At 61.8% G+C, this 54080-nt stretch carries 49 protein-coding genes, 4 tRNA genes and 1 pseudogene; 33 read left to right on the forward strand and 21 right to left on the reverse strand.

The genetic code is table 11. The annotated features are described in order from the left end of the window. Positions 1 to 301: 301 nt before the first annotated feature. A pseudogene (locus JHD59_RS22795) lies at positions 302 to 526 on the reverse strand (PAAR domain-containing protein); the annotation flags it as partial. A gap of 78 nt (positions 527 to 604) precedes the next feature. Further along, positions 605 to 2230, reverse strand: coding sequence for a tyrosine-type recombinase/integrase (locus JHD59_RS12580; RefSeq protein WP_233164064.1), 1626 nt, complete (start codon positions 2228 to 2230; stop codon positions 605 to 607). Positions 2231 to 2449: 219 nt separating this feature from the next. On the opposite strand from JHD59_RS12580, the gene JHD59_RS12585 reads away from it, so the two are divergent. The 11 genes from JHD59_RS12585 to JHD59_RS23325 all read left to right on the forward strand — a co-directional run bounded on the left by JHD59_RS12585 (position 2450) and on the right by JHD59_RS23325 (position 10610). Next, a complete protein-coding gene (locus JHD59_RS12585; protein WP_199154503.1) occupies positions 2450 to 3214 on the forward strand; it encodes a class I SAM-dependent methyltransferase in 765 nt (254 codons plus the stop codon). Between the two features lie 10 nt (positions 3215 to 3224). Continuing rightward, a complete protein-coding gene (rnhA, locus tag JHD59_RS12590) occupies positions 3225 to 3668 on the forward strand; it encodes a ribonuclease HI (protein WP_043629931.1) in 444 nt (147 codons plus the stop codon). A 49-nt stretch (positions 3669 to 3717) separates the two neighbouring features. Continuing rightward, positions 3718 to 4440, forward strand: coding sequence for a DNA polymerase III subunit epsilon (dnaQ, locus tag JHD59_RS12595; RefSeq protein ID WP_103320811.1), 723 nt, complete (start codon positions 3718 to 3720; stop codon positions 4438 to 4440). 3 nt (positions 4441 to 4443) lie between these two features. Beyond that, positions 4444 to 5130: a 2-C-methyl-D-erythritol 4-phosphate cytidylyltransferase gene (ispD, locus tag JHD59_RS12600; RefSeq protein WP_199154504.1), complete on the forward strand. Its 687-nt coding sequence runs from the start codon at positions 4444 to 4446 to the stop codon at positions 5128 to 5130. A gap of 28 nt (positions 5131 to 5158) precedes the next feature. Continuing rightward, positions 5159 to 5635 (forward strand): 2-C-methyl-D-erythritol 2,4-cyclodiphosphate synthase, encoded by a 477-nt coding sequence (gene ispF, locus JHD59_RS12605; protein WP_199154505.1) that lies wholly within the window; start codon positions 5159 to 5161, stop codon positions 5633 to 5635. Positions 5636 to 5741: 106 nt separating this feature from the next. Continuing rightward, positions 5742 to 6401: a ribose-5-phosphate isomerase RpiA gene (gene rpiA, locus JHD59_RS12610; protein ID WP_103320808.1), complete on the forward strand. Its 660-nt coding sequence runs from the start codon at positions 5742 to 5744 to the stop codon at positions 6399 to 6401. 210 nt (positions 6402 to 6611) lie between these two features. Beyond that, the gene (gene phoU, locus JHD59_RS12615) at positions 6612 to 7316 is read left to right on the forward strand and encodes a phosphate signaling complex protein PhoU (protein ID WP_103320807.1); all 705 of its coding nucleotides are present in this window, start codon (positions 6612 to 6614) and stop codon (positions 7314 to 7316) included. A gap of 143 nt (positions 7317 to 7459) precedes the next feature. Next, the gene (gene ppx / locus JHD59_RS12620; protein WP_233164072.1) at positions 7460 to 8953 is read left to right on the forward strand and encodes an exopolyphosphatase; all 1494 of its coding nucleotides are present in this window, start codon (positions 7460 to 7462) and stop codon (positions 8951 to 8953) included. A gap of 101 nt (positions 8954 to 9054) precedes the next feature. Further along, complete coding sequence (corA, locus tag JHD59_RS12625) at positions 9055 to 10122, forward strand: magnesium/cobalt transporter CorA (protein WP_199154507.1); 1068 nt, start codon at positions 9055 to 9057, stop codon at positions 10120 to 10122. 67 nt (positions 10123 to 10189) lie between these two features. Further along, the gene (locus JHD59_RS12630) at positions 10190 to 10423 is read left to right on the forward strand and encodes a DUF1902 domain-containing protein (protein WP_103320804.1); all 234 of its coding nucleotides are present in this window, start codon (positions 10190 to 10192) and stop codon (positions 10421 to 10423) included. After that, positions 10416 to 10610, forward strand: coding sequence for a type II toxin-antitoxin system HicA family toxin (locus tag JHD59_RS23325; protein WP_103320803.1), 195 nt, complete (start codon positions 10416 to 10418; stop codon positions 10608 to 10610). Before JHD59_RS12630 ends, JHD59_RS23325 begins: the two co-directional genes overlap by 8 nt. Positions 10611 to 10656: 46 nt before the next feature. Here JHD59_RS23325 and pncA read toward each other — a convergent pair whose 3' ends face one another. Further along, positions 10657 to 11289, reverse strand: coding sequence for a bifunctional nicotinamidase/pyrazinamidase (pncA, locus tag JHD59_RS12640; protein WP_199154508.1), 633 nt, complete (start codon positions 11287 to 11289; stop codon positions 10657 to 10659). Positions 11290 to 11419: 130 nt separating this feature from the next. On the opposite strand from pncA, the gene JHD59_RS12645 reads away from it, so the two are divergent. From JHD59_RS12645 to JHD59_RS12655, 3 genes are all read left to right on the forward strand, one after another. Then, a complete protein-coding gene (locus tag JHD59_RS12645; protein ID WP_199154509.1) occupies positions 11420 to 13765 on the forward strand; it encodes a heavy metal translocating P-type ATPase in 2346 nt (781 codons plus the stop codon). Positions 13766 to 13799: 34 nt separating this feature from the next. Further along, the gene (locus JHD59_RS12650; RefSeq protein ID WP_103320800.1) at positions 13800 to 14009 is read left to right on the forward strand and encodes a heavy-metal-associated domain-containing protein; all 210 of its coding nucleotides are present in this window, start codon (positions 13800 to 13802) and stop codon (positions 14007 to 14009) included. Between the two features lie 128 nt (positions 14010 to 14137). Beyond that, positions 14138 to 15166, forward strand: coding sequence for a linear amide C-N hydrolase (locus JHD59_RS12655; RefSeq protein ID WP_199154510.1), 1029 nt, complete (start codon positions 14138 to 14140; stop codon positions 15164 to 15166). Between the two features lie 38 nt (positions 15167 to 15204). Here JHD59_RS12655 and JHD59_RS12660 read toward each other — a convergent pair whose 3' ends face one another. Further along, on the reverse strand, positions 15205 to 15522 hold the full coding sequence (locus JHD59_RS12660) for a DUF190 domain-containing protein (protein WP_199154511.1): 318 nt from the start codon (positions 15520 to 15522) through the stop codon (positions 15205 to 15207). Between the two features lie 22 nt (positions 15523 to 15544). Then, positions 15545 to 16312, reverse strand: coding sequence for a 3',5'-cyclic-nucleotide phosphodiesterase (locus JHD59_RS12665; protein WP_199154512.1), 768 nt, complete (start codon positions 16310 to 16312; stop codon positions 15545 to 15547). Positions 16313 to 16507: 195 nt separating this feature from the next. Between JHD59_RS12665 and JHD59_RS12670 the strand changes: the two genes are divergently transcribed. Then, positions 16508 to 18379, forward strand: coding sequence for a S9 family peptidase (locus JHD59_RS12670; protein ID WP_199154513.1), 1872 nt, complete (start codon positions 16508 to 16510; stop codon positions 18377 to 18379). Positions 18380 to 18513: 134 nt separating this feature from the next. Continuing rightward, positions 18514 to 19950, forward strand: coding sequence for a glycoside hydrolase family 1 protein (locus JHD59_RS12675; protein ID WP_199154514.1), 1437 nt, complete (start codon positions 18514 to 18516; stop codon positions 19948 to 19950). Here the strand turns inward: JHD59_RS12675 and JHD59_RS12680 are convergent, their stop codons facing one another. From JHD59_RS12680 to lgt, 4 genes are all read right to left on the reverse strand, one after another. Further along, the gene (locus JHD59_RS12680) at positions 19951 to 20634 is read right to left on the reverse strand and encodes an amino acid ABC transporter permease (RefSeq protein WP_199154515.1); all 684 of its coding nucleotides are present in this window, start codon (positions 20632 to 20634) and stop codon (positions 19951 to 19953) included. Further along, on the reverse strand, positions 20631 to 21371 hold the full coding sequence (locus tag JHD59_RS12685; protein WP_199154516.1) for an amino acid ABC transporter permease: 741 nt from the start codon (positions 21369 to 21371) through the stop codon (positions 20631 to 20633). Before JHD59_RS12685 ends, JHD59_RS12680 begins: the two co-directional genes overlap by 4 nt. Before the next feature lie 74 nt (positions 21372 to 21445). Further along, complete coding sequence (locus JHD59_RS12690; protein WP_199154517.1) at positions 21446 to 22249, reverse strand: ABC transporter substrate-binding protein; 804 nt, start codon at positions 22247 to 22249, stop codon at positions 21446 to 21448. A gap of 176 nt (positions 22250 to 22425) precedes the next feature. Continuing rightward, positions 22426 to 23277, reverse strand: coding sequence for a prolipoprotein diacylglyceryl transferase (lgt, locus tag JHD59_RS12695; protein WP_103320793.1), 852 nt, complete (start codon positions 23275 to 23277; stop codon positions 22426 to 22428). Positions 23278 to 23474: 197 nt separating this feature from the next. On the opposite strand from lgt, the gene ilvD reads away from it, so the two are divergent. Continuing rightward, positions 23475 to 25331, forward strand: coding sequence for a dihydroxy-acid dehydratase (ilvD, locus tag JHD59_RS12700; protein WP_199154518.1), 1857 nt, complete (start codon positions 23475 to 23477; stop codon positions 25329 to 25331). 142 nt (positions 25332 to 25473) lie between these two features. On the opposite strand, the gene JHD59_RS12705 is transcribed toward ilvD, so the two are convergent. The 3 genes from JHD59_RS12705 to JHD59_RS12715 all read right to left on the reverse strand — a co-directional run bounded on the left by JHD59_RS12705 (position 25474) and on the right by JHD59_RS12715 (position 27417). Next, positions 25474 to 25794 (reverse strand): SMR family transporter, encoded by a 321-nt coding sequence (locus tag JHD59_RS12705; RefSeq protein WP_103320791.1) that lies wholly within the window; start codon positions 25792 to 25794, stop codon positions 25474 to 25476. Continuing rightward, positions 25791 to 26159, reverse strand: coding sequence for an SMR family transporter (locus JHD59_RS12710; protein ID WP_255521395.1), 369 nt, complete (start codon positions 26157 to 26159; stop codon positions 25791 to 25793). Before JHD59_RS12710 ends, JHD59_RS12705 begins: the two co-directional genes overlap by 4 nt. A 160-nt stretch (positions 26160 to 26319) precedes the next feature. After that, positions 26320 to 27417, reverse strand: coding sequence for an AAA family ATPase (locus tag JHD59_RS12715; RefSeq protein WP_199154520.1), 1098 nt, complete (start codon positions 27415 to 27417; stop codon positions 26320 to 26322). Between the two features lie 608 nt (positions 27418 to 28025). Here JHD59_RS12715 and JHD59_RS12720 point away from each other — a divergent pair. From JHD59_RS12720 to JHD59_RS12760, 9 genes are all read left to right on the forward strand, one after another. Next, complete coding sequence (locus tag JHD59_RS12720) at positions 28026 to 28265, forward strand: hypothetical protein (RefSeq protein WP_199154521.1); 240 nt, start codon at positions 28026 to 28028, stop codon at positions 28263 to 28265. Next, a complete protein-coding gene (locus JHD59_RS12725) occupies positions 28205 to 29284 on the forward strand; it encodes a hypothetical protein (RefSeq protein WP_199154522.1) in 1080 nt (359 codons plus the stop codon). Before JHD59_RS12720 ends, JHD59_RS12725 begins: the two co-directional genes overlap by 61 nt. Positions 29285 to 29435: 151 nt before the next feature. Beyond that, the gene (gene glyA / locus JHD59_RS12730) at positions 29436 to 30683 is read left to right on the forward strand and encodes a serine hydroxymethyltransferase (RefSeq protein ID WP_103320787.1); all 1248 of its coding nucleotides are present in this window, start codon (positions 29436 to 29438) and stop codon (positions 30681 to 30683) included. A 116-nt stretch (positions 30684 to 30799) separates the two neighbouring features. Continuing rightward, positions 30800 to 31258, forward strand: coding sequence for a transcriptional regulator NrdR (gene nrdR, locus JHD59_RS12735; RefSeq protein WP_043625973.1), 459 nt, complete (start codon positions 30800 to 30802; stop codon positions 31256 to 31258). A gap of 55 nt (positions 31259 to 31313) precedes the next feature. Beyond that, positions 31314 to 31871, forward strand: coding sequence for a GNAT family N-acetyltransferase (locus JHD59_RS12740; protein ID WP_199154523.1), 558 nt, complete (start codon positions 31314 to 31316; stop codon positions 31869 to 31871). Further along, positions 31859 to 32392 carry a GNAT family N-acetyltransferase gene (locus JHD59_RS12745; RefSeq protein ID WP_199154524.1) on the forward strand — a complete coding sequence of 178 codons (534 nt, stop codon included), beginning with the start codon at positions 31859 to 31861 and terminating at the stop codon, positions 32390 to 32392. The genes JHD59_RS12740 and JHD59_RS12745 overlap by 13 nt, the downstream gene beginning before the upstream one ends. After that, positions 32389 to 33492, forward strand: coding sequence for a bifunctional diaminohydroxyphosphoribosylaminopyrimidine deaminase/5-amino-6-(5-phosphoribosylamino)uracil reductase RibD (ribD, locus tag JHD59_RS12750; RefSeq protein WP_233164084.1), 1104 nt, complete (start codon positions 32389 to 32391; stop codon positions 33490 to 33492). The genes JHD59_RS12745 and ribD overlap by 4 nt, the downstream gene beginning before the upstream one ends. Positions 33493 to 33591: 99 nt before the next feature. After that, positions 33592 to 34242: a hypothetical protein gene (locus JHD59_RS12755; protein ID WP_199154525.1), complete on the forward strand. Its 651-nt coding sequence runs from the start codon at positions 33592 to 33594 to the stop codon at positions 34240 to 34242. A gap of 136 nt (positions 34243 to 34378) precedes the next feature. After that, positions 34379 to 35866 (forward strand): carboxypeptidase M32, encoded by a 1488-nt coding sequence (locus tag JHD59_RS12760; protein ID WP_199154526.1) that lies wholly within the window; start codon positions 34379 to 34381, stop codon positions 35864 to 35866. Between the two features lie 45 nt (positions 35867 to 35911). On the opposite strand, the gene JHD59_RS12765 is transcribed toward JHD59_RS12760, so the two are convergent. Together JHD59_RS12765 and JHD59_RS12770 are read right to left on the reverse strand one after the other, a co-directional pair. Next, the gene (locus tag JHD59_RS12765; protein ID WP_199154527.1) at positions 35912 to 36766 is read right to left on the reverse strand and encodes an HDOD domain-containing protein; all 855 of its coding nucleotides are present in this window, start codon (positions 36764 to 36766) and stop codon (positions 35912 to 35914) included. A gap of 146 nt (positions 36767 to 36912) precedes the next feature. Beyond that, positions 36913 to 37782, reverse strand: a complete 870-nt coding sequence (locus JHD59_RS12770; RefSeq protein ID WP_233164085.1) for an alpha/beta fold hydrolase — start codon at positions 37780 to 37782, stop codon at positions 36913 to 36915. A 703-nt stretch (positions 37783 to 38485) separates the two neighbouring features. On the opposite strand from JHD59_RS12770, the gene JHD59_RS12775 reads away from it, so the two are divergent. From JHD59_RS12775 to JHD59_RS12790, 4 genes are all read left to right on the forward strand, one after another. Next, positions 38486 to 39010 (forward strand): fimbrial protein, encoded by a 525-nt coding sequence (locus JHD59_RS12775; protein ID WP_103320780.1) that lies wholly within the window; start codon positions 38486 to 38488, stop codon positions 39008 to 39010. A 67-nt stretch (positions 39011 to 39077) separates the two neighbouring features. Then, on the forward strand, positions 39078 to 39827 hold the full coding sequence (locus JHD59_RS12780; protein WP_199154529.1) for a molecular chaperone: 750 nt from the start codon (positions 39078 to 39080) through the stop codon (positions 39825 to 39827). A 54-nt stretch (positions 39828 to 39881) separates the two neighbouring features. Next, entirely contained in the window at positions 39882 to 42458 is a 2577-nt protein-coding gene (locus JHD59_RS12785; protein ID WP_199154530.1) for a fimbria/pilus outer membrane usher protein, read from the forward strand. Between the two features lie 44 nt (positions 42459 to 42502). After that, positions 42503 to 43468, forward strand: a complete 966-nt coding sequence (locus JHD59_RS12790) for a fimbrial protein (protein ID WP_199154531.1) — start codon at positions 42503 to 42505, stop codon at positions 43466 to 43468. 71 nt (positions 43469 to 43539) lie between these two features. On the opposite strand, the gene JHD59_RS23205 is transcribed toward JHD59_RS12790, so the two are convergent. From JHD59_RS23205 to JHD59_RS12805, 3 genes are all read right to left on the reverse strand, one after another. Then, positions 43540 to 43842 (reverse strand): hypothetical protein, encoded by a 303-nt coding sequence (locus JHD59_RS23205; protein WP_103320776.1) that lies wholly within the window; start codon positions 43840 to 43842, stop codon positions 43540 to 43542. Between the two features lie 419 nt (positions 43843 to 44261). After that, positions 44262 to 45878, reverse strand: coding sequence for an MFS transporter (locus JHD59_RS12800; protein WP_199154532.1), 1617 nt, complete (start codon positions 45876 to 45878; stop codon positions 44262 to 44264). After that, entirely contained in the window at positions 45875 to 47599 is a 1725-nt protein-coding gene (locus JHD59_RS12805) for a GMC family oxidoreductase (RefSeq protein ID WP_233164086.1), read from the reverse strand. Before JHD59_RS12805 ends, JHD59_RS12800 begins: the two co-directional genes overlap by 4 nt. A gap of 91 nt (positions 47600 to 47690) precedes the next feature. Between JHD59_RS12805 and JHD59_RS12810 the strand changes: the two genes are divergently transcribed. Together JHD59_RS12810 and JHD59_RS12815 are read left to right on the forward strand one after the other, a co-directional pair. Further along, entirely contained in the window at positions 47691 to 48602 is a 912-nt protein-coding gene (locus JHD59_RS12810; RefSeq protein WP_199154533.1) for a LysR family transcriptional regulator, read from the forward strand. Between the two features lie 83 nt (positions 48603 to 48685). Then, positions 48686 to 50095, forward strand: coding sequence for a DHA2 family efflux MFS transporter permease subunit (locus tag JHD59_RS12815; protein ID WP_233164092.1), 1410 nt, complete (start codon positions 48686 to 48688; stop codon positions 50093 to 50095). A gap of 89 nt (positions 50096 to 50184) precedes the next feature. Here JHD59_RS12815 and JHD59_RS12820 read toward each other — a convergent pair. The 4 genes from JHD59_RS12820 to JHD59_RS12835 all read right to left on the reverse strand — a co-directional run bounded on the left by JHD59_RS12820 (position 50185) and on the right by JHD59_RS12835 (position 50695). Then, positions 50185 to 50271: transfer RNA gene (locus JHD59_RS12820), tRNA-Leu, on the reverse strand. 59 nt (positions 50272 to 50330) lie between these two features. Further along, positions 50331 to 50417: transfer RNA gene (locus JHD59_RS12825), tRNA-Leu, on the reverse strand. 53 nt (positions 50418 to 50470) lie between these two features. Continuing rightward, positions 50471 to 50557 (reverse strand) — tRNA-Leu (locus JHD59_RS12830). Between the two features lie 51 nt (positions 50558 to 50608). Beyond that, positions 50609 to 50695, reverse strand: a tRNA-Leu gene (locus JHD59_RS12835). 72 nt (positions 50696 to 50767) lie between these two features. Between JHD59_RS12835 and rnr the strand changes: the two genes are divergently transcribed. Continuing rightward, positions 50768 to 53626 carry a ribonuclease R gene (gene rnr, locus JHD59_RS12840; RefSeq protein ID WP_199154534.1) on the forward strand — a complete coding sequence of 953 codons (2859 nt, stop codon included), beginning with the start codon at positions 50768 to 50770 and terminating at the stop codon, positions 53624 to 53626. Positions 53627 to 54080: the final 454 nt, after the last annotated feature.

The raw sequence follows: 54080 nt of genomic DNA on the forward strand, positions 1-54080 counted from the left end.
CCCCCCCCCCCCCCCCCCCCCCCCCCCCCCCCCCCCCCCCCCCCCCCCCCCCCCCCCCCCCCCCCCCCCCCCCCCCCCCCCCCCCCCCCCCCCCCTCCCACCCCCCGCCCCCCCCCCACCCCCACACCTCCGTGCTGTCGTCGGCAGCGTCAGATGTGTATAAGAGACAGAGATGAAAGCGCCTACCAAACTTTGCAGCAGTCTCACCGGGAACAGCAAAAACAGGCATAGCAGGTAGCGTGAAGTCCGCCACGCTGCTTTCGTAGCCTCTTGAGACAGGGCCAAGAGTGCTTATCAGCTTAGCGCCACAGCTCACCGCATGGCCTTCTAGAGCCACAGCTTTACCGCCGATGCTCCATGACGGATCACCTTCAACGATTACACAATTGGTATGCCCTTGCTTTGGACAGCTGACAGCGTCACCAACGACAGCAACATTCTTCCCGAAGAAAGTAGTATCAGATGTCGCACTGGTAACGCTTCCACCGTGGTCGGTCGGATCGCCTATGCGAATGACTTTTTTCATTTATCAATGAGCGGCTGTATGTGCGTGTAAAAGGGATTTTGGTATCCCTTCATGCTGGAAGTTCTGCATACTGTACTTTCAGGCAGCTTTATCAAGAACACGCATAACCGCATCAGACGCCTCTCTGAGCCGGTTATAGACCGTGTCAAATCCCTGGCCATAGTCCATTGCCACTTGGTTGCTCTTGTTGCTATGGCCGGTGATGTAGTCGCTGATGGACTCTTGAATGCCTGCTGACCGTGCTTTGAGCTTCCATGTATGGCGCAAGCTGTGAAGCGTTACACGGCTATCCATGCCCGCTTCTCTCTTCTGGACGCTGAATTCCTTTCGGAACCATTCAACACGTCTGGCTGGTGTTTGCGCCCGTTCAGCGGCAGTCTTGGGGCTTCTATGAAAGACTCCCCGGCCTTTGGTTGGTCTCCCTTTCTCCAAGTCATCGAATATGTACACATGGCCTTGTGCCATCTGATGCCGGACGAACTCTGTTAAGGCTCCTGAAGGGATTGGAACCGTTCTGACGGATGATTGATTCTTGACGCTTCGGCCTTCTGTATCCGTCACCCGGACAAACAATCCATGTTCAGCATCTTCGATCACATCACCCGGCTTGATCTGTGCAGCCTCTGCGGATCGCATGCCAGTGCAGAGCAGAAACTCGAAGAATTCAGGGTTATCCTTGACTACTGGCAGCTCTCTCATTGTCTTGATTTCAGTGTCAGACGCCGCTCTACGTCCTTCTGAAGACCTGTCATGAAGTGGCAAACCATTCTGCTTCCTGACTGCCTTTTCTTCATCGGCTGTCACTGAAATCTTGAATGGCTTGCGGATGATATCCTCCTCAAAGGCCGTGCGGATCAGCATGTTCAGAATGGCGGCATGGTTGCTGTTCCATGTGCTTACCTTCATGCCTTTGGCTAGTGCAGCCTCCTTGTATTCCTGTAGCTGTTCCTTATCGAAGTCTTCAGGCAGCATTGCAGGTCTGTTTAAGTGGCGCTCATAGCAGTCTACGGCAGCCTTGTATGCTGCTTCCCTCGCTTTGGTAGGCATCTTGACCTTGATTAAGGCCGCTAGAAGGCTCTGTAAGGGCGTCTGATTGCTGACAGGTAATGCAGCCTCTCTGGCCCTTGCACGCTCTATAACAGCCGTTGAACGGTCTTCTGTGAGCATTGTGGATAGCGTCTTGTTCACGACTGCTGACGCTAGTTCCTGTGATGGTTGATCTACTAGCTTGATGTTCTTCTGCTGTAGGAAACCGTCCATACCATTAGCCTGATTGATCCCATGCTTGATAGCCAGCTCTCTGGCCCCTGATGCATTGATGGATACCGTCCAGCTTTCATCTTGGTGGTCGATTGTTGTCCCGTTGCTTGAAAGGGCTTCCGCTATCTGTTCGGTGGCCTCTCGATACTTCAGGGCGATGGCTTCAGCCTCTGAGAGTGTCAGATTCTTGAGCAGGGTTACAGAGGACTCAGCTAGCTGGCGTGATGCCCGAATCCTATCGAACAGCTCCAGATGCTCGCCCAGCAGCCGAGTTACCTTTTTGGCAGCTTCGGCACGGTAACGCGTTCCTAGACTTCTTCGGATAACAGAAGGCAAGTTGTAACGTTCTTCCAATCGAAGGCAATCTATGTCCTTGGGTAGTCTAAGTTGGAAGTAGTACACGCCATGCGCGTTGATGTAGGTATGTGCTAGCGGCTTCGCCATGTCGGTATGTGTGATATCCTGTTGCGCCTGTGGATTACCGACACTGTACCACGAAATGTATCACTATTTGTATCACTACGACTCACTCTGAAACTATTGCTGGGTGGTGATTTCAATGAATTCAGTGATTTCCGCTCTGAGCGTGTTCTTCAGATATAATTGTCTGAGAAAGCCCCGATCGGGGTGATGCTAAATGTGGCTGCCATAAGGCCTTCCTCAATGAAAAATTCGTTTGGCGGCTGGCTGACCGGCACCGAACTGGGCCGTTATCTGCTGGCGCGCGAGCAGGAATACTTCGAGCGGGCGGTGGCCGACGCCTTCGGCTACCATGCGGTGCAGGTGGGCGTGCCGGAGATGGATTGTCTGCGCGGCAATCGCATTCCCTGGCAGTGCCGGGTGGCTGGCCATGGCGAGGTGGACGTGCGTTGCGACCCGGCCTTCCTGCCGTTTGAGACCCGCAGCCTGGACTTGCTGGTCATGCCCCATGTTCTGGATTTTACCACCCTGCCGCACCAGGTGCTGCGCGAGGCCGACCGCGTGCTGATGCCGGAGGGCCGGCTGATTCTGACCGGTTTCAATCCGCTGTCCTTGTGGGGCGTGCGTCGGCTGATCCAGGGCAAGGAATCTGCGCCGTGGAACGGCAACTTTTTTACCCAGTTGCGGATCAAGGACTGGCTGGCTTTGCTGGATTTGGAGCTGGAAGAGGCGGCTTTTCTGGCTTACGCGCCGCCGTTCTCGCGTCAGGACTGGCTGTCGCGCTGCGATTTTCTGGAAGATGTCGGCGAGCGCTGGTGGCCGCTGGCGTCCGGGGTGTACGGCATCGAGGCGGTCAAGCGCCAGCGAGGCATGCGCTTGATTACGCCGACCTGGAAACAGGCGGTCAAGAACAAGGGCGCTTTGGGCGTGGTGGCGGGCAATGAACGCCAGCACACGCACAAGGCGCCGGAAACAAACGAGCGGGACGGCGCATCGTCCTGCCATTGAACGAGACAGCATGACGACTGACGACAAGGTAGAGATTTATACCGACGGCGCCTGCAAGGGCAATCCCGGCCCAGGCGGCTGGGGGGCGCTGTTGCGCTTCAAGGGCAAGGAAAAAGAACTGTTCGGCGGCGAGCGCGGCACCACGAATAACCGCATGGAGATCATGGCCGTGATCCGCGGCCTGGCGGCGTTGAACCGGCCATGCCGGGTGGTGGTCTATACCGACTCGCAATACGTGCAGAAGGGCATTTCGGAGTGGATACACGGCTGGAAGGCGCGCGGCTGGAAGACCGCGGCCAAGGAGCCGGTGAAGAACGCCGATCTGTGGCAGCAACTGGACGCCGAGCGCAATCGCCACCTGGAAGTGGAGTGGCGTTGGGTCAAGGGCCATTCCGGCCACGAATTCAATGAAAGAGCCGACCAGCTCGCCAATAAGGGCGTGGCTTCGGTCTGAGCCAGCAACAAGCAGCCGCCGCGCCTTGGCGTGGCGGCCGGGAAGCAGCATGAGACAGATTATCCTCGATACCGAAACCACCGGTCTCGACCCGAATCAGGGCCACCGCATCATCGAATTCGCTGGCCTGGAAATGGTTGGCCGCAAGCTCACCGGCAAGCATCTTCATCTTTACATCCACCCGGAACGTCCGATTGATCCCGACGCCCAGCGCGTGCACGGCATTTCGCTGGAGTTCCTCGAAGGCAAGCCTGTGTACGCCAAGGTGGCGGCAGAGATCGCCGACTTCCTCCGAGACGCCGAGCTGATCATCCACAACGCGCCGTTTGACGTCGGCTTTCTGAATGCCGAATTCGCCCGGCTCGGCATGGAGCCGATCAACAAGCTGTGCGCCAACGTCATCGACACGCTGGCCGAAGCGCGCGACATGTTCCCGGGCAAGCGCAATAGCCTGGATGCCTTGTGCGACCGTTTCGAGATCGACCGCTCCAACCGGACCTTGCACGGCGCGCTGGTGGACTGCGAGCTGCTGTCGGAAGTCTATCTATGGATGACCCGCGGCCAGGAAAGCCTGGCGATGGACATCGAGGTAGAGGTGCCGGGCGGGCATGCCGGCCACGACCTGACATTCGAGCGCAAACCCTTGAAAGTGCTGGCCGCCGATGAGGCCGAGCTGGCCGAGCACCAAGCCTATTTGGACGTGCTGGACAAGACGGTCAAGGGCAGCTGCGTCTGGCGCGCGCTGGAAAACCCGGCGCCGGCGGAGGCTTGAGCCATGGCCCAAATGATTGCGCTGGTGCCGGCCGCGGGCTCGGGCAGCCGTTTCGGCGCGCCCAGCCCCAAGCAATATCTGCAATTGAACGGCAGGCCGCTGATGTGGCACGCGCTGGCCACGCTGGCGGCGGTGCCGGCGATAGACAAGGTGGCGGTGGTGATATCGCCGCAAGACGAATGGTTCGATGATTTCGACTGGCGTCTGCCCAAGCTGGAAGTGCACCGCGTCGGCGGCGCCAGCCGTGCCCAGAGCGTGGCCAATGGGTTGGCGGCATTGGCGCCAGGCGAGGACGACTGGGTGCTGGTGCACGACGCGGCGCGCTGCTGTCTGTCGGTGGCGGCGGTGGAGCGTTTGATCGCCGCCTTGGCGGGCCATCCGGTGGGCGGCCTGCTGGCCTTGCCGGTGCCGGACACCGTCAAGCGGGCGGACGCTGAGGGCCATGTCGCCGCCACCGTGCCGCGCAATGGCTTGTGGCTGGCGCAAACGCCGCAGATGTTCCGCGCCGGTCTGCTGGCGCGGGCGCTGGGTGAGGGCGCGGTGGACGACATCACCGACGAGGCTTCCGCGGTGGAGCGGCAGGGATTGAAGCCGCTGCTGGTGGAGGGCGATGCGCAAAACTTCAAGGTGACCTATCCGCGCGATCTGGCCCTGGCCAAGGCCATTCTGGCCGCGCGCGGCGAACAATAGCGCAGAATTGCCATATTAAGGGAAGAGTATGTTTCGTATCGGGCAGGGTTACGATGTGCATCAACTGGCGGCAGGACGGCCGCTGATTCTGGGCGGGGTGGAGATCCCGCATGAGAAAGGCCTCTTGGGCCATTCCGACGCCGACGCCTTGCTGCACGCCATCACCGATGCCTTGCTGGGCGCGGCGGCGCTGGGCGACATCGGCCGCCATTTCCCGGATACGGCGGTGGAATTCAAGGGCGCGGACAGCCGCGTCTTGTTGCGCGAGGCCGCCGCGCGGGTGCGCGCCGCCGGCTGGCGGCCGGTCAATGTTGACAGCACCCTGATCGCGCAACAGCCCAAGCTGGCGCCGCACATCGACGCCATGCGCGCCAATATCGCGGCCGATCTGGGGCTCGATGTCGGCGCGGTCAACGTCAAGGGCAAGACCAATGAGAAGCTGGGCTACCTTGGCCGCTGCGAGGCGATCGAGGCGCAGGCGGTCTGCCTGCTGATCCCGGTTTAGCCCTGCCGCCGGCTGTCATCACAGCCTGCTTGTGGGATAATTGGACATCATCGCTCATGCCGGGCGCCGACTCGGCCGGCACAACAACATGCCAGGAGGCTACATCATGCTGACCCAGGACCAACTGAAACTCGCCGTTGCCAAGAAAGCGCTGGAATTCGTGCCGGAAGACGCCATTATCGGCGTGGGCACCGGCAGCACCGTCAATCTGTTCATCGAGGAACTGGCCGGCATCAAGGACCGGATCAAGGGCGCGGTGTCCAGCTCCGACGCCTCCACGGCTCGCTTGAAGGCGCACCACATCCCGGTGTTCGATCTGAACGAGGTGGATAAGCTGCCGGTGTACATCGACGGCGCCGACGAGATCAACCATCACCTGCACATGATCAAAGGCGGCGGCGCGGCGCTGACGCGCGAGAAGATCGTGGCCGGCGTGGCCGACGAGTTCATCTGCATTGCCGACGAGAAGAAGTACGTCACCATGCTGGGCGCCTTCCCGCTGCCGATCGAAGTCATCCCGATGGCGCGCAGCTATGTGGCGCGCGAACTGGTGCGCCTGGGCGGCCATCCGGAACTGCGCCAGGGCGTGACCACCGACAACGGCAATGTGATCCTGGACGTGCACGGCCTGCAGATCATGAAGCCGGTGGAGCTGGAAGAAACCATCAACCATATCGCCGGGGTAGTCACCTGCGGCCTGTTCGCCCGCCGCCGCGCCGATGTGCTGCTGCTGGGCAAGCAGGACGGCGTGGCCGTGCTGCGCTGAGCGCGGGCCGGCCAAACCGATGCCGGATTCCCGCCTGGCCGAATTTTTTGTGTCGATTGGGCGGCGTGTCTTGCCTCGGCGGCAGGCCGCGCTAAGCTGATCTAATTGGTAAGGGCATTGCCTTGCCGACGCGGAGAGAAGACATGTCACGGCACTGTCATCTTGCCGACTTACCATTTTCTTTTTACTTGCAAGATCCTTGAGGCAGACATGGCAGAGCATATTTCCAAGCAGTTCGATCTGGAACTGGAAACCATCCGTACCCGCGTGCTGCAAATGGGCGGCCTGGTGGAGCAACAGATCCTGTCCGCTGTCGATGCCTTGATGTCCGGCGATATCGCCCGCCTGGACAAGGTGGCGGCCGAGGACGCCCTGGTCAATGCGATGGAAGTCGGCATCGACGACGACTGTCTGCACATCATCGCCCGCCGCCAGCCGGCGGCCAGCGATCTGCGCATCGTGTTCACCGTGATCAAGATCATCACCGATCTGGAGCGCATCGGCGACGAAGCGGCCAAGATCGCGCGCATGGGCAAGACCATCCATCAGTCCGAGCGCTATCAGATGCCGCGCTTCCGCGAAATCGAGAAGATGGCCGAGGTGGCGCTGGCCATGCTGCGCCGCGCGCTGGATGCCTTTGCCCGGCTGGACACCTCCGCCGCCTTGGAGCTGGCGGAGGAAGACATGCGGCTGGACGAGAATTTCGCCTCCGAGCTGCGCCAGCTGATCACCTTCATGATGGAAGATCCGCGCACCATCAGCATGTCCATCGACACGCTGTTCATGTCCAAGGCCATCGAGCGCATCGGGGACCACGCCAAGAACATCTCCGAGTACGTGGTCTATCTGGTGAAGGGCAAGGACATCCGCCACACCACGCTGGAAACCATCAAGCGCGAGACCCTGGGCCGCTGACGCGGGCGCTTGCCTGACATGACGCGGGAGGCAAAATGGCGGTAACATTTCACGGTTACCGCCATTTTGTTGCCAAGGCGAGGCGTCGGGCCTTCGCGCCGCGCGCCCCCGGCAGAAACCATCGAACAAGAAAAGGGGTGTCTTTGACACACACCACGCCCCCCCATACCGTATTGGCCACCGTAGACCTGGGTTCCAACAGCTTCCGCCTGCAGGTTTCCCGCGTAGTGGACGATCAGCTGTACGCGCTGGACGTGATGAAAGAAACCGTTCGTCTGGGCGCCGGCCTGACCGCCGAAAAAAATCTGGATGCAGACACTCAGCAGCGCGCGCTGGCTTGTCTGGCCCGTTTCGGCGAGCGTTTGCGCGGTTTTGTGCCGGGCCAGGTGCGCATCGTCGGCACCAATACCCTGCGCGTCGCCAAGAATGCCCAGGCCTTTATCGAAGAAGCCGAGGAAAAGCTCGGCTTTCCCATCGAGGTGATCGCCGGCCGCGAAGAAGCGCGGCTGATCTACCTGGGCGCCGCCCACTCGCTGCCGGATACCAAGGAGCGACGCATGGTGGTGGATATCGGCGGCGGTTCCACCGAATTCATCATCGGCAGCCACTACAAGGCCCTGGTGACCGAAAGCCTGCCGCTGGGCTGCGTCAGCTACACGCTGCGCTTCTTCCCCGGCGGCAAGCTCACTCGCAGCAATTTCCGCGACGCGGTATTGGCCGCGCGCAACGAGATCCAACGCATCCGCCACGAATACCGGCCCAGCGAATGGCAGCTCGCCGTCGGCACATCCGGCACCGCGCGCTCCTTGCGCGACGTGCTGGAAATCAATGACTGGAGTCGCTCCGACATCACGCTGGACGGCATGGAGCAGCTGCGCGAGCTGCTGATCAAGCAGGGCAGCATAGACGCCGTCAAGATCAACGGCCTGAAGGCCGACCGCGCGCCGGTGCTGGCCGGCGGGCTGGCCATCATGATCGCGGTGTTCGAGGAGCTGCAGGTCGAGAAGATGATCGTCACCGAAGGCGCGCTGCGCGACGGCGTGCTGTACGACCTTTTGGGCCGCCAGCGCGAAAAGGACATGCGCGACAGCACGGTGGGGCTGTTCAAGCGGCGTTATCACGTGGACGCGCAGCAGGCCGAGCGGGTCAATCAACTGGCCGAGCGGCTGTATCGCATGCTGGCCGGCGAGGATGTGGACCAGGACATGCTGAAGCTGCTGTCCTGGGCGGCCAAGCTGCACGAAATCGGCCTGACCATCGCCCACACCGCCTATCACAAGCATTCCACCTATATCCTGCAGAACGCCGACATGCCGGGCTTCTCCAAGCGCGAACAAGCGGCGCTGGCCACGATCGTGCTGGGCCACCGCGGCGACATGGGCAAGATGGCGCAGTACATCAGCCAGCCGGCGCTGTGGCAGGCCGTCGTCGCGCTGCGCATCGCCGTGCTGTTCCATCGCCGCCGTCAGCCGCTGGCATTGCCGGAAGTGCTGGATCTGAAGCAGAACGCCAGCGGTTTTGAGTTGAAAGTCAGCCAATCCTGGCTGCAGGAAAATCCGCTGACCGCCAGCAGTTTCCGCCAGGAAGTGAACCAATGGAAGACTGTCGGGTTCAAACTGGACATCGTCCAGGAATAAGCCGACGCTGATATAGCGGTAACGCGGCCCGGGCTGTCCCGGGCCTTTTCATTGCGCGGCCTGCGCCTGGACCCTCCTTCCCATCATGTCCAAGGAGCCGCATGCGCCATCCTGTCCTGAAACGCCAGATCCCGTCGCTGGGCGAAGCGCCTGGCGCGCTGATTCCCGTCGGCGAGGTCAAACCCGGTGAAACCAGCCTGAGCTGGATCGAATACGACGCCGAAACCCTGAGCGAAACCGTTTGCCGCGACGTCGAGCAGGCCCTGGCGCAGGCTCCGGCCGGCAAGGTGCGCTGGCTGAATGTGTACGGCCTGCGCGACCCCGAGGCGATGAAACGCCTGGGCAGCCATTTTGGGCTGCATCCGCTGGTGCTGGAGGATATCCTCAACGCCGGCCAGCGGCCCAAGGTGGAAGACTACGGCGATTATCTGTTCATCGTCAGTCGGGTGTTTGACTATCCGCTGGATGGCAGCCGGCTGGTGTCCGACCAGGTTTACATGGTGTTGGGCGAGGGGTTTGTGCTGACCTTCCAGGCGCGCCCCATCGGCGTGTTCGATGCCGTGCGCGACCGCCTGCGCCGCCAGCGCGGCCAGGTCCGCCGCAAAGGCGCCGACTATCTGGTTTATTCCTTGCTGGATGCGGTGATAGACGATTACCTGGCGGTGCATACCCGGTTCAACGAGCGCATGGAGCAGGTGGATGGCCGTCTGCTGTCCGGCAACGATCACGGCCTGCTGCGCCAGGTGCAGCGCCTGAAGCGCGACTGCCTCAAGCTGCGCCGCGCGCTGTTGCCGCTGCGCGAAGTGCTGCTGACGCTGAATCGCGGCGAAGATGGCCTGTTCGCGCCGGAAACCCAGCTGTATCTGCGCGACGCTTATGACCATACCATCCAGTTGCTGGAATCGTTGGAGATGAGCCGGGAGATGGTCAGCGACATGCTGGACCTGTACCTGTCCACCCAGTCCAACCGGCTCAATCTGCAGATGCGCAAGCTGACCGTGCTGACTATGATCTTCATGCCGCTGACGCTGATCGCCGGCATCTACGGCATGAACTTCGAACACATGCCGGAACTGAAGTGGCGCTATGGCTATCACGCGGTGTTGGGCGCGATGGCGTTGCTCACCAGTGGCTTGGCGTGGGCGTTCTGGAAGCGGAAGTGGATTTGACGCTCTATCTTTGCAGTGCCATGATGAAGCGGAGCCTTGATTCTATTGAGAATGGCAGGAGAGCGACATGAAACCGTTTTCAGTTCATGCAGTCAGAGATGCTGAAGCCGGTGTTTGGGTGGCCAGCAGCAAAGATGTCCGAGGGCTGGTTGCGGAGGCATCGACGCGTGAGGAGCTTGTCGCCAAGCTCAAGGTGCGTATTCCGGAGTTGCTGGAGTTGAATGACCAGCCATTGCCTGAGGGCGAGATCCGTTTTCGTCTGAAATGGGAAGAGGTTTCGACCGAGGTCATTTGTGACTGACTTTACCGCAGCGGTAAAGAAAAAGTTGAAGGAGCATGGCTGCCGCTTTGATCGCCAAGGTAAAGGTGATCATGAAATCTGGTATAGCCCAATCACCAATACGAAATTTCCCGTTGATAGCGGCATCAAATCTCGGCATACGGCCAATGAAATCATGAGGCAGGCTGGCATCAAGTATCATTTTTGAATCGCGTTCCAAGCCAAACAGCCGGCGACAAGCCGGCTCATTGGTTTCATACCTCGTCCGATCTCACCCGCTTGACCCCCGCCTGCCGCATTGTCATCCAGGCATCGGCCAGCGAGCCGTCGATGTCTATCGCGCGGCAGGCGTCCTCCACCACGAAGGTTTCAAAACCGGCGGCGCGGGCGTCGATGGCGCTCCAGGCCACGCAGAAATCGGTGGCCAAACCGGCTAGCCACACCTTCTTGACCCCCAGCGTATTCAGATAGCCGCCCAATCCGGTCGGCGTGGTTCGATCCGCCTCCACGAACGCGGAATAGCTGTCCACCGCGGCGTGGATGCCCTTGCGCACGATGAGCCGGGCGCGTTCGGTTTCCAGCTCGGCATGGAAGGCCGCGCCGTGGCTGCCGGCCACGCAATGGTCCGGCCACAGCGTCTGCGCACCGTAGGCCAGGTCTATGTTCTGGAAGGGCTGCTTGCCGGGATGGCTGCTGGCGAAGGAGATGTGGCCGCGCGGATGCCAGTCCTGGGTCAGCACCACGTTTTCGAACAGCAGCGACAGGTGGTTGATCAGCGGCACCACTTCGTCGCCACCGGGCACGGCCAGCTCGCCGCCGGGACAGAAGCTGTTCTGCACGTCCACCACCAGCAATGCGCAGTCGGGGCCATAACGTTTCAGGGGCATGGGCAACACCTTATTGTTGTGTTCAGGTGTATTTGTTAACACGCTGGCAGCCATGGGTAAAGTCCATGCACGCTTTCTCGCTTGTCTTTAATACCCTTGGGGGGTATATAATGGGCAGCAGGAGGTCGTCATGACGCAATCCCTTACCCTGCCGGTTTCCGGCATGAGCTGCGCTGCCTGCGCCGCCCGCATCGAAAAACAGTTGAACCGTTTGCCCGGCGTCGACGCCGCGGTCAGCTTCGCCAGCGAGAGCGCCCAGCTGCGTTATGACCCGGCGCAGGCCAATCCGCAGCAACTGGTGGCAGTCATAGAGCGCTGCGGCTTTGCCGTGCCGCGGCAGTCGATGCGCCTCGGCATCGCCGGCATGAGCTGCGCCGCTTGCGCCGCCCGCTTGGAAAAGGTCTTGGGCAAGCTGCCGGGCGTCAGCGCCAGCGTCAGTTTCGCCGGGGAGTCGGCGCAGCTGGCTTGGCTACCAGGTCTGATGGATCTGGATGCCGTGCTGACGGCGGTGCGCCGCGCCGGCTTCGAACCGTTGCTGCCCGAGACCGAGGACAAAGCCGCGGACGCCTCCGCCGCCCGATATCGACGCGAACTGGCCTGGTTCGCCGCGTCGGCCGCGCTGACCCTGCCATTCCTGGTCGAAATGATCGCCATGTTCGCCGGCAGCCATCATGGCTGGCTGCCGCGGTTGTGGCAGCTGGCGCTGGCCACTCCCGTGCAGTTCGTCATCGGCTGGCGTTTCTACCGCGGCGCCTGGCAGGCCTTGCGCGGCGGCGTCGCCAATATGGACGTGCTGGTGGCGCTGGGCACCAGCATGGCCTGGCTGCTGTCCGCCGCGGTTACGCTGCTCAATCTGCCGGGACAGCATGTGTATTTCGAAGCCAGCGCGATGGTGATCACGCTGGTGTTGCTGGGCAAGCTGCTGGAGGCGCGCGCCAAGGGCAAGGCCTCAGCGGCCATCGCCGCCTTGATGAAGCTGGCCCCCAAGACGGCGCGGGTGGAGCAGGGCGGGGAACTGATCGACGTGCCGGTGGATAGACTCAAGCATGGCGATATCGTGGTGGTGCGCCATGGAGACAGCCTGCCGGTGGATGGCGAGGTGGTGTCGGGCGAGGCCTGGCTGGATGAGAGCATGCTGACCGGAGAAAGCCGGCCAGTGGCCAAGCGCGCCGGAGACAAGGTCTACGCCGCCACGCGCAATCAGGATGGCATGCTGAAGGTGCGGGCGCAAAGCGTGGGCAGCGAAACGCAGCTGGCGGAGATTGTGCGCATGGTGGCGGCGGCCCAGGGCAGCAAAGCGCCGATCCAGCGCCTGGCCGATCGCCTCTCCGCCGTGTTCGTGCCCGCAGTCAGCGCCGTCGCGCTGCTGACGTTTCTATTGACGGGCTGGCTGCTGGGCAGCTGGAGCGCGGCCTTGATCCACGCGGTGGCGGTGCTGGTGATCGCCTGCCCCTGCGCGCTCGGCCTGGCGACGCCGACCGCCATCATGGTGGGCGTGGGCAATGGCGCGCGGCGCGGCATTTTGTTCCGCAATGCCGAGGCGCTGGAGCGGGCCGGCAAGGTGGACGTGCTGCTGGTGGACAAGACCGGCACGCTGACCGAGGGGCGGCCGGTATTGCGCCACACGTTGGCGCTGAGCGGCGATGAGGATGCGCTGATCCAGCTGGCCGCCAGCGTGGAGGCCGGCTCCGAGCATCCCTTGGCGCGCGCCTTGCTGCAAAAAGCGCAGGAGCGGGGACTGTCGTTGCTGACTTGCGCCGATTTCCGGGCCGAGGTGGGGCGCGGCGTCGCGGCGCTGGTGGAGGGGCGCGGCCTGGTGCTAGTCGGCACGCCGGCTTGGCTGGACATGGCCATGCCCGACGAGGCGCGCGCTTGGCAGGACGCAGGCGCTACCGTGGTGGCGGTCCGCATGGATGGTCAGGCGCTGGGCTGGCTGGGGCTGGCCGATCCTCTGCGCGCCAGCTCGGCCGAGGCGCTGTGCCAGGCGCGCAGCCTGGGCGTGCGGGTGATGATGCTGACTGGCGACGACGCGGCCACCGCGCGCGGCATCGCCACCGAGGCCGGCGTCGACGAATGGCGCGCCGGCATGCGGCCGCAAGACAAGGCCGCCGTGGTGCGCGAGCTGCAGGCTGCCGGCCGCAAGGTGGCGATGCTGGGCGACGGCGTCAACGATGCGCCGGCCTTGGCGGCGGCCGATGTCAGCTTGGCCATGGGGTCCGGTTCCGACGTGGCGATCTCCGCCGCCGACATCACCCTGATGCGCGGCGACTTGCGCCATGCGGTGGACGCCATCCGGCTGTCGCGCCGGACGCTGGCCAAGATACGGCAGAACCTGGCGTTTGCTTTCGTGTATAACATGCTGGGGATCCCGCTGGCGGCGCTGGGCCTGCTCAATCCGGTGATTGCCGGCGCGGCGATGGCCGCCAGCTCGGTTTCCGTGGTGTCCAATTCTTTATTGTTGCGCCGCTGGCGCTGAATCAATCCTTAACTTTCATTGAGTGGAGATGAATATGGCGGACTTGACCCTTAACATCGACGGCATGACTTGCGGCGGCTGCGTCAAAACTGTGCAGGACGTGCTGGACACCATGGCCGGCGTCAGCGACACAGCGGTCAGCCTGGAGGCCAAGCAGGCTCAGGTTAGTTACGATCCGGGCATTGTCTCTCCGGAAGAGCTGGCGGCGGCGGTGGCCGAGGCCGGCTTTGAGGTAAGTTTCTGACGCGTCCTGAGCGAAAGATCAGTTTCGCCTGAACTGAAGGCGAGGTCTCCTATGGTCTACCCCATGTCGCCGCCTTGTCGGCGGCGCCGTCCGGCGGTTGGGCATGGGACGAACGTAGGAGACCTGGCATGTGCACGCATTTTCAATTGCAGGCGAAGGACAGGAATCATGTGGTGGGCCGCTCTATGGAGTTCGCCCGTTCGCTTGATCCGGCGTTCTATATCCAGCGGCGCGGCGAGTCCTTCCAGCAGCCGGTTTGGGCCGGCGCGGATTTCCAGAAAATGGCCGATGCGCCGACGTGGTCGGTTCGCTATGGCTATGTCGGCATCAGCTCCACCAATCTGCCCTTGCCAGGCATCAGCCAGCGCATCGTCTCCGACGGCTTGAACGAGGCCGGCCTCAGCGTCAGCCTGTTGTGGCTGCCGGGCACCCGGTATCAGGATTTTTCCCGTGTCGAGACCACGGTGCTGGCGCCACTGTTCGCCGACTGGGTGCTGGCGCATTGCGGCAGCGTGTCGGATGTGCGCGAATTGCTGCCGACGCGCCAATTCTGGCTGCCGGACTGGCTGGCCAAACAGCTGCCGCTGCATGCCGCCATTGTCGACAAGGACGGCCGTTCGCTGGTGGTGGAATTCCAGGATGGCCAGCAGAAGATCTACCATAACCCGGTAGGGGTCTGTACCAATGCGCCGTGGTTTCCCTGGCATCTGGACAATCTGGGCAATTACCTGAGTCTGACGCCAGAAGATCCGCAGCTGCGAGAGATCGGCACCTTGCCGGTCAGCCCGCCGGGGCATGGCGGCGGGCTGGCGGGCCTGCCCGGCAACGCCACGCCGCCGGCGCGCTTTGTCCGCACCGTCTACCTGAAGCAGTTCGCCAATCAGCCCGATGATCTGCGGCAGGCCTATGCGCAGGCTACCCATCTGCTCAATGCGGTCGATATTCCGCGCGGCACGGTGCGGGACGGCCAGGACCAGGATTACACGCAATGGGCGGTGGTGAAAGGGCTGAACAGCGGCGAGATTGCCCTGCGCACCTATGACTGCATGCAGTATTGCGGCCTGCGGCTAAACGATATCGACTTCGCCAGCGTGGCCAGCCAGGTGATTCCGCTACCCAAGCTCGACGACATCACTTTCATCCAGCCTGCCGGCTAACCGCAGGCCCGTTTCCGCGCCGGCGGGCCGGCGCGGCTTCAGTCTTCTCCCAGCATGCCGTATTCGACGGGCATTTTGACGTAGAACACCTTGACGCCTTCCTCGCGCAGCCGGTCCAGCAGCAAGTCGGCTTCCACCGCGTTCAGCGCCATCGTCACCTCTTCCGGCTGATCGGACAGCTCGAAGAAGCGCGCGGCGTGGATGCGGCGGCCGGTGCCGAATCCTTCGCTGGCCGCGAACAGCGTGGCGCCGCTGATGCCCAGACGGCGCGCTTCCTGCAGAATCCACTCGGCCAGCGGCACGCCATGATGGCGATGCCCTTGCTGGGTGAAGAACGACAGCTGGTAGCCTTGCATCGAATCCTTCCTCCATCGCGGCTCAAAGTTCGATCAGCGTACCCTCTTTCAGCAGGCAGGTGTGCATGCCGGGCGGGCAGCGGTTCAGCATCTGCTGCATCACCGCCTCGCGGCAACTGGGGTCGATATGGGTCAGCCACAGATGGACGTTGGCGGGCAGCTGCGGCAGTAGGCTGCCCAACAGGGCCGGCACCATGCGGGCTTGCTGTTGCGCGTCGTGCAGGCGTTCGTCGCTATAGGTGACTTCGCAGATCACATCGGTCAACGCTGGCGTGCCGGCTAAGCGCTGCCAAAAAGCCGGGCAGGGGGCGGAGTCGCCGCTGAAAGCCAGGGCGCGCCATGGGCCTTCGATCAGCCAGCCCAGCGCCGGGACGCTGTGTTCGGCCGGCAAGGCGGTGGCCAAGCCATCTTCCAGCGCCACGGTGTCGCCGACATCTACCGGCTTCAGCCGCAGCCAGGGCGCGTCGGGCGCCGGCTGGCGGGTGTAATCCGGCCAGATGCAGCCGTTGAACACGTGTTCGCGCAGCGCGTCCAGGGTGGCCTCATGCGCATAGACATCGAGGCCGGGGCCGCGCAGGCAGGCATGCACGTCGGCCAGCAGCGGCAGCAGGCCGCAGTGGTCGATGTGGCTATGGGTCAGCAGCACGCGGCGCAGCCGCAGCATCTCTTCCGCCGCCAGGCTGCCGCAACCGGTGCCGCAATCCAGCAGGGTGTCCTGGCCCAGCAGCAGACAGGTGGTCAACCCGGGCTGGCCGATGCAGGCCGCGGTGCCGAGAATGCGGATATCCATGGCTTTCTCCGATCTCCGCGGGAACGCTTTGCTTCGATTGTAGTCAGGCAGCAGGGTGTCGGCGCTTTTTCCTTGCGAAATGCTTTTGGCATGTTGTGGGCAAGGACCGCCGGGGCTATGATCTTTGGGCGTCTTTTCTAGCCAGACGATCCGCATTCGACGGAACCCCGGCGAGGATGCTATGGAAATCAGAGGATGAAAATGAAACAAACCATCATGACCGCGCTGGCGGCATCGCTGCTGTCTGGATCGGTATGGGCGGCGGATATCCCGCTGCGCGACTTTTTCCGCAACCCGGAACAAACCAATTTCACCGTCTCTCCCGATGGCAAGAGCGTGGCCTTCCTGTCGCCGTGGGAGTCGCGCCGCAATATCGTGGTGCGCCGCCCCGGTCAGCCGGACAAGCGCGTAACGGCAGTGAAAGACCGCGATCTGGCAGGGTATTTCTGGAAGGGCAGCGACCGGCTGGTCTACGTCAAGGACAATGGCGGCGACGAAAACTTCCACCTGTTCAGCGTGGACCTGAAAACCGGCAAGACGCGCGACCTGACGCCGTTTCCCGGCGTGCGCGCGGAAATCGTGGACGGCCTGATCGACAAGGACGACCAGCTGCTGATCAGCCTGAACAAGCGCAAGCGCGAAATTTTCGACGTGTACCGAGTGAACCTGAAAACCGGCAAGCTGACGCTGGAAGCGGAAAATCCGGGCAAGGTGACCAGCTGGGGCACGGACCACAAGGGCAATATCCGCATCGCCATCGAGACCGACGGCGTCAACAATACCGTGCTGTACCGCGACGAGCCGAGCGGCAAGTTCCGCAAGCTGCTCTCCACCACCTTCCGCGAGAGCTTCTCGCCGCTGTTCTTCACCTTCGACAACCAGCGTTTCTACGCCGCCAGCAACCTGGGCCGCGACAAGACTGCCATCGTCGAATACGACCCGAAGACCAATAAAGAGATCAAGGAAATCTACGCCCGCAACGATGTGGACGTGGACGGCCTCAACTACTCCCACAAACGCAAGGTCATCACCTGCGCCGGTTTCGAAACCGACAAGCCGGGCCGCGAGTGCTTCGATCCGCAGGCGCGCGAGCTGTACGCCAAGCTGCAGTCCCACTTCCCCGGTTTCCAAGTGGACATCCAGTCCGCCGACCGCAACGAGGACCGCTTCGTGGTGGCGGCGTGGAGCGACAGGACTCAAGGCAAACGCTATCTCTACGACAGCAAGGCCGACAAGCTGACGCTACTGGCCGATATTACGCCGTGGCTGCCGGCCGACAAGATGGCGGCCATGAAACCCATCCAATACCAGAGCCGCGACGGCCTGACCATCAACGGCTACCTGACCCTGCCCAAGGGCAAGGAAGACGCCAATAACCTGCCGGTGATCGTCAATCCGCATGGCGGCCCATGGGCGCGAGACAGCTGGCGTTTCAATCCGGAAGTGCAATTCTTTGCCAACCGCGGCTGGGCGGTGCTGCAGATGAACTTCCGCGGCTCCACCGGCTATGGCCGCCAGTTCTGGGAGTCCTCGTTCAAGGAGTGGGGCGGCAAGATGCAGGATGACGTCACCGACGGCGTCAACTGGCTGGTGCAGCAAGGCATCGCCGATCCGAAAAAGGTGTGCATCTACGGTGGCAGCTACGGCGGCTACGCCACGCTGGCCGGCATCACCAAGACGCCGGAGCTGTACCGCTGCGCCGTCGATTACGTCGGCGTGTCCAACCTCTTTACCTTCATGACCACCATCCCACCGTACTGGAAGCCGTTCCTGGATTCGATGTACGAGATGGTGGGCCACCCGGAAAAGGATAAGGATCTGCTGCGCGAGCGCTCGCCGGTATTCCATGTGGACCGCATCCAGACCCCGCTCCTGGTGCTGCAAGGCGCCAAGGACCCGCGCGTCAACATCAACGAATCGAACCAGATCGTCGATGCGCTGAAGAAGCGCGGCGTGGAAGTGGAATACATCGTCAAGGACAATGAGGGCCACGGCTTCCATAACGAGGAAAACCGTTTCGCCGCCTATGGCGCGATGGAAAAGTTCTTCAAGAAATATCTGGACTGATCGCGAAAGCCTTTGCCGAGAGCCCGCCGCCTGGCGGGCTTTTTCTTGTCCCTTGTCAAACCGGCGGGTGAACTTGGTGGCGCCGGCGGCGACCAATAGCCCATCATTGATAGTCTTCTCGACCGGAGCACCCCATGGATCACGTCAGCCTCAAGCCTTTTCCCGACAACTTCCTGTGGGGCGCCGCTTCCGCCGCCTACCAGGTGGAGGGCGCTTTCGATATCGACGGCAAGGGCTTGTCGGTGTGGGATGTTTTCGTGCGCGAGCCGGGCCGCACTTTCCAGGGCAGCAATGGCGACGTTGCGGTGGACCACTACCACCGCATGGAGGAGGACGTGGCGCTGATGGCCGAGATGGGGCTGACAGCCTACCGTTTCTCCGTCAGTTGGCCGCGCGTGCTGCCGCAAGGCCGCGGCGCAGCCAACGAGGCCGGCCTGTCTTTCTACGACCGCCTGATCGACGCCTTGCTGGCGCATGGCATCGAGCCGGTGCTGACGCTATACCACTGGGACATGCCGCAGGCCTTGCAGGACGAATACGGCGGTTGGGAAGACCGGCGCGTCATCGACGACTTCGGCGACTACTGCGCCTTGCTGTTCCGCCGTTACGGCGACCGGGTCAAGACCTGGGTGTCTCTGAACGAACAGAACTACAACCTCAGCAACGCCTATCTGCTGGCGACGCACCCGCCGGCGCTGGCCGACCGCAAGCGCTTCTACGCCGCCAATCACATCGCCTTTCTCGCCAACGCGCGCGCCATCCAGCTGTTCCGCCAACTCGTGCCGGATGGCCGCATCGGGCCAAGCTTCGCCTATTCTCCGGCCTATCCGGCATCCTGCGCGCCGACGGACCAGCTGGCCTTTGACAATGCCGAGGAATTCACCAATCACTGGTGGCTGGACACCTACTGCTACGGCCGCTATCCGCAAGTGGCGCTGGCCTGGCTGCGCCAGCGCGGCGAAGCGCCGGACATTCTGCCCGGCGACATGGCGGCGCTGGCGGCGGCCAAGCCGGATTTCATCGGCCTCAACTACTATTACACGCTGACCTATACCGACAACCCGCCGGACGGGGTCGGTTTGCAGCGCATCAACACCACCGGGCAGAAGGGCAGCACGCCGGCCAGCGGCGTGCCCGGCTTGTATCGCACCACGCCGAATCCGCAACTGGAAACGTCCAACTGGGACTGGGCGATAGACCCGACCGGCCTGCGCATCGCCTTGCGCCGCCTGACCAGCCGCTACGCGCTGCCGGTGCTGATCACGGAAAACGGCCTGGGCGAGTTCGACCGGCTGGAAGACGGCGATCAGGTCCATGACGCCTACCGCATCGATTACCTGCGCCGCCATCTGGCGGCCTGCCAGGAAGCGATCAGCGACGGCGTGGCGCTGATGGGCTTCTGCGCCTGGTCGTTCACCGACATCCTGAGTTGGCTCAACGGTTACCAGAAGCGCTATGGCTTCGTCTACGTCAACCGTGACGAGACCGATGTCCGCGACTTGCGCCGCGTGCGCAAGGACAGCTTCTTCTGGTATCAGCGCGTGATCGCCAGCGGCGGGCGCGAGCTGTGATTACGCGGCCCGGCGCCAGCGGCGCTGGGCCATATGCCCGCCCAGCTGCAGCAGGGCGCACAGCGCAAGATAGCCGACGGCGATGGCGCTGAAGATTTCCAGCGGGTATACCTGCTCGCGGTTATTGACCTGGGTGGCGACGAAGGTGAACTCCGCCACGCCGACGATATAGGCCAGCGAGCTGTCCTTCAGCAGCGACACCCACTGATTGACGAAGGACGGCAACATGATGCGCAGCGCCTGCGGCAGGATCAGCCAGCGCAGCGTCTGCCAGCGCGAGAAGCCCAGCGCCAGGCCGGCCTGCCACTGGCCGCGGCCGACCGCATTGAGCCCGGCCAGCACGGCCTGGCCCAGATACGCCGCGTGGATCAGCGCGAGCGCCAGAATCACGGTGACGAGGCCCGGAATGTCGATGCCGAACAATAGCGGCAGCAGGAAGTAGCACCAGAAGATCAGCATCAGCACCGGGATGGCGCGCAGCATGGCGGTGACGGCCATCACGGCGCGCCGCAGCGCCGCGCCGCCCATTGACTGGGCGATGCCCAGCGCCAAGCCCAGCGCGCTGGCGAGCAGCGCCGCGGCCAGGCTCAGCAGGGCGGTCAACAGCAGGCCGCCGGCTTCGCCATTGGCGAGATTGCCCCACAGCAGGTAGTCCAGATTGTCGTGAATCACGGCCGGGATCATCGCAGCGTCCTCCAGGCGGGATCGGGGCGCTGGCTCAGCAACTGAGTGAGCAGCACCAGGATCAGATACAGCGCGGTGGCGACGGCGAAAGCCTGGAAGGCCAGCAGCGTCTCGGTTTCCACCTGGCGCGAGGCGTAAGACAGCTCCGCCAGGCCGATGGCCATGGTCAGCGAGGTGTTCTTGACGATGGCCGTGTACTGGCCCACCAACGGCCGCTTCACCAGCTGCCAGGCCTGCGGCAGCACCACCAGGCTCAATACCTGCCAGCCGCTCATGCCCAGCGCCCGCGCCGCCAGACGCTGGCCTTTGGGCACGGCGTTCAGGCCGGACTGCAGCTCGCCACAGATGAAAGCCGCGCTGTACAGGGTCAAGGCGGTAAAGGCGGCCAGGAACTCGAACGAGGGCCAAGGCAAGGACAGATCAAAGGGCAGCGCCAAGGCGTGCGGCGTGTTCAGCCAGATTTTCGCTTCGTCCGGCAATAGGCCGGACACGCCAAAATACCACAGCAGCAGCTGCACCATCAGCGGCGTGTTGCGGTGCAGGCCGACGAACAGCCGCGTCGCCAGCCGGAGCGGCCGCAAGCCGCTGTCGAGTAGCGCGGTGAAGACAATGCCAAGCAGGCTGGCGGCCAGGACCACCAGCAGCGACAGCCAGCCGGTGAGCAGCGCGCCCTTGGCCAGCCAGGCCAGATAGTGCGGCTCCAGCCAGTTATGGCCGAGCCAGGAGGGAGGGGTCATGCAAATTTCTTTCTACGGCGTGAAACGGCAAAACCGCCGGCGCGCGGCGGTTGTGGACAGCGGAACAGCTAGTGTCAGGTCGCGTCGCCGATCTTGAAATCGCGCGGCAGCGGGGCCTTGGTCTTGGGGCCGAACCAGTGGTCGTAGATCTTGGCCGCTTCGCCGCTCTTTTCCAGCTGCTGCAGCGTGTCGTTGACTGCCTTGGTCAGACGCGCTTCGCCCTTGGGCAGGCCGATGGCTTGGTATTCGCGGGTCAGCGTGAACGGCGCCAGCTCATACTTGGCCTTGTCCGGCGCGTTGGCCAGCAGGGCGGCCAGCTTGGAGCCGTCCTGGGTGATGGCCTGCACGTTGCCGTTGCGCAGCGCGGTGAAGGCCAGCGGGGTGTCGTCATAGGCGACAACCGTGGTCTTCGGGTATTTCTCGCGCAGATACACTTCCTGCGTCGTGCCCTTGTCCACGCCCACGCGCAGGCCAGAGAGCTGTTCCGGCTTCTGCAGCGTGCCCTTGCGCACGATGAATTGCTGGCCGGAGGCGAAGTAGGGCAGGCTGAAGTCCACCTGCTTCTTGCGCTCGTCGGTCACGGTGAAGTTGGCGGCGACGATGTCGGCCTTGCCGGACACCAACAGCGGCACGCGGTTGGCCGGGTTGGTCGGGATCAATTGCAGCTTCACGCCCAGCTTCTTGGCGATGTGCTGAGCCACATCGACATCCAGGCCGACGATCTGGCGGCTCTTGGCGTCGAGAAAGCCGAACGGCGGGTTGCTGTCGAAGGCGGCGACGCGCAGCACGCCGGCTTTCTTGATGTCGTCCAGGCGGTCGGCCAGGGCGGCGGTGGAAGTCAGGGCGACGGCGAGTGCGAGAGCGAGGGTCTTGTTCATGGCGAGCCTTGTAAAGTGCTAATGATGCGGAATCGATTGGCGCCATCTTACCCTGCTTGATTAATTCCAATAAATTCTAAAAAATTAGTTACATATTCCTTATTTTGTTATTTTGGTGGGGCATGCATGAAAAAAGCCGGGAATGATCCCGGCTTTTGCATGCTGGATGGGGCGGTTCAAGCAGGCTTGCGTTTGCCGAAGAACACAAACAGCGCTACGCCGATGACGATCATCGGCAGGCTCAGCCATTGGCCCATGCTGATCACGTCGGACTTGCCGAAGATGCCGGCATCGGGATTGCGGAAGTATTCGCTGATGAAGCGGGCCAGGCCATAGCCGATCAGGAATACCGCCGACACCTGGCCGCGCGCGCGCGGCTTGGCGCTGTACAGCCACAGGGCGCCGAACAGCACGATGCCTTCCAGCGCAAACTCGTACAGCTGCGAGGGGTGGCGCGTGAGGCCGCCGTAATGCATCAGCATGTTCATCAGGTCCGACGACTGCTGCGCCTCGGCGATGTCGTCCATCCGGGCCTGCGGGAACAGCATGGCCCATGGCAGGTCTGGGCTGGCGACGCGGCCCCACAACTCGCCGTTGATGAAGTTGCCGACGCGGCCGGCCGCCAGGCCCAGCGGCACCAGCGGCGCGATGAAGTCGGTCAGTTGCCAGAAGCCCCGGCCTATCTTGCGGCCATACAGCGCCACGGCCACCAGCACGCCGATGAAGCCGCCATGGAAGGACATGCCGCCTTTCCATACCATGAAGATTTCCAGCGGATGGCTGAAATAGAAGCCGGGCTGATAGAACAGCACTTCGCCGAGGCGGCCGCCCACCACCACGCCGACTGCGCCGTACATCAGCATGTCGTCCAGCTGCGGCACGGTCAGCACGTCGTTGCCCTTTTTCAGGCGGTATTTGCCCAGGGTGAGAAACAGGGCGAAGCCCAGCAGGTACATCAGGCCGTACCAGTGCACGGCGAGCGGGCCGAGATGAACGGCGACCGGGTCGAACTGAGGATGAATCAGCATTTGTCAGGGATGTGCGTTTGCGGTAAAAGAAATGGTTGACGAGATTATACGGAAAGCGTTCCCCGCCGTCGCGCCGCTCATCCGCGACGCCTAGGCAAAAGGCTGGCCCACCCGGCACCCGCGGGCCAGCCGCCGCAAGCTTACCCTGCCTGCGTGACGGAATGACGACCGGCTTTGAACCTATTAAAGGAAGCATCATGCCCCAATACCGCTCCCGCACCTCCACCGCCGGCCGCAATATGGCGGGTGCCCGCGCGCTGTGGCGCGCCACCGGGATGACCGACGCCGACTTCGGCAAGCCCATCATCGCCATCGCCAATTCCTTCACCCAGTTCGTGCCTGGCCACGTCCATCTGCAGAATATGGGCCAACTGGTGGCGCGCGAGATTGAAAAAGCCGGCGGCGTGGCCAAGGAATTCAACACCATCGCCATCGACGACGGCATCGCCATGGGCCATGGCGGCATGCTGTACAGCCTGCCCAGCCGCGACCTGATCGCCGACAGCGTGGAATACATGGTCAACGCGCACTGCGCCGACGCGCTGGTATGCATCTCCAATTGCGACAAGATCACCCCGGGCATGCTGATGGCCGCCATGCGGCTGAACATCCCGGTGGTGTTCGTCTCCGGCGGGCCGATGGAGGCCGGCAAGGTGCAGTGGGGCAACGAGGTGCGCAAGCTGGACCTGGTGGACGCCATGGTGGAGGCCGCCAACAGCGCGGTGTCGGATGAGGATGTGGACCGCGTCGAGCGTTCCGCCTGTCCGACTTGCGGCTCCTGCTCCGGCATGTTCACCGCCAACTCGATGAACTGTCTGACCGAGGCGCTGGGCCTCAGCTCGCCCGGCAACGGCAGCCTGGTGGCGACCCACGCCGACCGCAAGGAACTGTTCCTGAAGGCCGGCCGCCTGATCGTCGAGCTGGCCAAGCGTCATTACGAGGGCGAGGACTATTCCGTTCTGCCGCGCAGCATCGCCACCAAGCAGGCTTTCGAGAACGCGATGAGCCTGGACGTGGCGATGGGCGGCTCCACCAATACCGTGCTGCACCTGTTGGCCGCCGCCAGCGAGGCCGGGGTGGATTTCAAGATGGCCGACATCGACCGCATCAGCCGCGGCGTGCCGTGTCTGTCCAAGGTGGCGCCGGCCACGCAGAAGTATCATATGGAAGACGTGCATCGCGCCGGCGGCGTGATCGGCATCCTGGCCGAGCTGGACCGCGCCGGCCTGCTGCACCGCGATGTGCCCACCGTGCATAGCCCCAGCCTGGGCGCGGCCATTGAACAATGGGATGTGATGCGCCACGGCGAGGGCAGCGAGGCGCACCGCTTCTACCGCGCCGCGCCGGGCGGCGTGGCCACCACCATCGCCTTCTCGCAAAGCATGCGCTACCCGACGCTGGATAATGACCGCGCCGATGGCTGCATCCGCGACAAGGCCAACGCTTACTCGCAGGACGGCGGCCTGGCCGTGCTGTACGGCAATATCGCCGAGCGCGGCTGCATCGTGAAGACGGCCGGCGTCGATGAATCCATCCTCAAGTTCACCGGACGCGCGCGCATCTTTGAAAGCCAGGACGCGGCGGTGGAGGCGATTCTGGCAGACCGCATCGTCGCCGGCGATATCGTCATCATCCGCTATGAGGGCCCCAAGGGTGGCCCGGGCATGCAGGAGATGCTGTATCCCACTTCGTACCTGAAGTCCAAGGGTCTGGGCAAAGCCTGCGCCTTGCTGACCGATGGCCGCTTTTCCGGCGGCACATCCGGCCTCAGCATCGGCCATGTTTCGCCGGAAGCGGCCGAGGGCGGCGCGATTGGCTTGGCGGAAGAGGGCGACACGGTGGAAATCGACATCCCGAACCGTCGAATCCATCTGGCCGTGTCGGATGAGGTCTTGGCCAAACGCCGCGCCGCGATGGAGGCGAAGGGCCGCGACGCCTGGCAGCCTGTGGGCCGCAGCCGCGTGGTCAGCCCGGCCCTGCGCGCCTATGCCGCGATGACCACCAGCGCGGATACCGGCGCGGTGCGCGATGTGTCTCAAGTGGAGCGTAAATAAAAAAGCGTAGGGTGCGTCACCCCAAAGTGGCGACGCACCTAATGAAAGGGGAGGCGCTCGGCCTCCCCCTTTTGTTCCAGGCGGGCCTGAAAATTTCGCCGCGGTCCCGCTCGGGACGGTGGAATTTTCGGGCCTGGCTGTTTTAGACGGTGGACAGCGTCACCACCGCCGCAGCGACGATGCCGATGCCGGCCCAGCCGATAGGCTTCAGTTTTTGTTTGTACAGCAGGCGGCCGCCGATGGCGGTGCCGAGAATCCCGATGGAACCCCACAAGGCATAGGCGATGGCCAAGTCCATGCCTTTCACGGCCTGTCCCAGCAGCGCAAAGGCTATCCATACCAGCAGGATGGCGCCGATGCCCCATAGTTTGCGGCGGAAGCCGTCAGATTTTTCCAGCATCAGATTGGCGCCCACTTCTATCAGCGCCGAGGCCAGCACAAACACTAAATACATGGTTTTCATGCTGCGGCCTCCTCGTCATGAGGTTCGCCCAGCGTGACGCAAGTCAGGCCCAGCAAGGCCAGCGCCAGTCCAATCAGCTCTTGCGGCACCAGCTTTTCGCCGAACAGCCAGACGCTGACGATGGTGAGTCCAATCAGACCCAGTCCTTCCCATACGGCGTAGGCCACGCCGACCGAGATGCCGCGCAGGGCCAGAGACAACAGGTAATAAGACAAGGCCAGCGCGCCCGCCATCCAGATATAACCCAGATGGCCGCCGTTGCGAGCCGCGATGGCCATGAAGGAGGTGCCGATAATTTCACAGACAATGGCCGCGAACAACAAGGCCCAGGCCAGCAATAATGGAGAACATAATTTTCTATACATAGTGTTGAATAAAATAAACAAGACAGGGGTCAGACCCAGGCTGGCTTGGCAGAGTTCCCCGCAGGTTCGGACTATAAAATCGGCATATCGGCGAAAATAAAGAAAAATACGATCAAAAGACGTAAAAAAACCGCCTGGCGGCGGCTGGGGATAAATCGCTTCAGTGGTCGTCGTTCAGCAGGGTTTCGCCGTCCTGCAGGGCGAGCGGAAACAGTTTAAGCGGACGATGACGGCGGATCAGTTCGGCCAGATGCGGCGAGTGGCTGGTGACCCAGATCTGGCTGTAGCGGCTGGCTTCCGCTATCAACCTCGCCAGTGACGGCAGCAGCGCCGGATGCAGGCTGTTTTCCGGTTCGTTCAGCGCCATGAAGGCAGGCGGACGCGGGCTGAGCAGGGCGACTGTCAGACACAGAAAGCGCAGCGTGCCATCGGACAGTTCGGAGGCCTCCAAGGGCCGCAGCAAGCCCTCTCGCTGCATCAGCATCTGGAAACGGCCCTGAGCGGCATCCACCAGGAAATGGCTGTCGGGAAAGGCCTCGGCCAATACGCTGCGCAGCAAATCGCGGTCGCCTATCTCGACAATGGTCTGGTAGGCCGCGGCCAGGTTGGCGCCGTCGTGCGCCAGCACGGGCGAGCGTATGCCCACCTGCGGCGCGCGCAGCGGCGAGCCCGGCCAGACTGCGAATTCATGATAGAAGCGCCAGCGACGCAAGGTTTCCCGCAGTTGCGACAGCTCCGGGTAGCGGTGCGGTTCGGCCAGTTGGCCGAAGATGGATTCTTCCGCCCGCAGGCTGGCCGGATAGGTGTTGCGTTCCCCATCCACGCCGCATAGGAAGGCCGCCTGGTTGCGGCGCTCCAGCAGTAGCGTCGAAGGCCTGCGGCCTTGGCTGGCCAGCCACAGGCTTTCCTCCTTCACCAGCGGGTCAAGCGAGAACAGGCTCATGCTGGGTTCGGGATAACCGAGTTGCAGCTCGTAGTCGTAGCCATCCAGTCTGGCCGACAGAATCATGCGCTTAGGCCCGCGGGCCTTGTCGCCCCGGCGCGGCCCGCCCGCCCACATCGCTTTCTGGATGCCGCCTTCCTCGGCCAGCGCGGCGGCCAGCCGGCCCTCGGCCGAGGCGTGCAATAGATGGATGGCCTTGTACAAATTGGATTTGCCGCAGCCGTTGGCGCCGACGACGACGTTGAGGGCCTCCAGCTCCAGTGTCAGTTTGCGGATCGAGCGGAAGCCGGCCAGGCTGATGCTGTTGATGGGCATGGTGAGAGTAGGGTGGCAGAAGGGATTGTGACCAGCGGCGGTGGGGCGGGTTCCGCTTTTGGCTATCTTGTTAGGTATTGATCATTGTCATAATTCTGGAAGGCAATGGTGCTATTATGGCGCTGTCCTTGTAGGACAATTGGGAACTTGCAGCCTTGCCTGCAGTCCATCCAGACCCATCCCCGCGCTGTTTCTACGTGTTCAGTTATCGCCAAATCGAACAATTCTTCCTGCTACTTATTCGTTTTGTTTCGAAAGTGAAATATTTCTTAAAGTACATTGGTATAATGTAAGGTATTTTTTTACATTTTCAGCATGGCTATTGTGGCTTTCCCGTACGACTGCATAATCGACCATCTGATTTTGGATAGTAGATGCTTGCTGTTTTGCGCTGGGGTGTGTCGGGTGGAATTATGAAGAAACTGTGCGTATCGCAATGATTTTTAAGAGTTTTGCCAAGAGTTGGCGGTGGGGCGGGCAAAAAAAATGCGCGGTGCCTTACGGCCCGCGCCAAGTCTACAAAGGAGAAATAGAGGAGAAACTATCAAGAAGCAATTGCTGCATCTCAACGAGAACGGATTATCCGGATAGCGCTACCAGGTGTCAACATGTGCGTTTCCGAAAATGTCGAGAAATATAACTTTTTGTCGCGCCTAAATACATTTATTGTTTGTGGGCGCAATTCTGGCAAGGGTTTACGTTTTTGTCATGTTGCGATCGTGGCCGAGCAAGCCCGTGGCGGCTGTGCCACAATACGGTTTTTTCGACTGTTGCAGGATGCCCGCCCATGGACGCTGTCCGTCACCTTCTTCCCGATCCGCGTCAATATCACCCGCAAGTTTCTCTGACCAACCGACTGATCCATCATGCCCAGTCCGTGCTGGGCGCGCCGGACGCCGGCGAGCGCGATATGTGGCGCCAGGCCCTGGTGGGCGCAATCGACGAGATGTTGCAGCGTGGCGAGGTATTGTCGATCTCCGTGGCCTTGGCCATGGTGCCGACGCAGGCCTGCTATCAGATCGTCTGGGACGCTTTGCGCCAGGCCGTAGAAGAGACCGGCGACGCGCGCGCGCTGGTATTCGCCTTGCCGCTGGTGTTGGTGGCCGGCAGCCGCGAGCAGGTCGAGCTGCCCGGAGCCATTGCCGATGTCGAAGGCTTGAACGCGCTGCTGCGCCAGCATGGCGTGTTCGCCGCGGACGGCGACGCGGCCTTGTCCGGCGTGTTGCTGCATCCGGACAGCCTGGTGGGCCTGGATGCGCTGACCTTATATAGGATGGCCCGGCAAGGCGAGGCTGCCCGCGACAGCTTGCCGGCGCAGGCGGCGCCGGTCACCGTGAAGGAGGAAGGCGTATTCCTGCGCTACCTGATAGGCGTGGCCGTGCAGCGCGAAGGCGAGGCGTGTCCGGTCAGGCTAGGCGGTTCGGTCGGCGCCTGGGGCATGCCGCTGATGAAGTTCCTGGGCGAACAGCTGAAGACCGATGGCGTGACGCTGTTCCCGATTGCCCGGCCGCCGCTGCCGGCGATGCAGGCGCTGGTGGCCGGCAACCATGCACGCTTCGAGGTGGCGCTGCAAGTGTTCGCCAGCAGCCAGATCCGCCGCTTGCGCGAACTGGACAAGGAGCCGGTGGCCATCGTTTCCGCGCATGCAAACGGCGAGCTGCACTTCACCGTTTCCGCCAAGGGAGACGAGCGCAACTGGGAAGGCTTCGTCTGGCCGCTGGCTTCGCTGGACAACCTCAAGCTGATCGAAGAAAACTTCCGCGAGCTGATGAACGAGTGCCGCGTGCGAGAAGTGCATGTGCTGCCAGAGCTGCAACCGGAAAGCCGCGACGGCGTGCCGCTGTTTTTCACAGCGGACGATTTGTAAGTTACCAGGAGTAAGGGGCCCCGCATCGTGCGGGGCCTTCTGCTTGGCGGGTCTGGTCGGGGCCCGGGCGCTTGCTTCACGTTAAGGTTTCAGTTTGGGCATTTCGTGTAGAATGGCCCGATCGTTAACCTATTGATGGAAGAGCCAGACGATGTTTGCTGCCGACCAGACGATTGCCAAATTCGACCCCGAACTCGCCGCCGCGATTGCCGCCGAGTGCCAGCGCCAGGAAGATCACATCGAGCTGATCGCCTCGGAGAACTACACCAGCCCGGCAGTGATGGAAGCCCAGGGCTCCCAACTGACCAATAAGTATGCCGAAGGCTACCCGGGCAAGCGCTTCTATGGCGGTTGCGAGCATGTGGACATCGTCGAGCAGCTGGCCATCGACCGCGTCAAGCAACTGTTCGGCGCGGAATACGCCAACGTGCAGCCGCACTCCGGCTCGCAAGCCAACCAGGCAGTGTACTTCTCCATCCTGAAGCCGGGCGACACCGTGATGGGCATGAACCTGGGCCATGGCGGCCACCTGACCCACGGCTCTCCGGCCAACCTGTCCGGCAAGATGTTCAACATCGTCGCCTACGGCCTGAACGACAAGGAAGAAATCGACTACGACGACATGGAGCGCGTGGCGATGGAAACCAAGCCGAAGCTGATCATCGGCGGCGCATCCGCTTATGCCTTGCGTTTCGACTTCGAGCGCATGGGTCAGATCGCCAAGAAAGTCGGCGCTTACTTCATGGTCGACATGGCGCACTACGCCGGTCTGATCGCCGCCGGCCTGTATCCGAACCCGGTGCCGCATGCCGATTTCGTGACCTCGACCACCCACAAGACCCTGCGCGGCCCGCGCGGCGGCATCATTCTGGCCAAGGCCGAGTTCGAGAAGAGCATCAACAGCAATGTGTTCCCGACCCTGCAAGGCGGCCCGCTGGAGCATGTGATCGCCGCCAAGGCCGTGGCCTTCAAGGAAGCGCTGCAGCCCGAGTTCAAGATCTATCAGGAACAGGTGCTGAAGAACGCCTCCATCATGGCCAAAACCCTGGCCGAGCGCGGCGTGCGCATCGTCTCCGGCCGCACCGAGAGCCATGTGTTCCTGGTGGATCTGCGCGCCAAGGGCCTGACCGGCAAAGCGGCCGACGCGCTGCTGGGCCGCGCCCACATCACCGTCAACAAGAACGCCATCCCGAACGACCCGGAAACCCCGTTCGTGACGTCCGGCATCCGCATCGGCTCCCCGGCCATCACCACGCGCGGCTTCAAGGAAGCCGAGGCCATCGCCGTAGCCAATATGGTGGCCGACGTGCTGGACAATCCGAACGACGACGCGCTGATCGCTCGCGTGGCCGAGCAAGCCACCGCGCTGTGCCATCGCTTCCCGGTTTACGCCAAGTAAATCCGTTTCGCGCTGTGAAGAAGCCGCCCCTAGCCGGGCGGTTTTTTTATGGCCGCGATGTATTGGCGAGGCTTTGCTGATAACATCTATTTATTGCAACTCTCAGGATTCTTGTCATGAAATGCGCGTTTTGTGGCAACCCGGACACTCAGGTGATCGATTCCCGCGTCAGCGAGGATGGCAGCAGCATCCGCCGTCGCCGCCGCTGCCCCGTCTGCGACAAGCGCTTCACGACTTTCGAAACCGCCGATGTGCGCATGCCGCAGGTGGTGAAGACAGCAGGCCACCGTTCCGAGTTCGACATCGAGAAAGTGCGCACCAGTTTCCTGCGCGCGCTGCACAAGCGGCCGGTGTCCACCACGCTGGTGGACGAGGCGATAGACCGCATTTGCCATAAGCTGCTGCAATTGGGCGAGCGCGAGGTCAGCAGCCGGCAGATCGGCGAGATGGTGATGGCGGAGCTGGCGCGGCTGGATAAAGTGGCCTATGTCCGCTTCGCCTCGGTTTACCGCAGTTTCCAGGATATTTCCGAATTTACCGATGCGATCAAGGAAATTCAAAAGTCATCGCATTGACAGTTTGGGAGAGGGCTGATTAGTCTGGATATTTCTTTGTCATTTTAAAGATGCCATGACTACCCTCGCCCAGACACACCTTGCCCTGTTGCCGCCCGGCGTTGACCACGCCGAGCGGCTGTTCGCATTGATAGACGAGAGCCGCCAGACGCTGCGGGCCTGGCTGCCATGGGTGGATGCCACCCGCAGCGTGGAAGACAGCCGGCAGTTTCTAGCCGGCATCGCCGATGGCCAGCGCAACGGCGGGGCCTGTGCCACCTGGTTGATCGAATCGGACGGCGAGTTGGCCGGCTGCATCGATATCCATGGCGTCAGCGCGCTGCATCGTTCCGGCTACCTGGGCTACTGGCTGGCCGACCGTTTTGTCGGCCGCGGCCTGATGCGCGGCGCGGTGGCGCAGGCGCTGGATATCGGATTCGGCGAACGAGGCCTGAACCGCATCGCCATCGTGGCGGGCGTGGAGAACGCGCGCAGCCGGGCGGTGGCCGAGCGTCTGGGGTTCAGCCTGGAAGGCGTGCAGCGCGACGGCCTGTATTTGCACGGTCGCTACCATGATGCCTGCCAGTACAGCCTGCTGGACAGGGAGTGGAAAGGATTGCGATGCCCACGGTGACCATCCGGCCCGCCGATCCCGCTGCCGATGCGGCGGCGCTGTATGCCTTGATTGAAAGCTATCGCGCCACGCTGAGCCAATGGATGGCCGGCATCGTCAAGCCGCAGTCGGCGGCGGATACCGCGGTTTTTCTGCGGCAGCAGGTTCAGGGCAATGCGGAAGGGCGCAGCGCCCACCGGTTGATCGAAGTGGACGGCGAGATCGCCGGCATCTGTTCATTGCACGGCATCAGCCAAGTGCATCGCTATGCGCGCATCGGTTATTGGCTGGCGGATTGTCATGTCGGCAAGGGCGTGATGCAGCAGGCGCTGCGGCAGCTATTGCGCCATGGTTTCGACGAGCTGGGCCTGCATCGAGTGGAATTGGGTTGCGCGCCGGGAAATGTCCGCAGCTGCAAGGTGGCGGAAAGCCTGGGCTTCCGGCTGGAAGGCGAGCTGCGCGACGCGCAGTATCTAAACGGCCGCTACTGGAATATGCGTTGTTACGGCCTATTGGCCGATGAATGGAAGAATCAAGCATGATGGATTACAGCGCCGACGATCACCTGTATATGCAGCGCGCGCTGCGGCTGGCCGAAGGCGCGACCCGCCGCGCCGCGCCCAATCCCGGCGTCGGCTGCGTGCTGGTGCGCGAAGGCAAGGTGATAGGCGAGGGCGCGACGCTGGCGGTGGGTTCCGATCACGCGGAAATCCAGGCCATCAAGGATTGCCTGGCGCGCGGCGATAGCCCGCGCGGCGCTACCGCCTACGTGACCTTGGAGCCGTGCAGCCACCATGGCCGCACCCCGCCGTGCGCGGAGAGGCTGATCGCCGAGGGCATCGACCGCGTCGTGGCGGCGATGGTCGATCCGTATCATGAGGTGGCAGGCCGCGGCATCGCCATGCTGCAGGCCGCCGGCATTTCCGCGGCGGCGGGCCTGATGGAGGCAGAGGCGCGCCGCGTGCACCGCGGCTTTCTGTCGCGCGTCGAGCGCGGCCGGCCGTGGGTGATGCTGAAGGCCGCGGCCACGCTGGATGGCAAGACCGCGCTGCTGAATGGCAGCAGCAAGTGGATCACCGGGCCGCAAGCCCGGCTAGACGTGCAGCGTTTGCGCGCCGCGCATTGCGCCATCCTCACCGGCAGCGGCACGGTGCTGGCGGACGACCCGCAGTTGACGGTGCGTGAGGTGCCGGTGGCGGTTCAGCCGTGGCGGGTGGTTTTGGACGGCGATCTGCGCACCGATCCTTCCAGCCGCATCTATCCTGGCGGGCGAAGCGTGCTGGCCACCTGCGTCGATGACGAGGCGCAGTTGGCGGCATTCCGCGCGCAGGGCGTCGAGCCGCTGATTCTGGGTCGGCGCGGGGGCAAGGCCGATCTGGCCGCGTTGCTGAGCCGCCTGGGCGAACGCGGCATCAATGAGCTGATGGTTGAGGCCGGCGCCGGCCTCAACGGCGCGCTGCTGCGCGCCGGGCTGGTTGACGAGATTGTGCTGTATCTGGCGCCGGCGCTGGCCGGCGACGCTGCGTGCGGCCTGTTCTCCTGGCCGGCGCTGGAGGATCTGGCCGACAAGACGCGTCTGGAAATCGTTGACGTGGCCAAGGTTGGCGGCGATTTGCGGCTGAACTTGCGGCCGCAAGCTTAAGCGGTTGGGTCTGGCAGTCATCATTTTGTTGCGCCAAGCGTTGTATGCTCAAACAGTGGGAATATGGGAGTGTGCGAGCATGGCGGGCAAGGAGCGGAGATGGCGGCACTGAAGGACGCATTGACGGCCTATCTGCATTTGATTGAACGGCTGGGCGCCACGCCGGATGTGGTGGCGGCGCGGCGCGAGCTGTTGCAGAAGCTGCTGGACGGCCTGGCCGGCAAGCGGCGGGATGTCGACAGCTATCATGCCGGGGTGGACGTGTTTCTGGCCGGCTGTCCCTTGCAGGAGAAATTGCTGGCGGTGACCTGCGCCCGCGAGTTTTTCTACTTCTGGCTGGATGACATGAAGAAGGTGATGGAGATCACCTCCGGCGCCGGCTTCACTGTGCGCAACCTCGACATGCCGTTGCAGGGATCGCTGGATGCGCTGCTGCAGTTGATGCGGCGGACAGGTTTCCAGCGCTATCCGCCCTCGCTGGGCCTTTACCTTGGCAAGCTATTCGAAGACGGCATGGCGGAAGACGAGATCCGCCGTCGCGAAACGCTGCTGCAGGCCTTGTTGTTTCTGCTTGATCCCCACCCTTTTCATGCGAGCAGCTACCGCATGGCTGTGGATGCCTTGCTGCTGCATTTGGATTCGCAACAAGACGGCGAATACCTGCGCCAACTGGTGCGAGAGTACTTCCCGCATTGGCAGTCCTTTCCGTTTGCCTCGCAACGCTTGGGCGCATCTGGTAAGAGTGCGTGAGTAAAACTCATCCTAAACAGGTTTTTCTGAGCACAAATTCCCTTGTTTCTTATTGTTTTTCAGCATGATTTTCCGCGCTTGACCATTAAATAGTGTCATGTGAGTATGGGGTGAAATCCATACAAAGGAGGATGCCATGCTGAATCAAAAGGCCTATCAAAGCCTCAGCCACACTTTTCAAAGACTGCATCGTTTTGGCCATCTCGGCGCCATCGCTGGCTGGGATCAGGCCGCCATGATGCCGCCCAAGGGCAATGAAGCGCGCGCGGCTGCCCAGGCCGAGCTGCAGGTGCTGATGCACCAGCTGATCACCGAGCCGCAATTGCAGGAGCAGCTGCAGGCCGCGGAGCAAGAAGACCTGGACCCGGCGCAACGCGCCAATCTGCGCGAAATGCGCCGCGAATGGCAGCAAGCCAATCTGCTTCCGGCCGAACTGGTAGAGGCCAAATCCTTGGCGGCCGCGCGCTGTGAACACGCCTGGCGCAGCCAGCGCAAGGATAATGATTGGCAGGGTTTCCTGGTCAATTTCCGCGAAGTGTTGCGGCTGGCGCGCGAAGAGGCGGCGCTGCTGGCGCAGATCAACGGCGTAAGCCGCTACGATGCCCTGCTGGACAAGTACGAGCCGGGCATGAAGAGCGCCGATATCGCGCGCATCTTCGATGACGTCAAATCCTGGCTGCCGGGCCTGATCGAGGCCGTACGCGCCAAACAGGCCGGCGAGGCCGTGATTCAGCCGACGGGTCCGTTCCCGGTGGCCTTGCAGCGCGATCTGGGTCTGGAGGTGATGCAGCTCTTGGGCTTCGATTTCGACGCCGGCAGACTGGACGTCAGCAACCATCCGTTCTGCGGCGGCGTGCCGGAGGATGTGCGCATCACCACGCGCTACCGTGAAGACGATTTTGTGCAAAGCCTGATGGGCATCATCCATGAGACCGGCCATGCCCGCTATGAGCAGGGACTGCCGCGGCAATGGGTGGAGCAGCCAGTGGGCCGCGCCCGCTCCATGGGCATTCACGAGAGCCAGAGCCTATCGTTCGAGATGCAATTGGGCCGCAGCCGCGGCTTCCTGGAGTTGATCGCGCCGCTGATCCGCCGCCGTTTTGGCGACCAGCCGGCGTTCGAAGCCGACAACCTGGCGCGGCTCTATACCCGCGTCGAGCCTGGTTACATCCGCGTTGACGCCGACGAGTTGTGCTACCCGGCGCATGTGATTCTGCGTTTCGAGATCGAGCGCGCGTTGATCAATGGCGAGATCGAGGCCGAGGATGTGCCAGCGCTGTGGGACGAGAAGATGATGGCCTATCTGGGCATCGATACCCGCGGCAACTACCGCGACGGCTGCCTGCAGGACATCCATTGGACCGATACCTTCGGCTACTTTCCCAGCTACACGCTGGGCGCGATGTACGCGGCGCAGTATTTCGCCGTCTTGCGCCGGCAGGAGCCGAATCTGGATGGCCGCGTCGCGGCAGGCGATCTGTCGCCGGTATTCGACTGGCTGCAGGCCCACATCTGGAGCCAAGGCAGTTTGTGGACGACGGACGAGCTGGTGCGGCGGGCGACGGGCGAGGCGCTGAATCCGGCCCATTATCGCGCGCATCTGGAGGCGCGCTACCTGGCTTAAGCGCGGCTGCAAAATCTTGCACTGCGCTGCCGGTTTTATGTCGTATCAGTTGCCGGCCATCTGCTGGTGCAGATGGTCGCACCAGTCCTCAAACTCCACCAGGTCCAATCCCAGGTAGGCCAGCACGGCGGCGCGGCGCTGCGGCCAGCCTGGGTCTTCATGACCGGGCAGCGAGGTCCGCCAGGCGTGCTGCGCCGCGCGCGTCACCGCCACCATCATCCGGCCTTCATGGTCCAGCAGGGCGTCTGGTCCGGTGTCCAATATCTGCGGGTCGTACTGCAGCAGGATGGCGCGGGCAAAGTTTTCCGGCATGTGCCAGACCTTGGCCACCAGATAGCCCACCACCGTGTGGTCGGTGCCGTGCAGCTGCTGTTGCACCTTGCATATGCGTTCGTCGTCGGCCAGCTCCATCAGCTGCAAGGTGCGCGAATAGCCGGCCTGCCGCATCAGCAGGATGGCGATGCCGCAGCCGTGGAACAGCGCGAAGCTCTGGCACTGGTCCGGCACATGGGCCAGCCGCTCGCTGAGCAGGCCTGACACCGTGGCCAGTTGCATTGCTTTGTCCCAAAACACCTCCAGCGCCTGCGGCGTTTCCTGCGTCAGCCGGCTGCGCAGCACCAGGCCGCTGGCCAGATTGATCACATTGTTGACGCCAAGCAAGTTGATGGCCTGAGCGATGGACTGAATCTTGCGGCCCTGGCCCAAGGCGGGGGAATTGGCCGCCTTCAGCATGGCGATGCCCAAGGCAGGATCGCTGCCGACCAGCTCGCTCAGTTCTTGCAGCGGCGATTCGCTGTCATGGCGCAAGGCCTGCAAACGGTCCAGAATTTCTGGGCGCGGCGGAATCACCAGATTTTCCAGCAGCTTCTCGCGCTGCTCTTCGTTCAGTTCGTGGGGCATGATCGAAAGCGGGGGAGTGGAGGCTACTTAAGCAGTGTAGCAGCCGCTTTCGGCATGTGATTGGGAATGGACTGACGCGGAACAAACGGCCGCAAATCAGGCGAGGCTGGGAGCCACCATCGCCTGACGGCCATGGCCCGCCGCCCTCATACGGGGGGCAGCATGAAGCTTTCCACCGCCTGCGCCAGCTCTTCCGGCTTTTCCCATTGGATCATGTGGCCGGCGCCCGGGATGGTCGTTTCGCTCAGTCGGGCGAAACAGGCGCGGCGCTCATCCAGCGTGGACATGACGCCCTTGACCGCGGGATGTTCAAAGGGATGTTCGCCCATGACCCACAGCACTGGCGCGGTGATGCGGCGCCAGCAGGCCATCGCCTCCTCCAGCCGGTATAGAATCGGGTTGACCATCTTGTGGCGCGGATCGGCGCGATAGATGACGCCATTCTCGGTCGGGCGGGTCAACTCCGCCGCCAGCCATTGCGCGCGTTCATCGCTGAGCAAGGGGTTGCGCCCGCGCAGCTTGTCCGCCACTTGTCTTAGATCCGCCATCGCCTCGTAGCCGATGTCGGATTGGGTTTCCCGCAACCAGCGAGCGAAACGCCCCGGGGCCTCGGCCGGCCGCGTGGCATTCAGGCCAAACCCTTCCACCAGCACCAGGCGCTCGATCCGCTCTGGCTGCACCCCAGCGTAGATCCCGGCGATCATCGCCCCCATGCTGTGCCCCAGCAGCCGGACAGGCTGTTCTGGCGACAGCTGCGTCAATAGATCGTCCAGATCGGCCAGGTAGTCCGGGAAGTAGTAGCTGCCTTCATTCCACTGGCTGTCGCCAAAGCCGCGCAGATCGGGGGCTACGACCTGCCATTCCTGGCACAGGTTTTCCACCATGAACTGGAATGTTGCCGAATTATCCATCCAGCCGTGCAGCAGCACCATCAGCGGCGCGTTTTCGGCTCCCCAGCGGCGCAGATGATAGCGGCGACGGTTGACGGTGAGGTATTGGCTGCGGGCGAGGGGCATGGGGCTGACTTCCTGGAAGAAGAAACGTGGCCAGTCTAAGCGCATGTTGAGAAGTTGAATAGTCGGAGGGGGAGCAGAATTCGCACAAATTTATGCCTTTGGTATTGTTATTTCATGTAAATTTGCAATCCAGCATCTATATTAAACTAATAATTTAAAATATATTCATAATGATGTGAGAATGATACACTTCAAAATTTACTGGAATTGAAATTTCAAGGAGGAATTTTATTATTTATCAATGCGTTAGGATGGTTTTTGTTAAGATTTGTTGAGTAAGGCTATGTTGAAAGTCATGTCTAATTTGCTTTAATCTTGCGGCACATCACATCTAGCCGCGCTGCAAGAGGCCTATCAGGATTCGTTCGCTCGCCAGACGTGATGAGAGCTAAGCATCATCCAGCCATGGCATGGCGATGGGCGGCCATTTACGGCGTCCTGCCATAGCACAGGCTTTCGCTTGTCTATCTCTAATCAAAAATCGATTGATTTTAAATTAATTCGATCTGATTTGATGGATTTTGTTTAATCTGATCATGGTTTTTATTGATAGATGGCTGGTTGAGGGCGCAAGGCTCAACCGCTGGTTGTAATCGCAAGATTGCCGAAGATGCCTCGACACGCCGGACAACTCTGCAATTTCCGCCCACTAGGGCCAAGCAATCGGGCATATGCACTGCCCGCAATTTAAACGGAGACTTTCATGAAACAGATCGTAACTGCAGCGCTGATTGGACTGGGTTTGTACTCTTCTGCCGCCATGGCCGCTGACGGCCAAATCACCGTCACTGGAAACATCGTGGCGCAGACCTGCAACATCGCCGGCAACTCGGGCCAGAACGTAACCGTGACCCTGCCGACCGTGGGCGCAGCCTCCCTGGCTGCCAAGGGCCAAACTTCCGGCGCCACGCCGTTCGCCATCACTTTGAGCAACTGCCCTTCCGCCCTGAAGAATGCACAGACCCGCTTTGAGGTTGGTCCGACTGTCAATGCGACTACCGGCAATCTGTTGAACGCTACCGGCTCCGGCGCTGCCAGCAATGTGGAAGTTCAGCTGCTGAACAACAGCTTCAACGCCATCAACCTCAGCAACAATGCCAATTCGCAAGTGGTGCCGATCAGCAGCGGCGGCGCTTCCATGGCCTATTACGCCCAGTACTACGCTACCGGCGCGGCTGGCGCGGGTTCGGTGAACACCAGCGTCCAGTACTCGATGACTTACCAGTAATTGGTCTCAAGCGGCTGGCAGCCCGCGGGGCGCCAGCCGATTTCCTTCTCTGGAAGCGGATTCAAAAATGAAACAAGCAGTATGGCGCGGAACGCTTGCCTTGGCGTTGGCAGGTTCGGTATGGGCCAGCGGGGCTTTGGCGGGCGTAGTGATCTCCGGCACCCGCGTGGTGTACAAGGCTGAGGACCGCGAGGTCACCGTCAAGGTCAATAATCCTGGCAAGGAGCCGTCTCTGGTACAGGTATGGGCGGATAGCGGCAACGAGAAATCGGTGCCGGACACCGCCGACGCCCCTTTCCTGATCATGCCGCCGATTTTCCGCGTAGATCCGACGAAGGGACAGACTCTGCGCTTGACCTTCACCGGCGCCGATCTGCCTAAGGACAGGGAGTCGGTGTTCTGGCTGAACGTGCTGGATGTGCCGCCGCTGCCCAAGGCGAGCAGCGAGCAGCGGAACTTCATGCAGGTGGCGTTTCGTTCCCGCATCAAGCTGTTTTACCGCCCCTCCGGCCTTTCCGGCACGTCTGATGACGCAGCCGACAAGCTTTCCTGGTCATTACTGCCGCAAGCTGGCGGCAAGGGTTATCTGCTGCGCGCCACCAACCAGGCCGCGTACCACGTTTCGCTCAATCGAGCGGTTCTGTTGATCGGCAAGCATGAGTATGAGACCGACGGCGGGATGGTTCCGCCGGCCGGCAGCCATGACTTTCCCTTGAAAGACCTGAAAAACAAGCCGGAAGGCAGCTTGAAGCTCAATTACGAGAGCATCAACGATTACGGCGCGGCCGTCATGCATAGCGCGCCTTTGCTTCCCTGATCATTTTGCTTGCGCCGGCCTGGGCTGCGCGCTTCCGCAGGACTCAATCTAGCCATGAAGCACTTGAAAACACGACAGCCCGATAGCCGCTGGGTTCTCAGCCCGCTCAGCCTGTTGATTTGCGGCCTGTTCGGCGGGCAAGCTGCCTTGGCGGATGCTCCTGCGGCTGGGAACGCCGCGCTCGACGACGTGCAATTCAACCCGGTGTTCATCAATCAGAACGCCAACGGCAAGCAGGTGGATCTGTCTCGCTTCAACCAGATGGACAGCGCCTTTCCCGGCAACTATCGGGCCGATGTCTATGTCAACGCCACCTGGCTGGGGCGTCGCGACGTGCTGATGAAGGAGTTGGCGGAGCGCAAGGTGCTGGCTTGTTTCAACCGGGCGATGCTTGATGATCTGGGGGTGGACTTCTCGCGCTTGCAGAACGCTGTCGGCGTGCCCGGGCGCGACGAGCCCAGTCGTTGCGTGGACATCGCAACCGTGGTGCCGGGCGCGTTTTCGCGTTTCAACAGCGCCGACCTGCGCCTGGATGTCAGCATTCCTCAAAAATACCTGCGCGCCCAGGCGCGCGGTTACGTCGCGCCGGAATATTGGGATGCCGGCGCGCCATTTGCCGGCTTCCTGAATTACAACGCCAATACCTACCGTTATGACAATGGCGCAGCCGGCAAATCCACCCAGTATTACCTTGGCACCAATGCCGGTTTGAACGTTGGCTTGTGGCGCTTCCGCTATAACGGCACGCTGACCCAGCAGAACAACGGCAAGGGCCAGAGCGAGCGCAACTATCAGAATGCCTCCGCCTATGTCCAGCGCGATATGACGGACTTACGTTCCGTGCTGACCATGGGCGATTATTTCACACCGTCCGATCTGTTCGGCAGCGTGCCTTTCCGCGGCATGCAGATGAGTTCCGACGACCGGATGCAACCGGAGTCGCAGCAAGGCTATGCGCCCGTGGTGCGCGGCGTGGCCGAAACCAATGCCAAAGTGTCGATCCGTCAGAACGGCAATCTGATCTATGAGAACGCGGTGCCGCCTGGCGAGTTCAGCATTGATGATCTGTACAACACCGGTTTTGCCGGCGATCTGGAAGTGACGGTGACCGAGGCCGACGGCCGCGTGCGCAAGTTCATCGTGCCTTACGCCGCCGTGCCGCAGTTGTTGCGCGCGGGGCAGTCGCGTTATTCGTTCACGGCCGGCCAATGGCGCGACAGCGCGCTGAGCAAGCGCCCCAATTTCGCTCAGGCCACCTATCAGCGTGGCATCAGCAACAGCCTGACGCTATATGGCGGCGTGATCGCCGCCGATCACTACCAGTCTGCGCTGTTCGGTTCCGGCATCAACACGCCATTGGGCGCGCTGGCGCTGGATGTGACCCAGTCTTGGGCCAATGAGCTGCCATTCAATGCCCCCACTAGCACTATGCAGGGCCAGAGTTACCGGGTGACTTACAGCAAGCTGATGGAGGCGACGCGCACCAACTTCACCGTGGCGGCCTATCGCTTCTCCACTTCAGGCTTTCTTGAACTGAGCGACTATACCAATTTGCTGAATCAGGTTGGCGTAGTGTATCGAGCCAAGAATAAATTCCAGCTGAATGCCGACCAGCCCTTGGGCGATCGCTGGGGCCATGTGTATCTGACCGGCTCCACGCAAGACTATTGGAATCAGCGCGGACGCGATCTGACTTATCAACTGGGTTACAGCAATAATTTCAAGTCGGTGAGTTTCAATCTGTCCGCCGGACGTACCCAGGACTCCACTGGCCGCATCGTCAACCAATACTCGTTGAGCGTTTCCATGCCTCTGGGGCGCGAGCCGCATTCTCCGTTGTTGACCACCAGCGCCAGCAGCAGCAGTGATCGCAGCGGCACTGCCCAGGTCAATTTGAGCGGCACGGCCGGGACTCTGCGCAACCTCAACTACAGCGTTTACGGCAGCGCGAATCGCGACAGCAACGGCGGCAACAACAGCGGTGGGGGCGGCAACGTGCAGTATGCTACGTCGGTGGCCACGCTCAGCGCCGGCGCCAGCGTCAACGGCAGCAATTCGCAGGCGAATGCCGGTATCAGCGGCGCGCTGGTTTTCCATCCGGGCGGCGTGACGCCTGCCCAGTCTCTGGGCGAGTCTATCGCAGTGGTCGAAGCGCCGGGCGCCGAGGGCGCGGCAGTCAGCAACACCAATGGGGTGCGCGTCAATAAGAGTGGTTATGCGGTGGTGACGTCCTTGATGCCGTATCGACAGAATGAAATCACTCTGGATCCGCGCGGAATGAGCCAGGATGTGGAGTTGCAAGAAACGAGCGTGCAGGATGCGCCGCGCGCCGGTGCCATCGTCATGCTGAAGTTCAATACCCAGCAGGGCAAGCCGGTCATCGTGACGCTGCGTCGTCCCGATGGCAACCATTTGCCGGTGGGCGCCACGGTCAGCACCGGCAATGGCGGAGACTTTCTGACCATGGTGGGGCAGGGCGGTCGCGCCTTCCTGCGCGGCATGGAAGGCAAGCCGCTGTTGGTAAGCTGGGGCAGCACTCAAGATCAGCAATGCCGTTTCAGCTATCCGTTGCCGCAGAACACCAGCGGCGCGGCGTATTTGCAGGCGGACGCTGTTTGCGCCCCGCTGTGATGATGATGGCGCGCCTTTGGGCATGCCGGGAAAGCGATAGAAAAATGAAGAAACTGATTTGCCGTGGACTGTATGGATGGATGCTGGCGTTGCTGCTGGCCATGCCGCTGACCAGCCATGCCTTGGGGTGCTGGAACGGCAGCAGCAGCGCTGGCAGTGTCACGTCCACATTCAATTTGCCGGGCAATCTGTATGTTTCCGCCAACGCGCCGGTGGGAACGATCATCTGGCAGTCGTCGCTGCAGAATCTGCAGCTTTACTGCGAACAGAGTGTGGGTGAGAACGTATACTTTTGGGTCAATCCCAAGAATGCGGTGCTGGCCCCCGGTTTGCAGATCGGCATCATTTTTAATGGCCGGACTTACACCCAGAGCAGTGGCGCAATCGATACGGGGATTACGGTACCTCGCAATGGTTTTGTCAGGACTAATCTGCCGTACTCGATTGTGCTATTGAAGACGACGGGTGCGCCTTCCAGCGGTTCTGCCTCGATTAACCAGTACTCGGTGTTTCAACTGGATGGGAAAGGCGGATTGAATGCGCATCAGGGCATCAACTTCAACCAGTTGATCAATGGTTCGGTCACCTTCACGCCAGGCGGCACCTGCAACTTGAGCGCGAATGGTCAGTATACGATCAACCTGCCGACGGTTGCCGCCACGCAGTTCCCGGCTGTTGGCAGCGCCCAGGCCCGCAATGCTTTCACCATCAGCGCGGTGAATTGTTCGACCGGCGTCAGGACAGCCACCTTCCGTTTCTCCGGCGCGGCGGATGCCAATAATTCGGTCCTGTTCGCCAATACCGGAGGGACGGCGAAAGGGATAGCCATCAATCTGGGTAGTTCGGCGGACAACGCCAACATCGGCGCTAATAACAGCAACAATACCCGGGTCGTGAATGTTCAGTCGCAGTCTGCGCAGTTGGGCCTATTTGTAGAGTATATGCGGACGTCAAATGTCGTCCCGGGGAGTCTGCAGACGGCGATCACGATAGACATGCTGTATCAGTAGCTGACACATCCCTCCCAAAATGCAAAAAGCCTTCGGTCATAATGGCCGAAGGCTTTTTTGTTTGCGGACGATCAGTTGTAGATGACCGTAACCAGCTGTCCGCTGCGCTGAGTCGCGGCGCTTGTCATGTTGACAGCAGACAGGCTGAGAGATTGGGTATTGTCCATCCCGGCGCAGGCGTGGCCAGAAGCTATTTTGCGAGCGGCTTGGTATTGATGCGGGTTCATCGCGTATTTCAGCAGATCGCTGCTGCTCTCCGCGCAGGGTTCCTTGACGATGGCACCGCTGAAGGTGACGGTGCCGCCGTTGGCAGCCAGAGCCAAGCCGGATTGCAGGGCGAACAGCGCTGCCAGAGTGAAAATGACTTTTTTCATTTGAGTCTCCCGGTAGATGACTCCGCATGAGCCGTTGCGGAATTTTTAAACTTAAAGTTTAAATTGATTTGCTTTTGTTTAACACTTCCTATTAAGTTCAGTATAGCTTGCAAAATTCTAAACAACAATGACGTGTTTAATTGAATTATTAATAATAAAAAATTACTAATAGGGCGATTATTCAAGACAGGCAGGATGCTGGCAATTCTAAAGTGCAAGCGCCTGCTTGCACGGCACTGCGTTTGAAACGGGATACTTTCAACTTATTGCATTTTGGAAAAATTGCATGGCTTGATGTGCCTTGCAGGATGCAAGGGGAAAACCTGACCATGTCTGAAGGGCGCACTCAAATTGCGCCGCTGGCAGTGGGTGGAGATGGGAGAAGCCCCCGTGGCAAGCGGGGGCGGTTGAAATGGATGCTATCCGTGCCGATGGATGTCGTTGCGGAAGGTTTCCTTCAGGAACAGCAGGCTTACGGTCAGGCTGACGGCGTAGACCACGATGGGATACCACAGCCCGTACAAGATATCGCCGGTGTAGACCACCAGCGAGAACGCTACGGTAGGCATCAGCCCGCCTATCCAGCCATTGCCCAGGTGATAGGGCAGCGACATCGAGGTGTAGCGGATGCGGGTGGGGAACAGTTCCACCATCATCGCCGCCAGCGGGCCGTAAGTCAGCGCCGAGATCACCGACAGCAGCACAAGCACCAGCACCACCATCGCATGGTTGATCTTCTCGGGATCGGCCTTGTCCGGATAGCCCGCCGCTTTTAAGCCCGCCTGCAGCGCCTTCTTGTCAAAGCCCGACTGCACCACGCCGCCGATGTGGATTTCCGTCACGCCGGCCGGCGCCGCCTTTTGCTGGTAGGGCACGCCGTTCTTCGCCAGCAGCGCCTTGGCCTGGTCGCATGGGGTATCGAGCTTGGCCTTGCCTATCGGATCGAACTGGAAGTGGCAAGTGGCCGGATCTGCCACCACCACTACCGGGGCGCGCGCCTGGGCGGAGGCTACGTCCGGATTGGCGTAGTCGGTTAGCCAGCGGAAGGCCGGGAAGGTCAGCGCCAGGCCCAGCACCAGGCCGGCCAGCAATACTGGTTTGCGGCCGATGCGGTCGGACAGGTGGCCGAAGTACAGGAACAGCGGCGTGGTGATGATCAGAGACGCGATCAGCATCAGGTTGGCGGTTTGCGGATCTACCTTCAGGATCTGCGTCAGGAAGAACAGCGAGTAGAACTGTGCGCAGTAGAAGGTGACGGCCTGGCCGCCATTGAAGCCGAACAGCGAGATCAGCACCACTTTCAGGTTGGCCCAGTTGCCGAAGGCCTCGCTGATTGGCGCCTTGGAGTGCTTGCCTTCTGCCTTCATTTTCAGGAAGGCGGGCGATTCCTGCATGGACAGCCGGATCCAGGTGGAAATGGCCAGCAGGATGATGGACAGCAGGAAGGGCAGGCGCCAGCCCCACTCATTGAAGGCGTCCCCGGTCAGCTTGCGGCAAACCAGAATCACCAGCAGCGACAACAGCAGGCCGGCGCCGGCGGTTACCTGAATCCAGCTGGTGTAGCCGCCGCGCTTGTTGTCCGGCGCATGCTCCGCCACGTAGATGGCCGCGCCGCCGTACTCTCCGCCTATGGCCAGGCCCTGCAGCATGCGCAGGCTGACCAGGATGATAGGCGCGGCGATGCCCAGCGTGGCATGGCCCGGCAGCACGCCCACCAGGAAGGTGGACAGACCCATGATGACGATGGTGGCGAGAAAGGTGTACTTGCGGCCCACCATGTCGCCCAGCCGGCCGAATACCAAGGCGCCGAACGGCCGCACCAGGAAGCCGGCGGCAAAGGTCATCAACGCGAAGATGAAGGCGGTGGTCTCGTTGACGCCGGAGAAGAACTGCTTGCCGATGATGGCGGCCAGCGCGCCGTACAGGAAGAAGTCATACCATTCGAACACGGTGCCGAGCGACGAGGCGAGTATCACCTTGCGCTCGGCTCGGCTGATGCCGACGGTGGACGCCGTCGGCGCGATGCTGTTGCTCATGTCCAGGTCTCCTTTGCGGGTGGGGCCGGCGTCCTGATTGGCGCCGGCGTGTTGTTGTCCTGCGCGATCATCTGCGCCGCCTTGGCGGCGATCATCAGCGTAGGGCTATTGGTATTGCCTGAGGTGATGGCGGGCATGATGGAGGCGTCGGCCACGCGCAGCCCGGCAATGCCGTGCACGCGCAGCCTGTCGTCGACGACCGCCAGTTCGTCGCTTCCCATCTTGCACGTGCCCACAGGATGGAAAATCGTGGTGCCGATGTCGCCGGCTGCGGTTATCAGTTCCTCCTCGCTTTGATACTGCAGTCCTGGCCGGTACTCCTCCGGCAAATAGCGCGCCAGCGCCGGCGCGGCGGCGATGCGGCGGGTCAGCCGGATGGCGGCGGCGGCAATGCGCTGGTCTTCCGGATGGCTGAGGTAGTTGGGTTGGATGATGGGCGGCGCGGCTGGGGCGATGCCGCCGATCGCCACATGGCCGCGGCTGGCCGGCCGCAGATGGCAGACCGAGGCGGTGAAGGCCGGGAAACGGTGCAAGGGTTCGCCGAAGCGGTCCAGCGACAGCGGCTGCACGTGATATTCCAGGTCCGGCCGCGTCGCGTCCGGTCCGCTGCGGGCGAAGGCACCAAGCTGGCTGGGCGCCATCGACAACGGTCCGCTGCGTTTCCATAAGTATTCCCAGGCCATCGCCAGTTTGCCGCTCCAGCTGGCGGCGCGCTGGTTCAGCGTGGCCACGCCTTGAACCTTGAATACCAGCCGCAGCTGCAGATGGTCTTGCAGATTGGCGCCGACGCCGGGCAGCGCCCGCAGCGGCTCGATGCCATGCCGCGCCAGCAGCGGCGCCGGGCCGATGCCGCTGCGCTGCAGCAAAAGCGGCGAGCCTATGGTGCCGGCGGCGAGGATGATTTCGCCGCGGCAACGGGCTTGCAGACGCTCGCCATGTTGCATAAATGCGATTGCCGCGGCGCGGCCATCGTTTAGCAGCAGTTTGTCCGCCTCCGCCCCGGTCAGCACCGTGAGGTTGGGTCGATGGCGGATGGGATGGAGAAAGGCCTTGGCGCAGTTCCAGCGCAAGCCGTCTTTTTGATTGACCTCGAAGTAGCCGCAGCCGGCGTTGTCGCCGCCATTGAAATCCTCTACCGGCGCGATGCCTTGCTGAGCGGCAGCGGAGCGGAAGGCATCCAGAATCTCCCAGGACAGGCGTTGTTTTTCCACCCGCCATTCGCCGCCATGGCCGTGCTGCGGCCGCGCCGGGTCGTAATGGTCTTCCATCTCGATGAAATGAGGCAGCACGTCGCGCCACCCCCAGCCGGCATTGCCCAGAGAGGCCCAATGGTCATAGTCGGCGGCCTGGCCGCGCATATAGATCATGCCGTTGATCGACGAAGACCCGCCCAGCACCTTGCCGCGCGGATAGCCCAGCGCGCGGCCGTTCAGGCCGCTTTCCGCCACCGTGCGGTAGCACCAGTCGGTGCGAGGATTGCCGATGCAATAGAGGTAGCCGACCGGGATGTGTATCCATGGGTAGCTGTCGCGGCCGCCAGCCTCCAGCAGCAGCACGCGCTTGGCTGGATCCGCCGACAGCCGATTGGCCAGCAGGCAGCCGGCGCTGCCGGCGCCGACGATGATGTAGTCGAACTCGCCGCTGAGCATGGTGCGATACCCGCTTATGTCTTTGTCTTGCCGACCATCTAAACCGAAGTGCGTGCGGGTGGAAATAGTCATCGGGAAACAAGGTGTGTTAATTTTTGAACAGCGGATGGCTGCGAGGCTTTCCTGTCCGTGTGCAAACGCACAAGTCCCGATAGGGGGTGGCATGTTCGATTGGAACGATGTGCGCTATTTTCTGGCGCTGCAGCGCTGCGGCAAGCTGTTGGGCGCCGCGCGGCAACTGGGCACCACCCATGCCACGGTGGCGCGCCATATCGATGCGCTGGAACAGGTGATGGGACAGCCGCTGTTCATCCAGCAGGCCGACGGCTATGCGCTGACGGCGGCCGGCCGGCAACTGCTGCCGCTGGCGGAGGCGTTGGAAAATACCGCCTCGCAGATGCTGGACAGCGGCAAGCGCGGCCATGTCGAGGTCAACGGCGTGGTGAGGCTGGGCGCCCCGGAAGGGCTGGGCGCCCAGTTTCTGGCCAGGCACTTGCCCGCCTTGATGGCGCAGTATCCTGGCCTGGAGATAGACCTGGTGGCCGTGCCGCGTTTCGTCAGCATCACCAGCCGCGAGGTGGATATCGCCATTACGCTGGAGCGGCCGCAGGCCAATCTGGTGGTGACCCGCAAACTGACCGATTACTGCCTGGGCCTGTACGCCACGCCGGCCTATCTGGCGGCCCATCCGCCTATCGTCGAGCGCGAGGACTTGAACGGCCATGCCATCCTGGCCTATGTCGACGATCTGCTGTTCTCGCGGGAATTGATGTTTCACCACGGCCTATGCCGCCATCCCTGCATGCCGTTGCGCAGCACCAGCGTGGTGGCGCAGAAGGAAGCAGCCTTGGCCGATGGCGGCATCGTGGTGCTGCCTTACTACATGACTTACGACGATCCGCGGCTGGCGCAGCTATTGCCGGAGCTGCGCATCATTCGTTCTTACTGGATCAGCGCGCGCAGCAATATCCGCCGCACGCTGCGCTACCGTGTGGTGTGGGATTACGTGGTGGAGCTGTGCCAGCGCATGCAATGGCTGCTGCTGCATGAAGAGCAAAATCGATCAATCGGGTGAATGCGCTGTGCGACACGGTGTTCGCACGCCGGATGTGGGTGGCAAGTGGTACACTCCGACGGTTGTTTTGCCATTCAAAAGTCATGAAGTTGAAAATCGCTCCCGGCATGGTGACGCCGTTGATCGTTGCCACGGCGCTGTTCATGGAGAACATGGACTCCACCGTCATTTCCACTTCCTTGCCGGCCATCGCCCGCGACCTCGCCGTTGATCCGATATCGTTGAAACTGGCGCTGACATCGTATCTGGTGAGTCTGGCGGTGTTCATTCCCATCAGCGGCTGGATGGCCGACCGCTTCGGAGCCAGGCGCATTTTCCGCTCCGCCATTGTGGTGTTCATGTTGGGATCGCTGCTGTGCGCGGCGACCAGTTCGCTGCATGGCTTCGTGATGGCGCGCTTTCTGCAAGGCATAGGCGGGGCCATGATGGTGCCGGTGGGGCGGCTGGTGATTCTGCGCACGATAGACAAGGCCGATCTGGTGCGGGCGCTGAGCTATCTGACGGTGCCGGCTTTGCTGGGCCCGGTGATCGGCCCGCCGCTGGGCGGCTTCATCAGCACGTATTTTCACTGGCGCTGGATCTTTCTGATCAATATCCCTATCGGCTTGCTTGGGATGGCGCTGGCTGGCCGATTCATCGCCAATCTGAAAGAAGACGATGTGCCCAAGCTCGACCTGGCCGGTTTCGTCTTCACCGGCGCCGGTTTGTCCATGCTGATGCTGGGCCTGGCTTCGGAGGGCAAGCATATGCTGTCTGCCCAGGCGTCGATCTGGCTGACCGTCATCGGCGCGGCGCTGCTGCTGGCTTATCTGTGGCACTATCGGCGGCAGGCGCATCCGTTGCTGGATCTTTCCTTGCTGCGCCTGCCGACGTTCCATGCCGGCGTAGTGGGCGGCTTCATGTTCCGCGTCGGCATCGGCACCATTCCGTTCCTGCTGCCGCTGATGTTGCAGCTGGGTTTCGGTTTCTCGCCATTTGAATCTGGCCTCTTGACCTGTTCTACGGCAATGGGGGCGATAGGGATGAAGACCATCGTCGCCAAGGTGCTGCAGCAGTTCGGCTTCCGTCGCATCCTGATACTCAACAGCATCCTGGCGGGTTGTTCGGTAGCCGTGTACGTATTGTTCCAGGCCGATACGCCGCATTCGGTCTTGCTGGCGGTGTTTGTGCTGGGCGGGTGTTTGCGCTCGCTGCAGTTCACCAGTTTGAACGCCATCACGTTTGCCGATGTCGGCAAGGACAGGCTCAGCCATGCCACCAGCTTGTCCAGCGTGGCGCAGCAGCTGGCAGCCGGTTTTGGCGTGACGGTGGGCGCGTTCGCCTTGCAGAGTGTGGCCTGGCTGCAAGGCCATCAGCAGCTGCAAGCCGACGACTTTGGCCACGCCTTCCTGATCATGGGAGGGCTGACCGCGCTGTCCAGCTTGCTGTTCCTGCGGCTGGCGCCGAATGCCGGGCAGCAGGTGTCGGCTGGGCATGAGGGCGGGGGCAAGTAAGGGCAGGGCGCCGCCGCTGGGCGGCGCTTTGCCGCATGGGTGACGAGAATGCAAAAAAGCCGTTGATCATAGATCAACGGCTTTTTGTTTGGTGCCCAAGAGAAGACTCGAACTTCCACACCCTTGCGGGCGCTAGGACCTGAACCTAGTGCGTCTACCAATTCCGCCACCTGGGCAAATCTCTAAATTGTCATGCCGCAAGTTTCTTAACTCAGCGAAACCTGCTTGGAAACTTTGGTGCCCAGGAGAAGACTCGAACTTCCACAGTGTTGCCACCGCTAGGACCTGAACCTAGTGCGTCTACCAATTCCGCCACCTGGGCCTGCTTGTTTCCGTACTGCCAACCAGCGTAAGCTGGTCTTAAATCAATTCTGTTGGTGCCCAAGAGAAGACTCGAACTTCCACACCCTTGCGGGCGCTAGGACCTGAACCTAGTGCGTCTACCAATTCCGCCACCTGGGCAAACCTGAATTTTATGATGCCAGCTATTCGACGGGCTTACAATAGTAAGATTGGTGCCCAAGAGAAGACTCGAACTTCCACACCCTTGCGGGCGCTAGGACCTGAACCTAGTGCGTCTACCAATTCCGCCACCTGGGCGTCGCTTTGCTGTATCATTTGTTGCATCGCTGCAACGAGATGCGAATTATAAACATAACCTCGAGGGTGTCAATGGCTCAATCGCAAAAAAAACAAAAAAAACTTTCCCTGAGAGACCAGGACCCCTTCCTGGAACGGGAAAAACTTAAATACTCCAATCCCTTGCCTAGCCGAGAGTTCATCATGCAGATTCTCGCCGAGCAGGGGGTGCCGCTGTTTCCGGATGAATTGGCGCAGATGCTGTCGATTCTCGGCGACGAGCAGGCTTTTTTTGAACGCCGCCTGCGCGCCATGGGGCGCGATGGCGAAATCATCATCAACCGCAAGGGCGCGGTGTGCGTCGCCCAGAAGCTCGATCTGATCCGCTGCAAGGTATCCGGTCACCGCGATGGCTTCGGCTTCGCCATTCCGGACGAGGGCGAAGGCAGGGGCAATGATATCTTCCTGCCAGAGCGGGAAATGAAGAAGGTAATGCATGGCGACCGCGTGATGGTGCGGCCGTCGGGCCTGGATCGCCGCGGCCGGCAAGAGGGCAAGATCGTTGAGGTGCTGGAACACGCGGTGACCAAGTTGGTTGGTCGCATCCAGCATGAGCGCGGCGTGTGGGTGGTGAGGCCGGAAGATAGGCGCATCAACCACGATGTGCTGATCGAACCGGGCGGCGACGGCGGCGCGCAGGATGGCCAGGTGGTGATGGTGGATATCCTGCAGCAGCCGGATGCCTATCACCAGCCGGTCGGCAGGGTGGCAGAAGTGCTGGGCAACTACGCCGACCCGGGCATGGAAATCGAGATCGCCTTGCGCAAGCATGATCTGCCGCATCGCTTCCCGGGCGACGCGCTGGAGCAAGCCAAGGCCACGCCGAAGAAAGTGCGCAAAAAAGACTGGACCAAGGATAGAGTCGATCTGCGCGACTTGCCGCTGGTGACGATAGACGGCGAAACGGCGCGCGACTTCGACGATGCGGTGTATGCGGAAAAGCAAGGCAAGGGCTTCCGCCTGGTGGTGGCCATCGCCGACGTCAGCTTCTATGTCCAGCCTGGCGACGCGCTGGATCGCGAAGCGCTGACCCGCGGCACCTCGGTTTACTTCCCGCGGCGGGTGATTCCGATGCTGCCGGAAGCCTTGTCCAACGGCATCTGTTCGCTGAATCCGGACGTCGAGCGCATGTGCATGGTCTGCGATATGCAGATCAACGCCAAGGGCGACGTGAAGAAGTACAAATTCTACCCGGCGGTGATGCAGTCCAAGGCCCGCCTCACTTACAACCAGGTATGGGATTGGCTGCAGAACGGCACGGATCATCCGATGCTGCCGCATGTGCAGGATCTCTATGCGCTGTTCAAGATTCTGCTGACTGCGCGCGGCAAGCGCGGCGCCATCGAGTTTGATTCGATCGAAACGCAGATGATCTTCAACGACAAGGGCAAGATCGAGCGCATCGTGCCGGTGGTGCGCAATGACGCGCATCGCCTGATCGAGGAATGCATGCTGGCGGCCAATGTCTGCTCGGCGGATTTCCTGCAGAAAAACGGCCACAAGGCGCTGTACCGCGTGCACGAAGGCCCAACCGACGAAAAGCTGGAAAATCTGCGCAACTACCTGCGTCTGGTCAGCCTGACGCTGGGCGGTGGCGATAAGCCCAGCGCCAAGGATTACGGCAAGCTGGCGGAGCAGATCCATGGCCGCCCGGATGCGCCGGTGCTGCAAACCATGCTGCTGCGCTCCATGCAGCAGGCGGTATACACCCCGGACAATGCCGGCCATTTTGGCCTGGCCTATGAGGCTTACACTCATTTCACTTCGCCGATCCGGCGCTATCCAGACCTGCTGGTGCACCGCGCGATCAAGGCGGTATTGAAAGGGGAAAAGTACAAGCCAGGCAAGTGGGCGGCTTTGGGCGTGCATTGCTCGATGACCGAGCGCCGCGCCGACGATGCCAGCCGCGACGTAGAGTCTTGGCTGAAAACCTACTATATGCGCGACAAGATCGGCGAAGTGTTCCAGGGCAAGATCAGCGCGGTCACCAGTTTCGGCGTATTCGTGTTGCTGGACAACGTATATGTGGAAGGTTTGGTGCATATCTCCGAGCTCGGCAAGGACTACTTCCACTTCAAGAAGGAGTTGCAGGCCATCATTGGCGAGAAAAGCGGGGTTCAGTACCGTCTGGGCGATACGCTGACCGTCAAGGTCATGAGCGCCAATCTGGAAAACGCCCAGGTGGAGTTCGCATTGGTCAGGGATGAGCAGTCGCCGGCTGGCGGCGCATCGGAGGAGGGCGGATCGACCAAGCCAAGCCGGCGTCGCCGCGGCGGTCAATCCGCAGGCGCGGCGAAGGGCGGCCAGCCGGTCGCGCCGTCCATTTCGGCCAGTCCGGAAGCGGCTGCGCCGGTCGAGCCGGTGAGCAAGCCTGCTGGTTTGCCGGCGCCGCCGCAGGGTCGCAGGCGGCCGGCCAAGCAGCCATCTGCGCCAGTTGTGCGTGAGCAAGCTGCGCCGCCTCAGCCTACCTCTGGTCGACGCGGCGCAGGCAAGCCAGAGTCCGCCGCGGCAGCCAAACCGGCTGCTTCGCAAGTGAAGCCTGCAACCGAACCTGCGGCTTCACCGGCGGCGCCCGTCAAATCTTCTAGACCGGCGTCCAATAGGCAGGCGGGAGCTAAGTCTCCAGCTGGCAAGCCGCAAGCAGGGCCGAAGCAGCCAAGCGCGCGTACGTCGTCGCAAGGGCGGAGCCAGCCCGCCAAGCCGGTTGCGGCCACGCCGCCGGCAGGCGCGAAGCCTAACCCCTCGGTGCCGCCGAGTGAGTCGCCGGGCCAGACCAAGCCCGCGCCGCGTCGCCCGCAAGGACGCCGCAGTCAGCCGCCTCAAGCCGAGACACCATCGCAACCGACTGCGCGCAAGCGTGGGGCCAACAAGCGGCGCACTGGCGAGGAATGATCGCCAGCTATCTATATTAAAGGAATCAATTAAACCGGTTCGAATCCAGGATTCGAACCGGTTTTTCTTTGTTTGCGCCCTTTTTGATCGGGGCTTGGGGTCGGGGCGCGGGGCGTCATCGCGCCGGGATGCAAAATTTTTTCATTGCTGTTTTCTTTCAAATCAACAGCTTGCAAGATTGTGATGAGGAAATCTCACTTTTTCTCGCAAAAGGTGTTGACGAGGTTCAGGCCCGGGCGTATAGTTCGCCTCCTCAGCTGACGCAGCGAACGAAACAGCGGAAACGAAACGGTTTCCGGTGCGACGAAAGCGGCGAAGGCACTGCTATTTAACAGAACGAATAACCGATAGGTGTAAGTGCTTGGCGAAAGCCAAATACTTGCACTGCAAGAGATAGGAAATACCAGTTATTTCTTTGAACTTGCGTGCCAGAAAATTTGCTATGAGATTGAAC

Origin of the sequence: Chromobacterium sp. ASV23 (assembly GCF_016428945.1) — a bacterium.
Taxonomy (GTDB): domain Bacteria; phylum Pseudomonadota; class Gammaproteobacteria; order Burkholderiales; family Chromobacteriaceae; genus Chromobacterium; species Chromobacterium sinusclupearum.

What these genes read in the sequence shown, in the direction of transcription:
- JHD59_RS12580 (WP_233164064.1), bottom strand. Translation starts at nt 2,230, where the DNA reads ATGGCGAAGCCGCTAGCACATACCTACATCAACGCGCATGGCGTGTAC.
- JHD59_RS12585 (WP_199154503.1), top strand. Translation starts at nt 2,450, where the DNA reads ATGAAAAATTCGTTTGGCGGCTGGCTGACCGGCACCGAACTGGGCCGT.
- rnhA (WP_043629931.1), top strand. Translation starts at nt 3,225, where the DNA reads ATGACGACTGACGACAAGGTAGAGATTTATACCGACGGCGCCTGCAAG.
- dnaQ (WP_103320811.1), top strand. Translation starts at nt 3,718, where the DNA reads ATGAGACAGATTATCCTCGATACCGAAACCACCGGTCTCGACCCGAAT.
- ispD (WP_199154504.1), top strand. Translation starts at nt 4,444, where the DNA reads ATGGCCCAAATGATTGCGCTGGTGCCGGCCGCGGGCTCGGGCAGCCGT.
- ispF (WP_199154505.1), top strand. Translation starts at nt 5,159, where the DNA reads ATGTTTCGTATCGGGCAGGGTTACGATGTGCATCAACTGGCGGCAGGA.
- rpiA (WP_103320808.1), top strand. Translation starts at nt 5,742, where the DNA reads ATGCTGACCCAGGACCAACTGAAACTCGCCGTTGCCAAGAAAGCGCTG.
- phoU (WP_103320807.1), top strand. Translation starts at nt 6,612, where the DNA reads ATGGCAGAGCATATTTCCAAGCAGTTCGATCTGGAACTGGAAACCATC.
- corA (WP_199154507.1), top strand. Translation starts at nt 9,055, where the DNA reads ATGCGCCATCCTGTCCTGAAACGCCAGATCCCGTCGCTGGGCGAAGCG.
- JHD59_RS12630 (WP_103320804.1), top strand. Translation starts at nt 10,190, where the DNA reads ATGAAACCGTTTTCAGTTCATGCAGTCAGAGATGCTGAAGCCGGTGTT.
- pncA (WP_199154508.1), bottom strand. Translation starts at nt 11,289, where the DNA reads ATGCCCCTGAAACGTTATGGCCCCGACTGCGCATTGCTGGTGGTGGAC.
- JHD59_RS12645 (WP_199154509.1), top strand. Translation starts at nt 11,420, where the DNA reads ATGACGCAATCCCTTACCCTGCCGGTTTCCGGCATGAGCTGCGCTGCC.
- JHD59_RS12650 (WP_103320800.1), top strand. Translation starts at nt 13,800, where the DNA reads ATGGCGGACTTGACCCTTAACATCGACGGCATGACTTGCGGCGGCTGC.
- JHD59_RS12655 (WP_199154510.1), top strand. Translation starts at nt 14,138, where the DNA reads ATGTGCACGCATTTTCAATTGCAGGCGAAGGACAGGAATCATGTGGTG.
- JHD59_RS12660 (WP_199154511.1), bottom strand. Translation starts at nt 15,522, where the DNA reads ATGCAAGGCTACCAGCTGTCGTTCTTCACCCAGCAAGGGCATCGCCAT.
- JHD59_RS12665 (WP_199154512.1), bottom strand. Translation starts at nt 16,312, where the DNA reads ATGGATATCCGCATTCTCGGCACCGCGGCCTGCATCGGCCAGCCCGGG.
- JHD59_RS12670 (WP_199154513.1), top strand. Translation starts at nt 16,508, where the DNA reads ATGAAAATGAAACAAACCATCATGACCGCGCTGGCGGCATCGCTGCTG.
- JHD59_RS12675 (WP_199154514.1), top strand. Translation starts at nt 18,514, where the DNA reads ATGGATCACGTCAGCCTCAAGCCTTTTCCCGACAACTTCCTGTGGGGC.
- JHD59_RS12680 (WP_199154515.1), bottom strand. Translation starts at nt 20,634, where the DNA reads ATGATCCCGGCCGTGATTCACGACAATCTGGACTACCTGCTGTGGGGC.
- JHD59_RS12685 (WP_199154516.1), bottom strand. Translation starts at nt 21,371, where the DNA reads ATGACCCCTCCCTCCTGGCTCGGCCATAACTGGCTGGAGCCGCACTAT.
- JHD59_RS12690 (WP_199154517.1), bottom strand. Translation starts at nt 22,249, where the DNA reads ATGAACAAGACCCTCGCTCTCGCACTCGCCGTCGCCCTGACTTCCACC.
- lgt (WP_103320793.1), bottom strand. Translation starts at nt 23,277, where the DNA reads ATGCTGATTCATCCTCAGTTCGACCCGGTCGCCGTTCATCTCGGCCCG.
- ilvD (WP_199154518.1), top strand. Translation starts at nt 23,475, where the DNA reads ATGCCCCAATACCGCTCCCGCACCTCCACCGCCGGCCGCAATATGGCG.
- JHD59_RS12705 (WP_103320791.1), bottom strand. Translation starts at nt 25,794, where the DNA reads ATGAAAACCATGTATTTAGTGTTTGTGCTGGCCTCGGCGCTGATAGAA.
- JHD59_RS12710 (WP_255521395.1), bottom strand. Translation starts at nt 26,159, where the DNA reads ATGTATAGAAAATTATGTTCTCCATTATTGCTGGCCTGGGCCTTGTTG.
- JHD59_RS12715 (WP_199154520.1), bottom strand. Translation starts at nt 27,417, where the DNA reads ATGCCCATCAACAGCATCAGCCTGGCCGGCTTCCGCTCGATCCGCAAA.
- JHD59_RS12720 (WP_199154521.1), top strand. Translation starts at nt 28,026, where the DNA reads ATGTGCGTTTCCGAAAATGTCGAGAAATATAACTTTTTGTCGCGCCTA.
- JHD59_RS12725 (WP_199154522.1), top strand. Translation starts at nt 28,205, where the DNA reads ATGGACGCTGTCCGTCACCTTCTTCCCGATCCGCGTCAATATCACCCG.
- glyA (WP_103320787.1), top strand. Translation starts at nt 29,436, where the DNA reads ATGTTTGCTGCCGACCAGACGATTGCCAAATTCGACCCCGAACTCGCC.
- nrdR (WP_043625973.1), top strand. Translation starts at nt 30,800, where the DNA reads ATGAAATGCGCGTTTTGTGGCAACCCGGACACTCAGGTGATCGATTCC.
- JHD59_RS12740 (WP_199154523.1), top strand. Translation starts at nt 31,314, where the DNA reads ATGACTACCCTCGCCCAGACACACCTTGCCCTGTTGCCGCCCGGCGTT.
- JHD59_RS12745 (WP_199154524.1), top strand. Translation starts at nt 31,859, where the DNA reads ATGCCCACGGTGACCATCCGGCCCGCCGATCCCGCTGCCGATGCGGCG.
- ribD (WP_233164084.1), top strand. Translation starts at nt 32,389, where the DNA reads ATGATGGATTACAGCGCCGACGATCACCTGTATATGCAGCGCGCGCTG.
- JHD59_RS12755 (WP_199154525.1), top strand. Translation starts at nt 33,592, where the DNA reads ATGGCGGCACTGAAGGACGCATTGACGGCCTATCTGCATTTGATTGAA.
- JHD59_RS12760 (WP_199154526.1), top strand. Translation starts at nt 34,379, where the DNA reads ATGCTGAATCAAAAGGCCTATCAAAGCCTCAGCCACACTTTTCAAAGA.
- JHD59_RS12765 (WP_199154527.1), bottom strand. Translation starts at nt 36,766, where the DNA reads ATGCCCCACGAACTGAACGAAGAGCAGCGCGAGAAGCTGCTGGAAAAT.
- JHD59_RS12770 (WP_233164085.1), bottom strand. Translation starts at nt 37,782, where the DNA reads ATGCCCCTCGCCCGCAGCCAATACCTCACCGTCAACCGTCGCCGCTAT.
- JHD59_RS12775 (WP_103320780.1), top strand. Translation starts at nt 38,486, where the DNA reads ATGAAACAGATCGTAACTGCAGCGCTGATTGGACTGGGTTTGTACTCT.
- JHD59_RS12780 (WP_199154529.1), top strand. Translation starts at nt 39,078, where the DNA reads ATGAAACAAGCAGTATGGCGCGGAACGCTTGCCTTGGCGTTGGCAGGT.
- JHD59_RS12785 (WP_199154530.1), top strand. Translation starts at nt 39,882, where the DNA reads ATGAAGCACTTGAAAACACGACAGCCCGATAGCCGCTGGGTTCTCAGC.
- JHD59_RS12790 (WP_199154531.1), top strand. Translation starts at nt 42,503, where the DNA reads ATGAAGAAACTGATTTGCCGTGGACTGTATGGATGGATGCTGGCGTTG.
- JHD59_RS23205 (WP_103320776.1), bottom strand. Translation starts at nt 43,842, where the DNA reads ATGAAAAAAGTCATTTTCACTCTGGCAGCGCTGTTCGCCCTGCAATCC.
- JHD59_RS12800 (WP_199154532.1), bottom strand. Translation starts at nt 45,878, where the DNA reads ATGAGCAACAGCATCGCGCCGACGGCGTCCACCGTCGGCATCAGCCGA.
- JHD59_RS12805 (WP_233164086.1), bottom strand. Translation starts at nt 47,599, where the DNA reads ATGACTATTTCCACCCGCACGCACTTCGGTTTAGATGGTCGGCAAGAC.
- JHD59_RS12810 (WP_199154533.1), top strand. Translation starts at nt 47,691, where the DNA reads ATGTTCGATTGGAACGATGTGCGCTATTTTCTGGCGCTGCAGCGCTGC.
- JHD59_RS12815 (WP_233164092.1), top strand. Translation starts at nt 48,686, where the DNA reads ATGAAGTTGAAAATCGCTCCCGGCATGGTGACGCCGTTGATCGTTGCC.
- rnr (WP_199154534.1), top strand. Translation starts at nt 50,768, where the DNA reads ATGGCTCAATCGCAAAAAAAACAAAAAAAACTTTCCCTGAGAGACCAG.